This window comes from Nocardia sp. NPDC102475, assembly GCF_055584605.1.
The window spans coordinates 230687-287781 of the sequence record NZ_JBVJLS010000004.1 but is presented as its reverse complement, the minus strand read 5'-3'; the positions used below and the strand labels follow the sequence as shown (position 1 = coordinate 287781).

Annotated in this window: 56 protein-coding genes and 2 pseudogenes (1 of these 58 cut by a window edge); 26 read left to right on the top strand and 32 right to left on the bottom strand. The window is 65.6% G+C overall.

The window, feature by feature from the left end:
• The 5 genes from ACZ60G_RS09550 to ACZ60G_RS09530 form a co-directional block, all read right to left on the bottom strand.
• Positions 1–180 carry the start of a cobalt-precorrin-6A reductase gene (locus ACZ60G_RS09550; protein ID WP_465809169.1) on the bottom strand. 564 nt of this gene lie to the left of the window's left edge, so 180 of the gene's 744 nt are visible here — the first part of the coding sequence; the start codon lies at positions 178–180; its stop codon lies beyond the left edge, outside the window.
• A complete protein-coding gene (locus ACZ60G_RS09545; protein ID WP_465808810.1) occupies positions 177–758 on the bottom strand; it encodes a DUF8020 domain-containing protein in 582 nt (193 codons plus the stop codon). Before ACZ60G_RS09545 ends, ACZ60G_RS09550 begins: the two co-directional genes overlap by 4 nt.
• An 89-nt stretch (positions 759–847) precedes the next feature.
• Positions 848–2095 carry a precorrin-6y C5,15-methyltransferase (decarboxylating) subunit CbiE gene (cbiE, locus tag ACZ60G_RS09540; RefSeq protein WP_465808809.1) on the bottom strand — a complete coding sequence of 416 codons (1248 nt, stop codon included), beginning with the start codon at positions 2093–2095 and terminating at the stop codon, positions 848–850.
• The gene (locus ACZ60G_RS09535; RefSeq protein WP_465808808.1) at positions 2092–2847 is read right to left on the bottom strand and encodes an SDR family NAD(P)-dependent oxidoreductase; all 756 of its coding nucleotides are present in this window, start codon (positions 2845–2847) and stop codon (positions 2092–2094) included. The genes cbiE and ACZ60G_RS09535 overlap by 4 nt, the downstream gene beginning before the upstream one ends.
• A 43-nt stretch (positions 2848–2890) precedes the next feature.
• On the bottom strand, positions 2891–3415 hold the full coding sequence (locus ACZ60G_RS09530) for a hypothetical protein (RefSeq protein ID WP_465808807.1): 525 nt from the start codon (positions 3413–3415) through the stop codon (positions 2891–2893).
• A 139-nt stretch (positions 3416–3554) separates the two neighbouring features.
• Here ACZ60G_RS09530 and ACZ60G_RS09525 point away from each other — a divergent pair, with 139 nt between their 5' ends.
• Entirely contained in the window at positions 3555–3959 is a 405-nt protein-coding gene (locus ACZ60G_RS09525) for a PPOX class F420-dependent oxidoreductase (RefSeq protein ID WP_465808805.1), read from the top strand.
• 215 nt (positions 3960–4174) lie between these two features.
• Here the strand turns inward: ACZ60G_RS09525 and ACZ60G_RS09520 are convergent, their stop codons facing one another.
• On the bottom strand, positions 4175–5302 hold the full coding sequence (locus ACZ60G_RS09520) for a M24 family metallopeptidase (protein WP_465808803.1): 1128 nt from the start codon (positions 5300–5302) through the stop codon (positions 4175–4177).
• A gap of 89 nt (positions 5303–5391) precedes the next feature.
• Between ACZ60G_RS09520 and ACZ60G_RS09515 the strand changes: the two genes are divergently transcribed.
• On the top strand, positions 5392–6363 hold the full coding sequence (locus ACZ60G_RS09515; protein ID WP_465808801.1) for a 5'-3' exonuclease: 972 nt from the start codon (positions 5392–5394) through the stop codon (positions 6361–6363).
• Positions 6364–6623: 260 nt separating this feature from the next.
• Here ACZ60G_RS09515 and ACZ60G_RS09510 read toward each other — a convergent pair whose 3' ends face one another.
• The 7 genes from ACZ60G_RS09510 to ACZ60G_RS09480 all read right to left on the bottom strand — a co-directional run bounded on the left by ACZ60G_RS09510 (position 6624) and on the right by ACZ60G_RS09480 (position 14801).
• Positions 6624–7352 carry a DUF4333 domain-containing protein gene (locus ACZ60G_RS09510; protein WP_465808799.1) on the bottom strand — a complete coding sequence of 243 codons (729 nt, stop codon included), beginning with the start codon at positions 7350–7352 and terminating at the stop codon, positions 6624–6626.
• A gap of 150 nt (positions 7353–7502) precedes the next feature.
• Positions 7503–10205: a DEAD/DEAH box helicase gene (locus ACZ60G_RS09505; protein ID WP_465809167.1), complete on the bottom strand. Its 2703-nt coding sequence runs from the start codon at positions 10203–10205 to the stop codon at positions 7503–7505.
• Entirely contained in the window at positions 10202–11197 is a 996-nt protein-coding gene (gene tatC / locus ACZ60G_RS09500) for a twin-arginine translocase subunit TatC (RefSeq protein WP_465808797.1), read from the bottom strand. Before tatC ends, ACZ60G_RS09505 begins: the two co-directional genes overlap by 4 nt.
• Positions 11198–11300: 103 nt before the next feature.
• Positions 11301–11576 carry a Sec-independent protein translocase subunit TatA gene (tatA, locus tag ACZ60G_RS09495; protein ID WP_465808795.1) on the bottom strand — a complete coding sequence of 92 codons (276 nt, stop codon included), beginning with the start codon at positions 11574–11576 and terminating at the stop codon, positions 11301–11303.
• Positions 11577–11723: 147 nt separating this feature from the next.
• Positions 11724–12779, bottom strand: coding sequence for a 2-dehydropantoate 2-reductase (locus ACZ60G_RS09490; protein ID WP_465808793.1), 1056 nt, complete (start codon positions 12777–12779; stop codon positions 11724–11726).
• Positions 12780–12801: 22 nt separating this feature from the next.
• Positions 12802–13809 carry a helix-turn-helix transcriptional regulator gene (locus ACZ60G_RS09485; protein ID WP_465808791.1) on the bottom strand — a complete coding sequence of 336 codons (1008 nt, stop codon included), beginning with the start codon at positions 13807–13809 and terminating at the stop codon, positions 12802–12804.
• Positions 13806–14801 (bottom strand): helix-turn-helix transcriptional regulator, encoded by a 996-nt coding sequence (locus ACZ60G_RS09480; protein WP_465808790.1) that lies wholly within the window; start codon positions 14799–14801, stop codon positions 13806–13808. Before ACZ60G_RS09480 ends, ACZ60G_RS09485 begins: the two co-directional genes overlap by 4 nt.
• Before the next feature lie 88 nt (positions 14802–14889).
• Between ACZ60G_RS09480 and ACZ60G_RS09475 the strand changes: the two genes are divergently transcribed.
• Positions 14890–15186, top strand: coding sequence for an MTH1187 family thiamine-binding protein (locus ACZ60G_RS09475; RefSeq protein WP_465808788.1), 297 nt, complete (start codon positions 14890–14892; stop codon positions 15184–15186).
• Between the two features lie 3 nt (positions 15187–15189).
• Here the strand turns inward: ACZ60G_RS09475 and pafA are convergent, their stop codons facing one another.
• From pafA to dop, 5 genes are all read right to left on the bottom strand, one after another.
• Positions 15190–16548, bottom strand: coding sequence for a Pup--protein ligase (pafA, locus tag ACZ60G_RS09470; protein WP_218007602.1), 1359 nt, complete (start codon positions 16546–16548; stop codon positions 15190–15192).
• Positions 16549–16723: 175 nt separating this feature from the next.
• On the bottom strand, positions 16724–17506 hold the full coding sequence (prcA, locus tag ACZ60G_RS09465; RefSeq protein WP_465808786.1) for a proteasome subunit alpha: 783 nt from the start codon (positions 17504–17506) through the stop codon (positions 16724–16726).
• Entirely contained in the window at positions 17503–18369 is an 867-nt protein-coding gene (gene prcB / locus ACZ60G_RS09460; RefSeq protein WP_465808784.1) for a proteasome subunit beta, read from the bottom strand. The genes prcA and prcB overlap by 4 nt, the downstream gene beginning before the upstream one ends.
• Positions 18366–18560: a ubiquitin-like protein Pup gene (locus ACZ60G_RS09455; RefSeq protein ID WP_014351559.1), complete on the bottom strand. Its 195-nt coding sequence runs from the start codon at positions 18558–18560 to the stop codon at positions 18366–18368. Before ACZ60G_RS09455 ends, prcB begins: the two co-directional genes overlap by 4 nt.
• 316 nt (positions 18561–18876) lie before the next feature.
• Positions 18877–20376: a depupylase/deamidase Dop gene (dop, locus tag ACZ60G_RS09450; protein WP_465808782.1), complete on the bottom strand. Its 1500-nt coding sequence runs from the start codon at positions 20374–20376 to the stop codon at positions 18877–18879.
• A gap of 138 nt (positions 20377–20514) precedes the next feature.
• Between dop and ACZ60G_RS09445 the strand changes: the two genes are divergently transcribed.
• The 3 genes from ACZ60G_RS09445 (at position 20515) to ACZ60G_RS09435 (ending at position 23214) form a co-directional block, all read left to right on the top strand.
• Positions 20515–21723 carry a DUF418 domain-containing protein gene (locus tag ACZ60G_RS09445; RefSeq protein WP_465808780.1) on the top strand — a complete coding sequence of 403 codons (1209 nt, stop codon included), beginning with the start codon at positions 20515–20517 and terminating at the stop codon, positions 21721–21723.
• Positions 21724–21908: 185 nt separating this feature from the next.
• Positions 21909–22667, top strand: coding sequence for a hypothetical protein (locus ACZ60G_RS09440; protein WP_465808778.1), 759 nt, complete (start codon positions 21909–21911; stop codon positions 22665–22667).
• Positions 22668–22686: 19 nt separating this feature from the next.
• Positions 22687–23214: an NUDIX hydrolase gene (locus ACZ60G_RS09435; protein ID WP_465808776.1), complete on the top strand. Its 528-nt coding sequence runs from the start codon at positions 22687–22689 to the stop codon at positions 23212–23214.
• On the opposite strand, the gene ACZ60G_RS09430 is transcribed toward ACZ60G_RS09435, so the two are convergent.
• On the bottom strand, positions 23215–23820 hold the full coding sequence (locus ACZ60G_RS09430; protein WP_465808774.1) for a TetR/AcrR family transcriptional regulator: 606 nt from the start codon (positions 23818–23820) through the stop codon (positions 23215–23217). It lies immediately after the preceding gene.
• A 70-nt stretch (positions 23821–23890) separates the two neighbouring features.
• Between ACZ60G_RS09430 and ACZ60G_RS09425 the strand changes: the two genes are divergently transcribed.
• Together ACZ60G_RS09425 and ACZ60G_RS09420 are read left to right on the top strand one after the other, a co-directional pair.
• Positions 23891–24481, top strand: coding sequence for an alpha/beta fold hydrolase (locus ACZ60G_RS09425; RefSeq protein WP_465808772.1), 591 nt, complete (start codon positions 23891–23893; stop codon positions 24479–24481).
• Positions 24478–24735, top strand: coding sequence for a putative antibiotic biosynthesis monooxygenase (locus ACZ60G_RS09420; protein WP_465808770.1), 258 nt, complete (start codon positions 24478–24480; stop codon positions 24733–24735). The genes ACZ60G_RS09425 and ACZ60G_RS09420 overlap by 4 nt, the downstream gene beginning before the upstream one ends.
• Positions 24736–24741: 6 nt before the next feature.
• On the opposite strand, the gene ACZ60G_RS09415 is transcribed toward ACZ60G_RS09420, so the two are convergent.
• The 3 genes from ACZ60G_RS09415 to ACZ60G_RS09405 are packed head-to-tail and all read right to left on the bottom strand — an operon-like array spanning position 24742 to position 26861.
• Entirely contained in the window at positions 24742–25323 is a 582-nt protein-coding gene (locus ACZ60G_RS09415) for a TetR/AcrR family transcriptional regulator (RefSeq protein WP_465808768.1), read from the bottom strand.
• The gene (locus ACZ60G_RS09410) at positions 25238–26122 is read right to left on the bottom strand and encodes a hypothetical protein (RefSeq protein ID WP_465808766.1); all 885 of its coding nucleotides are present in this window, start codon (positions 26120–26122) and stop codon (positions 25238–25240) included. The genes ACZ60G_RS09415 and ACZ60G_RS09410 overlap by 86 nt, the downstream gene beginning before the upstream one ends.
• Before the next feature lie 43 nt (positions 26123–26165).
• Positions 26166–26861, bottom strand: coding sequence for a hypothetical protein (locus tag ACZ60G_RS09405; RefSeq protein WP_465808765.1), 696 nt, complete (start codon positions 26859–26861; stop codon positions 26166–26168).
• Between the two features lie 306 nt (positions 26862–27167).
• Here ACZ60G_RS09405 and ACZ60G_RS09400 point away from each other — a divergent pair, with 306 nt between their 5' ends.
• A complete protein-coding gene (locus tag ACZ60G_RS09400; RefSeq protein WP_465808764.1) occupies positions 27168–27410 on the top strand; it encodes a hypothetical protein in 243 nt (80 codons plus the stop codon).
• Positions 27411–27683: 273 nt separating this feature from the next.
• Here ACZ60G_RS09400 and ACZ60G_RS09395 read toward each other — a convergent pair whose 3' ends face one another.
• The gene (locus ACZ60G_RS09395) at positions 27684–27812 is read right to left on the bottom strand and encodes a hypothetical protein (RefSeq protein ID WP_465808762.1); all 129 of its coding nucleotides are present in this window, start codon (positions 27810–27812) and stop codon (positions 27684–27686) included.
• A gap of 463 nt (positions 27813–28275) precedes the next feature.
• On the opposite strand from ACZ60G_RS09395, the gene ACZ60G_RS09390 reads away from it, so the two are divergent.
• Positions 28276–30843, top strand: coding sequence for an ATP-binding protein (locus ACZ60G_RS09390; protein ID WP_465808761.1), 2568 nt, complete (start codon positions 28276–28278; stop codon positions 30841–30843).
• A 21-nt stretch (positions 30844–30864) separates the two neighbouring features.
• Here the strand turns inward: ACZ60G_RS09390 and ACZ60G_RS09385 are convergent, their stop codons facing one another.
• Positions 30865–31449: a prephenate dehydrogenase/arogenate dehydrogenase family protein gene (locus ACZ60G_RS09385; protein ID WP_465809165.1), complete on the bottom strand. Its 585-nt coding sequence runs from the start codon at positions 31447–31449 to the stop codon at positions 30865–30867.
• Positions 31450–31997: 548 nt separating this feature from the next.
• Here ACZ60G_RS09385 and ACZ60G_RS09380 point away from each other — a divergent pair.
• On the top strand, positions 31998–34205 hold the full coding sequence (locus tag ACZ60G_RS09380) for a linalool dehydratase/isomerase domain-containing protein (protein WP_465808760.1): 2208 nt from the start codon (positions 31998–32000) through the stop codon (positions 34203–34205).
• A gap of 13 nt (positions 34206–34218) precedes the next feature.
• Here ACZ60G_RS09380 and ACZ60G_RS09375 read toward each other — a convergent pair whose 3' ends face one another.
• Positions 34219–35430, bottom strand: a complete 1212-nt coding sequence (locus ACZ60G_RS09375) for a cytochrome P450 family protein (RefSeq protein WP_465808759.1) — start codon at positions 35428–35430, stop codon at positions 34219–34221.
• A gap of 408 nt (positions 35431–35838) precedes the next feature.
• On the opposite strand from ACZ60G_RS09375, the gene ACZ60G_RS09370 reads away from it, so the two are divergent.
• From ACZ60G_RS09370 to ACZ60G_RS09360, 3 genes are all read left to right on the top strand, one after another.
• Positions 35839–36642, top strand: coding sequence for an LLM class flavin-dependent oxidoreductase (locus tag ACZ60G_RS09370; protein WP_465808758.1), 804 nt, complete (start codon positions 35839–35841; stop codon positions 36640–36642).
• Positions 36643–36768: 126 nt separating this feature from the next.
• Entirely contained in the window at positions 36769–37359 is a 591-nt protein-coding gene (locus ACZ60G_RS09365) for a dihydrofolate reductase family protein (RefSeq protein WP_465808757.1), read from the top strand.
• Between the two features lie 31 nt (positions 37360–37390).
• Positions 37391–37780, top strand: coding sequence for an SDR family NAD(P)-dependent oxidoreductase (locus ACZ60G_RS09360; protein ID WP_465808756.1), 390 nt, complete (start codon positions 37391–37393; stop codon positions 37778–37780).
• 615 nt (positions 37781–38395) lie between these two features.
• Here the strand turns inward: ACZ60G_RS09360 and ACZ60G_RS09355 are convergent.
• The 5 genes from ACZ60G_RS09355 to ACZ60G_RS09335 form a co-directional block, all read right to left on the bottom strand.
• On the bottom strand, positions 38396–38872 hold the full coding sequence (locus ACZ60G_RS09355) for a VOC family protein (protein WP_465808755.1): 477 nt from the start codon (positions 38870–38872) through the stop codon (positions 38396–38398).
• A 57-nt stretch (positions 38873–38929) separates the two neighbouring features.
• Complete coding sequence (locus tag ACZ60G_RS09350) at positions 38930–39769, bottom strand: alpha/beta fold hydrolase (RefSeq protein ID WP_465809163.1); 840 nt, start codon at positions 39767–39769, stop codon at positions 38930–38932.
• 687 nt (positions 39770–40456) lie between these two features.
• Positions 40457–40891 (bottom strand): hypothetical protein, encoded by a 435-nt coding sequence (locus tag ACZ60G_RS09345; protein WP_465808754.1) that lies wholly within the window; start codon positions 40889–40891, stop codon positions 40457–40459.
• Between the two features lie 17 nt (positions 40892–40908).
• Positions 40909–41688: a hypothetical protein gene (locus tag ACZ60G_RS09340; protein ID WP_465808753.1), complete on the bottom strand. Its 780-nt coding sequence runs from the start codon at positions 41686–41688 to the stop codon at positions 40909–40911.
• A 309-nt stretch (positions 41689–41997) separates the two neighbouring features.
• The gene (locus ACZ60G_RS09335; RefSeq protein ID WP_465808751.1) at positions 41998–42870 is read right to left on the bottom strand and encodes an alpha/beta fold hydrolase; all 873 of its coding nucleotides are present in this window, start codon (positions 42868–42870) and stop codon (positions 41998–42000) included.
• Positions 42871–42914: 44 nt separating this feature from the next.
• Here ACZ60G_RS09335 and ACZ60G_RS09330 point away from each other — a divergent pair, with 44 nt between their 5' ends.
• On the top strand, positions 42915–43691 hold the full coding sequence (locus ACZ60G_RS09330) for an AraC family transcriptional regulator (RefSeq protein WP_465808750.1): 777 nt from the start codon (positions 42915–42917) through the stop codon (positions 43689–43691).
• Between the two features lies 1 nt (position 43692).
• Here the strand turns inward: ACZ60G_RS09330 and glnA are convergent, their stop codons facing one another.
• Positions 43693–45126 carry a type I glutamate--ammonia ligase gene (gene glnA / locus ACZ60G_RS09325; protein WP_465809162.1) on the bottom strand — a complete coding sequence of 478 codons (1434 nt, stop codon included), beginning with the start codon at positions 45124–45126 and terminating at the stop codon, positions 43693–43695.
• 257 nt (positions 45127–45383) lie between these two features.
• Between glnA and ACZ60G_RS09320 the strand changes: the two are divergent.
• The 8 genes and pseudogenes from ACZ60G_RS09320 to ACZ60G_RS09285 all read left to right on the top strand — a co-directional run.
• Positions 45384–46866, top strand: a pseudogene (locus ACZ60G_RS09320) (AMP-dependent synthetase/ligase); the annotation flags it as partial.
• Between the two features lie 19 nt (positions 46867–46885).
• Positions 46886–48058, top strand: a complete 1173-nt coding sequence (locus ACZ60G_RS09315; RefSeq protein WP_465808749.1) for a PucR family transcriptional regulator — start codon at positions 46886–46888, stop codon at positions 48056–48058.
• Positions 48059–48208: 150 nt separating this feature from the next.
• Positions 48209–49030, top strand: coding sequence for an AraC family transcriptional regulator (locus tag ACZ60G_RS09310; protein WP_465808747.1), 822 nt, complete (start codon positions 48209–48211; stop codon positions 49028–49030).
• 53 nt (positions 49031–49083) lie between these two features.
• Entirely contained in the window at positions 49084–49965 is an 882-nt protein-coding gene (locus ACZ60G_RS09305) for a sterol desaturase family protein (RefSeq protein WP_465808745.1), read from the top strand.
• A gap of 16 nt (positions 49966–49981) precedes the next feature.
• Positions 49982–50281, top strand: a complete 300-nt coding sequence (locus tag ACZ60G_RS09300; RefSeq protein WP_465808743.1) for a DUF6412 domain-containing protein — start codon at positions 49982–49984, stop codon at positions 50279–50281.
• Positions 50282–50368: 87 nt separating this feature from the next.
• Positions 50369–51244: a membrane protein insertase YidC gene (gene yidC, locus ACZ60G_RS09295; RefSeq protein WP_465808742.1), complete on the top strand. Its 876-nt coding sequence runs from the start codon at positions 50369–50371 to the stop codon at positions 51242–51244.
• A 306-nt stretch (positions 51245–51550) separates the two neighbouring features.
• On the top strand, positions 51551–52207 hold the full coding sequence (locus ACZ60G_RS09290) for a slipin family protein (RefSeq protein ID WP_465808740.1): 657 nt from the start codon (positions 51551–51553) through the stop codon (positions 52205–52207).
• 399 nt (positions 52208–52606) lie between these two features.
• Positions 52607–53230, top strand: coding sequence for a hypothetical protein (locus ACZ60G_RS09285; protein WP_465808738.1), 624 nt, complete (start codon positions 52607–52609; stop codon positions 53228–53230).
• A gap of 263 nt (positions 53231–53493) precedes the next feature.
• On the opposite strand, the gene ACZ60G_RS09280 is transcribed toward ACZ60G_RS09285, so the two are convergent.
• Complete coding sequence (locus ACZ60G_RS09280) at positions 53494–53898, bottom strand: hypothetical protein (RefSeq protein WP_465808736.1); 405 nt, start codon at positions 53896–53898, stop codon at positions 53494–53496.
• 273 nt (positions 53899–54171) lie between these two features.
• Between ACZ60G_RS09280 and ACZ60G_RS09275 the strand changes: the two genes are divergently transcribed.
• The 3 genes and pseudogenes from ACZ60G_RS09275 to ACZ60G_RS09265 all read left to right on the top strand — a co-directional run bounded on the left by ACZ60G_RS09275 (position 54172) and on the right by ACZ60G_RS09265 (position 56648).
• Positions 54172–54732, top strand: a complete 561-nt coding sequence (locus ACZ60G_RS09275) for a PucR family transcriptional regulator (RefSeq protein WP_465808734.1) — start codon at positions 54172–54174, stop codon at positions 54730–54732.
• 299 nt (positions 54733–55031) lie between these two features.
• Positions 55032–55896: pseudogene (locus tag ACZ60G_RS09270) on the top strand (protein kinase domain-containing protein); the annotation flags it as partial.
• 449 nt (positions 55897–56345) lie between these two features.
• The gene (locus tag ACZ60G_RS09265; protein ID WP_465808732.1) at positions 56346–56648 is read left to right on the top strand and encodes a hypothetical protein; all 303 of its coding nucleotides are present in this window, start codon (positions 56346–56348) and stop codon (positions 56646–56648) included.
• Positions 56649–57095: the final 447 nt, after the last annotated feature.

Here is a 57095-nt window from a genome sequence, read left to right as displayed (position 1 = left end):
CAACCACTTCCGCAGACCCTCCACACCACCGAAGCCGCCGATCCGCACCGGCCCCTCCGGCAGCAGCGGGTCGCGAACACGACCGGCGAGCGAGGAGACGATATCGAATCCTCGCTCGCCGGAGGCGATGTGGGCGATTTCCCTGGCTTCCCGGGTGCCGCCCAGAATCAGAGTTTTCAGGGCTGCCCGCTGAAGTAGGCGATGCCCGCATTGATCAGGTTCGGACCACCCGCGATGAGCAGACCGATCAACGCACCCACCGGCAGACCGATGCCGAAGAAGAAGAATCCGATGATGCCGCCGATCACGGCACCGAGCGAGGCGCGCTGCAGTTCGCTGAAGAACCACTCCTGCGAGGAGATGGCCTCGGCGCTGATCGCGGCGGTCGGCTCGACCTCCGGGGTCAGCGTCAACTGCTGGCCCGCGGGGTCGATGGTCGCCGCGATCGGGATCAGCTGGTCCCCGACCTGCGCCTGCAGCGGAATCGAGGTGACGACCGCACCCTCGGCGTTCTTCACCGTGACGTACTTCTGGTCGGCGTCCAGACTGAACGCGCCGCCGGTGACCGCCGCGACGATCGACTTGTCGACGAGTTGCACCGCGTAGTTCACACCGTGGTCCTCACCTTGGGCGACGGGCGCGGCCTGGTTCTGCACGGCAGGCGCGGGCGCCGCCGGCGCGGCGCCGGACGTACCCGCCGCAATACCGGTGGCGGCAACGGCCATCATTGCGGTGGCGGCAAACTTCTTGTACTTCATAAATCTCCCCAGTAGGACGCGGATCCGGCGATAACGTCCGGATCTCGGGCACCGACCCTACAGTCCGGTTCACCCGCGAAGCGAGGTTTTCAGACCGAGCCGCGTTTCACAACTACCCACTGGGCGACCGGCAATTGCGGCCGCCAGGTCGTGAACTTGCCGAGGGCTTCGGCCCGGTAAATCTGAAACTTCCGCAGTTCACCGCCGTACTCGGCGGCCCAATTCAGTAGCAATGCTTCGGATTCCGCTGTCACCGCATTCGCCACCAAGCGGCCACCCTGGCGTAGATGCGACCAGCATGTCTCGAGCACGCCATCCTGAGTGAGCCCGCCACCGATAAATATTGCGTCCGGAGGTGCTGAGTCGGTAGATTTTCCGATATCGGTGAGTATCTCTCCAAAAACACCGATGTATGGAACACCAAGGGCGGCGGCGTTGTCGGCGATCCGCCGCCGCCGGTGTTCGAGTCGCTCGAAGCTGACCGCCCGACAGCTCGGATGCGTGCGGCACCATTCGATCGCGATACTGCCTGAACCCCCGCCGACATCCCACAGCAATTCCCCGGGCGCGGGTGCCAGCGCGGCCAGCGTCAGTGCCCTGACCTCGGATTTGGTGAGCTGACCGTCACCGCCGAAGAGCTCATCCGCCAGTCCGGGCACACGCGTCGCACGCAGGTGCTTCGGGTCGGCGACGCAGTCGATCGCGACGATATTGAGCGGGTCCCCCGCCGCGAGTTCCCATGCCGCCGCGCGATCGCGCACGATCCGTTCGCGCGGGCCGCCCAACTGCTCGAGCACGGTCAACATCGACTCACCGAAACCGTTGTTCCGCAACAGTTCCGCGAGCTGTCCCGGTGTGTGCTGGTCGGCGCTCAGCACCAGCACCCGCCGTCGGTCCGCCAACTCGGGCAACACCGTCTCCACTGGCCGCCCCACCGCGCTGACCACCGGAGTTTCCGCCAATGCCCACCCCAGCCGTGCACATGCCAGCGATGCCGATGATGCCTGCGGAAAAACCCGCAGATGATCCGCACCGAACAGCCGTGCCAACGTCACCCCGATGCCGTAGAACATCGGATCCCCACTGGCCAGCACGCATATCTGCCGACCGGTGCGGTCGGCGAACAAACCGGGCAGTGCGGGTACCAACGGTGAAGGCCACACCCGCTGCGCCACCGCAACGTCCTGCGGAATCAGCTCGAGTTGCCGCACCGATCCGAATACCACATCGGCATCCGAGACCGCTTCGCGCGCGGCCTCGCCGAGCCCGCTCCACCCGTCGGCACCGATACCGACCACAGCGATCGGCGGCCCACTCCACTGCGCACCGCGGTTCACCGCGGCATCCGACGCCAGATGGGTTGGGGCAGTAGGCGGATCGCGAAGATGACCGGACGCAGGATCCCGGGGACCCACACCCGACCGGCACGACGACGCAGGCCGCGCACGACCGCATCCGCCACCTGGTCGGGGGTGCTGGACATCGGTGCCGGATCCATGCCCTCGGTCATCCGGCCGATGACGAACCCGCAACGCAGCAGCAGCAGGTGAACACCGCTGCCGTGCAAGGCATCCGCGAGACCGCTGGCGAATCCGTCGAGACCCGCCTTCGCCGAACCGTAGACGTAATTGGCTCGCCGCACCCGCGCGCCCGCGAACGAGCTGAAGACGACGAGATGCCCGCTGCCCTGCGTCCGAAGCATATTCGCGAGGATGGTGAGCACGCTGATCTGCGCGACGTAATCGGTGTGCACGACCGCGATCGCATGTGCCGGATCGCATTCGGCCCGCGCCTGATTCCCGAGCACTCCGAATGCGACCACCGCGACCCCGATCCCCCCGTACTCGGCCGCGATCTTCTCCAGCAGCGCGGGATGACTCGCCGTATCGTCCGCATCGAATTCGACGGTATGCACTGCCGTCGCCCCGGCTGCCGCAACCGCCGCACTCTCCTGCGTCAACTCCGCGCTGCGCCGCGCCGCGAGTATCACCACACGGCCCGGAGCCAGCCGCCGCGCCACCTCGAGCCCGATCTCACTGCGGCCCCCGAGTACCAGCACCGGCCCCTCGGCAATTCCACGCGATCCCATGCCGCCAGTCTTTCACCTCACCCCGCTGTGCCGATCCGCCAGGTCAGACGATCTCGAGCTGATAGGAGGCCTCGACCCAGAAGCCGCCCGGCTCGTACTCACCGCCGAAGGTGAGGATGTAGTCGCCGCGGACCAGGTCGTCCAGCCTGCACCAGAGCCCCCATGCCGTCGCCTTGAACCGGCCGGTCACCTGGAACGGGCCGCCCGCTGCCGGGTTGATGGGGAATGCCGCGCGGTTGGTCACTTCCAGCAGCGGTAATGCGACGCCGTTCAGCTCGGCGTGACCGCTCGCCGTCGGTGCCACCGGCGGCCTACTGCCGAATTGGAAAATCGACCTTTCGACCTTCTGGAAAATATTGAAGGCGGGAAAGAAGATCGGGCGACCGTAGGGCACGGTGCAGCTTCGGCTGGCCTTGCCACCGAACGTTCCGGCGAGGAACCAGACATCGTCGGGCTGAGCTTCGGCCGCGCAGGCTCCGGTCTCGTCGCAGACCGGATTCTTGGCGATCGGAATCGACATGGCCCACTGCCACCATCGAGCGGCCAACTGGACATCCGTGCTCTGCATCCCTGAACCCCTCGATGGTCGATCTCGGCGCTCAGAATATCCGAGCACGCACGAAACACCGAACTGACCAGTCCGTACCGGACGTGCGGACCCGGTATGTGCCGGTGCCGGGCGGCCCGCATACCGCTACGGTCAGGGGATGCCGACCAGCACCGCACAGCTGTCCACTGCCGCACTCGAATTCGTCACCGAGCGACACCTCGCGACCCTGACCACCCTGCGTGCCGACGGCACGCCGCATGTGGTCGCGGTGGGCTTCACCTGGGATCCGGAAGCCGGGATCGCGCGAGTGATCACCAACGACGGCTCGGTGAAGGTGCGCAATGTTCGGCGCTCCGGCTACGCGGCAGTGAGCCAGGTGGACGGAATCCGCTGGATCACCCTGGAAGGTCCGGCTACGGTGCTCGACGATCCGGACAACGTCGCAGAAGCCGTCGACCGATACGCGGGCCGCTACCGAGTACCCCGCGAGAACCCGACCCGCGTGGTCATCGCCATCCAAGTCCAGCGCGTACTCTCCAGCAGCACCCTCGCCCCGGCCTGAACCACCGCCGACCTGACCGCGAACCCGAAGTCATTGCATCCCAGGGTATTTCGCCGCGCCCCAGCATGCCGCGCCGCATCTCAGGGCGCGAAGAATCATCGAGCCAGGGACGCCATCACTGTGCTCGCATTCGCCACGCCGCTCGCAGCGCGGTCACACTTACGACGAATTCACGGCCGGTAGCAACCCCAGCAGTCACGGAGACACAGCCCGGCTCAGAGCACGGTCAAACCATGCGGCCGCTGGTTCATCGACTCGCAGCCGTCTTCGGTGACCACGACGATGTCCTCGATGCGTGCGCCCCAATCGCCACGGAAGTAGATCCCGGGTTCGATGCTGAAGGCCATGCCGGGTTCCAGGACCATGCTGTTGCCTTCGACGATGTAGGGCTCCTCATGGACCGAGAGACCGATGCCGTGTCCGGTGCGGTGGACGAAGGCGGGGCCGAAACCGGCTTCGGTCAACAGGTTTCGGGCCGCGGCGTCGACGGACTCGGCGGTGACACCGGGGCGGACGGCGGCGACCGCGGCAGCTTGGGCGCGCTCCAGTTCCCCGAATTGTGTGGCCACGGTGGACTCGGGCGCACCGAGGACGTAGGTGCGGGTCGAGTCCGAGTAGTAGCCGGGGTCGACCGGGCCGCCGATATCGATCACCACCACATCTCCGGTTTCGATGCGACGATCGGACACGCCGTGGTGCGGGTCGGCGCCGTGCGGTCCGCTGCCGACGATGACGAACGCCGCCTCGGTGTGCCCCTCCTCGACGATCGCCTCCTTGATGTCGGCGCCGACCTCGGCCTCGGTGCGCCCGACGCGCAGGAATTCACCCATCCGCGCATGCACCCGGTCGATGGCTGCGCCCGCACGCCGCAGTGCCTCGATTTCGGCCTGGTCCTTGATCATTCGCAGTTCCCGCAGCACCGGCGTGGCCGAAGTGGGCAGTCCACTGACGGATTCGGCCAGCGGCAGCAGATGCAATGCGGGCATGACATCGGTGACCGCGACCCGGGAGCCGACGTGCAACGACGACTTCACGAGCTGATACGGATCGACGCCGTCGACCCAATCCAGCACCTGCAGACCGAGTTCACCCGCAGCCGAACCCTCCAGCGAGGCCAGTTCCAGCTTCGGAATCACCACCGAGGGGGTGGCGCCATCGGCCGTGATCACCAGACAAGTCAGTCGTTCGAAGGACTCCGCGGCCGAGCCGATGAGATAGCGCAGATCCGGCCCCGGCGTGATCAATAGCGCGTCCAGATGAGCGGCGCGCATCAACTGCACCGCCCGCTCGAGTCGATCACCGTAGACATCCGCCGCGAATCGGGACTCCGTGTGCGAGCTCATACCGTGCGACGTTACCCGCCCCCGATATCAACCAGAATGCGAATACCGATCGCCCGAGGTTGTCGTTGCGGACAGGTAGCCTCAGCGGCGTGAACACTGCGACTTCCGGTGGGCCCCTGCTGTTGCTCGATGGCGCGAGCCTGTGGTTCCGCGCGTTCCACGCGATTCCGGAGAAAATCACCGCACCCGACGGCCGATCGGTGAACGCCCTGCGCGGCTTCACCGATATGGTCGCCTCGCTCATCACCAAGCACAAGCCGAGCCGGTTGGTCGTCTGCCTGGACCTGGACTGGCGCCCCGCATTCCGGGTGGCGCTGGTGCCGACCTACAAGACCCACCGTCTCGACACCACCGCCGATGCGGCACCCGGCGCCGAGGAGGTGCCGGACACCCTGACCCCGCAGGTTGAGATGATCCTCGACGTGCTCGCTGCGGCGGGCATCGCTACCGGCGGCGCGATCGGACTCGAGGCCGACGACGTGCTCGGCACTCTGGCCACCCGCGAGCGCACCGATCCGGTGGTGGTCGTCAGCGGCGACCGCGATCTGCTCCAACTCGTCCGCGACGATCCGGCACCGCCGGTGCGCGTGCTCTACGCTGGTCGCGGATTGGCCAAGGCCGAATTGTTCGGTCCCGCCGAGGTGTCCGCGAAATACGGTGTGCCACTGGAGAATGCGGGCCCTGCCTATGCGGATATGGCGACCCTGCGCGGCGACTCCTCCGACGGCTTGCCCGGCGTCGCAGGTATCGGCGAGAAATCCGCCGCGATGCTCATCTCCCGCTTCGGCTCCCTCGACGCGCTCACCGCGGCGGTGGACGACCCCGCAGCCGATATGGCCCAGGGCATCCGCGCCAAACTCCGCGCCGCCGAGACCTACCTGAAAGCCGCCGCCCCGGTCACCCGCGTGGTCTGCGACGCCGATGTGGAGCTGTCCTGCCCCGACACCCTCCCCACGGCCCCCGCCGACCCGGACCGCCTCCGCGAACTGGCCACCGCCTACAACGCGGAAAGCCCCATCACCCGTCTGATCGCGGCACTGACCGCGGCGCACTCGGGGTGACCGCACCCGATCGTCACGCACAAGCGCGAGGCCTCGCATACCCGGTAACGACCTCGCATAGGTTGCACAGCTTGTGCGAGGCCGTCGCAACCTCTGCGCCACCAGGCGAACAGCTCGGCGGTGCGCCGCCCGACTCAGCAGTTGGACCTACCTGAGGAGTACCTGGTCGCCGCGCCAACGTACCCGCGCTCGCCTACTAGGCCCGCGCAACGGGGTCGCCCCACCGACGCCCGCTCGCCGACCTGCCGACCGAAGAACCGTCAGTTCGGGCGGCCGACCTCGTAGGTTCCGTCGTCCTTGGTGATCTTGACGGTGACCTTCTTCTGCTCACCGCTGACCTTCAGGTCACAGGTGAAGGTCGCGTCGACCTTGACCTGCTGGCCGGAGGGGCAGGAGACATCGGCGACGTCCTGGATTCCGTAAGAATCCGAGAGCACCTTCTTGACCCCGTCCTGGACAGCGGCTTGGTCGAGCTCGTCCTTGCTGGTCAGCACGAGCACCAGCACCACGATGGCGCCGATGACGGCGAGCGCGAGCACACCTAGGCCGATGAACAGGCCTTTGCTCTTACCGCCGCTGCTCGGCTGCGGGGTCTGCTGCTGCCACGGCTGCTGCTGGCCCTGCTGCCAGGGCTGTTGCTGCCCCTGCTGCGCGGACCAGTCCTGCTGTGTCGGCTGCTGTCCCCACTGCGGCTGACTCGGCTGGCTGGGCTGGGGCTGGCCCCACTGCGGCTGGCTGGGCTGGCTCTGTGGGTTCGGCTGACCCCACTGCGGCTGACTGGGCTGGCTCTGCGGATTAGGCTGGCCCCACGGCTGCTGCTGCGCGTTCGGATCGCCCCACTGCTGAGTCGGCTGCGCCTGCGGGGTGCTACCCCACTGCTGGGTCGGCCCGGCTGCACCGGGTGCCTGCTGTCCGCCCCACTGCTGGGTGGGATCGTTGCGTCCCTCCCCGGGACCAGGGGCGTCGTTCGGTCCGTACGGGCCGCTCATCTGGTTGCCTCCACTCGCATCGTTATACACACGGTAGCCCCCCGCGTGAGACTCGTCGCACAACAGGACCGATCCGGTATGAGGTGCGATCCTGTCCGACTCCTCCGCCACGGTCGGTACGCGAAAGAAATCAAATCACAATCGAATCGGCTACGCGGCGTCCACGGCTACGACACCCCGTCGGATCGCGCGGACGGCCTTGGCCGCGGTCCCGGCGATCTCCACATCGTCGGCGGTTCCGTGGATCTGGTCGAGCAGATCGATCACCTGTCGGCACCACCGCACGAAATCGCCCGCGGACAGCGGTGTGTTCTGATCGCCGCTGGCCAGCAACGACTCGGCCAACCCATCGCCGCGCGCCCATTTGTAAACACCTGTCACGAAACCGAGATCCGGTTCGCGGGTGGGCGGCAGCTTGTGCCGTGCCTCATCGGAGCGCAACTCGCTCCACACCCCGACGGTCGCGCCGACGGCACGGCGAATCGGTTCGGTCGGCCCGCTGGCACCGAGATAGCCGCCGTCCTGGCGGGATTCGTACACCAGAATGGAAACCACCGCCGCCAATTCGGCCGGACCGAGCCCGCGCCACAGTCCCTGCCGCAGACATTCGGCGACCAGCAGATCACTTTCGGCGTAGATCCTGGCCAGCCGCCGACCGTCGGCGGTCACTTCGCCCACGTCCACGAACCCGCGTTCCTCGAGCAGGCCGAGGATACGGTCGAAGGTGCGCGCCAGCGAATTGGTGGTCGCGGCAACCTTCTGGCGCATCGTCTCGGTCTCGCGCAGCAACCGGTTGTAGCGCTCGCCGACCCGGCTCATCTGCTCGCGATCGGGCCGCGCATGCGCCGGATGCGAACGCAGACTGCGCCGCAATGTCGACAGCTCGCGGTCCTCGCCCGCCTGCGAACGGTCACCGCGCCGCGGCCGGTCCGGCGCCGAGATTCCGGTGCTGCGCAACGCCGACGCCAGATCGCGCCGAGTCCGTGCCGTGCGGTGATCGATCTTGCGCGGCAGCCGCATATGTCCCAGCGTCTTCGCGGGCACCGGGAAGTCGGCGACCGATACCCGACCCGCCCACTTGTCCTCGGTCAGTACCAGCGGACGCGGATCCCCCGGCGTGGCATCCGGCTCCAGAATCACCGCGAGCCCGGCCCGCCGCCCGGACGGAATGGCCACCACATCGCCGCGCCGCAGGGATACCAGCGCATCGACCGCGGCCCCGCGCCGATCGGCCCGACCCTGCTGTGCGATCTGACGTTCACGCTGCTTGATTCGCTCGCGCAGGGAAATGTATTCCAGGAAGCCGCCGTCCTCGCCGCCGAGCTGATCGCGCAATTTGCGCAACTGCCCCTCATTGCGCTCGATCCCGCGCACCAGCCCCACCACCGACCGATCGGCCTGGAACTGCGCGAAAGACCGCTCGAGCAGTGCCCGCGACTCGTCCGCGCCCATCCGATCGATCAGATTGATCGACATGTTGTAGCCCGGCCGGAACGAACTGCGCAGCGGATAGGTCCGGGTGGAGGCGAGACCGGCGACCGCACTGGTGTCGACCTCGGGCTGCCACAGCACCACCGCATGGCCCTCGACATCGATCCCGCGCCGCCCGGCCCGGCCCGTGAGCTGCGTGTACTCCCCCGGCGTCAGCTCCGCGTGCGACTCGCCGTTGTACTTGACCAGCCGCTCGAGCACCACCGTCCGCGCGGGCATATTGATACCCAAAGCCAGTGTCTCCGTGGCGAATACGGCCCGCACCAGACCACGCACGAACAATTCCTCGACAGTATGCCGGAAGGCGGGCAGCATGCCCGCGTGATGCGCGGCCAGGCCGCGATGCAGCGCCTCGCGCCACTCCCAGTAACCGAGCACCTCCAGATCGCCCTTGGGCAGATCCCCGGTGTGCTTCTCGATGATCGCGTCGATCTCTTCGGTCTCGTCGTCACGGCTGAGATCCAGTCGCGAACGCAGGCACTGAGCAAGCGCCCCATCGCACCCGGCCCGGCTGAAGATGAAGGTGATCGCGGGCAGCAGGCCTTCCTCATCGAGCTTGGCCAGCACCTCCGGCCGCGGCAACGGCCGGAAGTTGCGGTTGCCCCCGCGACCGCGCGGTCCACCCCAGCCGTTCATTCTGTCCGCCGCCTCACGGTGGCGGATATAGCGCACCAAATCCTCGTCGACCAGGACCTTCTGCTCGCTGGAGTCGGTATCGAACAGATCGAACATCCGCCGTCCGACCATGACGTGCTGCCAGAGCGGCACCGGGCGGGTCTCGTCGACGACCACCGCGGTATCACCGCGCACGGTTTCCATCCACGCGCCGAATTCCTCGGCATTGCTGACCGTCGCGGACAGGCTGACCAGCCGCACATCCGGCGGCAGATGCAGGATGACCTCCTCCCAGACCGCGCCGCGGAAGCGGTCGGCGAGGTAGTGCACCTCGTCCATCACCACATACGACAGCCCGCGCAGCGCGTCCGAGGAGGCGTAGAGCATATTGCGCAGCACCTCGGTGGTCATCACGACCACCGGCGCATCCGGGTTGATCGACTGGTCACCGGTGAGTAGTCCGACCTGGTCGCGCCCGTACCGCTCGGTCAGATCGGCGAACTTCTGGTTCGACAGCGCCTTGATCGGTGTGGTGTAGAAACACTTTCCGCCCGCTGCCAACGCGAGGTGCACCGCGAATTCGCCGACGACGGTCTTACCCGCGCCGGTCGGGGCACAGACCAGCACGCTGTGCCCGCCCTCGAGGGCTTTACAGGCATTGCGCTGGAAGGGATCCAACCCGAAAGTCAGCTCGGCGGAGAACTTTGCCAGCTCGCCCGCCTGCGACTGGTGATACGTCACGGTCAGAGGGTATCGGAGTAGTCCGACATCGGGGGATGGTCGCCGGCGGAGCCGGCGGAGTGGGTAGGCATAGCTCGCGCCGATTTCTCTGCGGGATCCATGATCGAATCGGCGGGGTTGATCGGCTCGGGACCGGAGATCGTCGAGGCTTCCTCATCCGCAAGCGCCGCCAATTCCTCGGCCTCCCGACGTGCGCGGCGCTTGTCGTTGATCCGGGAGAATTGGATGGCGACCTCGAACAGCACCGTCAGGGCCAGCGCCAATGCCAGCATGGAGAACGGATCCTGCGGGGTCACGATCGCGGCGAAGACGAAGAGCCCGAAGACGATTCCGCGCCGCCACTTGGCAAGCTTGTCGTAGCGCAGCACCCCGACCAGATTCAATCCGACTACCAGCAGCGGGATTTCGAAGCTGACACCGAAGATGACGAGCAGCTGGATGATGAAGCTGAAGTATTGCGTACCGCTCAGCGCGGTGATCTGCGCGTTGTTGCCGATATTCAGCAGGAAGCTCAACGCGTGCGCGACAACCCAATACGCGAGTACGGCGCCGGTCACGAACAGCGCGCTACCGGAGGTGACGAAGCCGACCGCGTACTTGCGTTCCTTCGCGTACAGACCGGGCGTGATGAAGGCCCAGATCTGATACAGCCACACCGGGGCAGCCAGTACCACGCCCGCCGTCATACCGACCTTCAACCGCAGCATGAACTGTTCGAAGGGAGCGGTCGCCAGCAGACGACAGGCGCCGTCGGTGGTGAGCACGGCTCGGGACGAGGCGGGCAGGGAACAGTAGGGTCCGGTCAGCAGTGAACCGAGGCTTTCGACGCCGAAGATCGTGTGCGCGTACCAGAAGAAGCCGAACAGCGTGGTGATGACGACCGCGGCAATCGAGATCAGCAGCCGACGACGCAACTCTTGCAGATGCTCGACCAACGACATGGTGCCGTCGGGATTCGTCCTGCGCTTACTGCGCCGGGGATCGAACGGGATTCGCATGGTGGTGTGTTGGCCCCTGGGGTCGACGGTGCCCGCAGCGGTCGGCGGGCAACAGCACTAGGCCCGGAGCGAGTTCGTACTCACCCCGGCGGCAAGGCTGGGCTCAGAGCGACTTCGGCTGTGCCTGGGGCTCGGCCTGCGGCTGCGCGACCGTCGGCTGGACCGCCGAGGCCTGCGGCAATTCGGCGGCCGGTTGCTGTACCGGTGCCGCAGTTGCCTGTGCGCTGCTGCTCTCGTTCTGCATCTGGCTGACTTCGCTCTTGAAGATGCGCAGCGAGCGGCCCAGGCTGCGGGCGGCATCGGGCATACGCTTCGCGCCGAAGAACATCACGAAGACCGCGGCGATGATCAGCCAGTGCCAGATGCTCAGACTGCCCATAATTAAACCTCCAAAGAATGTGGTAGCTCCGATGCTACCGGACTATGACATGCGAGAACGCCCGCGTCGGTGCGCGTTCGCCGTGCGTTCAACCGCACCTATACGACACGAAGTTCGCGGCCCCCGGCGTTCAAGATCGTCCCACCGCTAGCGACTGCTTGCAGGTCGCTCGAAACGGTCGGCCGTTCGCAGTTGCTCCAACAGTTCCGGTCCGGTCCAGTCCCGGCGGTCGCCGTGTTCGGCGGCCACGATCAGCTCGATGAGTCGCTGATTGACCGGTGTCGGCAGCCCCACCATCGCGCCGAGGCTCACGATCTCCCCGCACAACCAGGAGATTTCGGTCTTGCGACCGAGTTCGAGATCATCGGCCATGGACGAGCGCGCCTCCGGATCGATGGCCAGTACGGTCGCGGCGATCCGGCGGAAGATCCCGTCCGGAACGGTCAGCAGCCGGGCCATCCACTCCGGCGGCAGCGGCGTCAGCCGGGCGGGGCGAATTCGCGCCCTGTGCATGGCGGCCAGCGCCTCGCGCTGGGTGAGGGCCAGGCAGCGCCGGAAGTCACGGTCGGACAGTTCCTCGCGCAGCGGCCGAGCGGACAGCGCATTGATCGGGTTGTTGAGGTTCAGCAGCAGCTTCGCCCACTGCACCGGCAGCAGGTCCGGATACCGCCGCAATGCCAGACCAGCCCGCGCGAATACGTCGGTGAACTGTGCGAGCGCCGGATCGTCCTGCACCGCCAGCCCGCCCTCGGTACCGCGATGGAACCGGCCGTCCGAATGGTGCACGACATTGAACATCACCATGCCCGCCAGCACCACGCAGGTAGGCAGAATCTCCCGGATCACCGCGTCGTTGCCGATCCCGTTCTGCAGGCTCAGCACCACGGTGCCGGGCCGGATCTTGCCGTCGAGATCGCGCACGGCCGCCGCGGTCGCCGCCGACTTCACCGTGACCAGCACCAGATCGGCGGACCCGACATCCTCCGGCGTGGTCGACACCCGCACCGCATCCCCCGCCACCGCGACGTCACCACCGTCGAGGTCGGTGAGCCGCAGCCCGGATGCGCTGATCTCGTCCAGCACCCGCTGCCGGCCGACGAATGTGACATCGGCGCCGGCCGCCGCCAGCTTTCCACCGACAAAGGACCCGATACTTCCGGCGCCCAGGACCAGCACCCGAGCGGGTGCCACCACCTCACTCACGCCGTTCCAGCCTCCGTGCGATTCATCTGGTCTCCAGGTAACCGGCCGCTTCGTAGGCGGCCAGCGCGGCGTTCGAGCGTTCGCGCACCGCGGTGATCAATTCGGGTGGGCCGAGCACCGTGACGCCGGAACCGAAGCCGAGCAGCAGCCGCGCCATCCAGTCCATGGTGGCGAAGCGCATGGTCGTCTCGATGCTGCCGTCCGGGTGCACCGCCATCCGATGCATCGGATATTGATCGAGCACCCAACCGTAATCGCCGCGAATGCGCAAGCGCGCCAATGGAACCGCGGGATCATCCTGGAACAGGTCGAGCGCGGCGGCCTCCGCGGTCGCATGGCTCGGCGGCCGGGCGGGCTCGTCGAGTTCGGTGGCCGCCTCGATCCGATCGAAGCGGAACAGTCGCACTCCTTCGGCCTCGCGGCACCAGGCCTGCAGGTAACTGTTGTTGTCCACCAGGACAATACGAATGGGATCGACGACGCGCTCGGATACGACATCGCGACTCGCCGAGTAGTAGACCAGGCGCAGCGCGCGCTGGCGGGCCAGCGCGGAACGCACCGTCGAGACCGCCGGCGCCTCGGTCGGCAGGTGTTCGCGGGCCTCGTCGACGGTCTTGCCGCCGACGATGGCCGATTCCAGTTTCGCGATCGCCGCATGCGCCGCGGTCGGATCGACCATGCCCGGCATATCCACGATCGAGCGCAGCGCCACCAGCAATGCGGTCGCCTCGGTGGAGGTCAGCCGCAACGGCCGGTCGATGCCCGCCGAGAAGGTGACCTCGATGCTCTCCTCGGAGAACGACAGGTCGATCAGATCGCCCGGTCCGTAACCGGGTAGGCCGCACATCCACAGCTGGTTGAGATCGCTCATCAGCTGCTTGGTGGTCACGCCGAGATCGGCGGCGGCCTCGGCGGCACTGATCCCCGGATTGGCGATGAAATAGGGAATCATGTTGAGCAGCCGTGAGAGCCGAACCGAAAGTCGACTGCGCTCGGCTGTGCCTGTCGTCCGCTCGCTACGCTCACTCATGCGGTGACCTCCGTGTGGTCGAAGACCGAACGCAATCGTGCCATCACATCCGCGCGCAGTTCCTCCGGTGCGAGCACAACGGCATCTGGACCGAGTCCGGTGATCAAGCGCGCCAACCAATCTCGGGATCGGATGGGCAATTCGACGACCATGCCGTGGCGTTCGCCGATGGTGCGTTCTTCCAGCACGGGTCCGAGTCGGCGGATCTCGCGGCCGTGGCCATCGGCCACCCACACCGTCGCGGTGCCGGTCACCGGGGCGCTGCCGGTGACCGTGCCGACGATCGCACGCAGATCCACGCCCTCGGGCTTGCCGACCGCATTGGGCGGGCCGTAGGCGGTCACATCGTCGCCGATGCGTGATAGCCGGAAGCTGCGGACCGCATCCCGGTTCCGATCGTGTCCGACCAGATACCAGCGGCCGTTGTGGGTGACCACACCCCACGGCTCGACATCACGCATGACATAGGGCTCGTTGATCGCACCCCGATGTTCGAACCGCACGGCCTGACCGGCATCGATCGCGGCCAACAGCTTGCCGAGCACCGCATCCGAGCCACGGGTGCGCGCGGGGACCGCGGGTACCGAGGCCACCGCGGCATCGGTTTCGACGTGGATCCCGGCCGCACGCAACTTCAACAGCGCGCCCTCGGCCGCGGCCGCCAGCTCCGGCGACTCCCACATCTGCACCGCGACCGCGACCGCTGCCGCTTCCTCGCTGGTCAGATCGATATCGGGTAGTTCGTAGGCGTCACGGTTGATCCGATAGCCCTCCACCGTCGAAAATCGGCTGACCTGCCCGACCTCCAAGGGAATCCCCAGGTCACGCAGCTCGTTCTTATCGCGCTCGAACATTCGACTGAACGCTTCGTCGCTGGCCGAATCCTCGTACCCCGCGACGCTGTCCCGAATCCGCTCCGCGGTCAGGAATTGCCGGGTCGACAGCAGCGCGATGACCAGATTCATCAGCCGCTCGACCTTGGATATCGCCACTCGACACAGGGTAATCGGCCACCCGCCGCGACCGCGCGTCGGCGCGCGATTCACCCCGATCCGGTTCGCGCTCGGCCATCATGGAACCATGATCATCGCGTTCTCGGTCACACCGCTCGGCGAGGGCGTCGACGTCGGCCGAGCCGTCGCCGAAGCCGTCCGCATCGTGCGGGCCAGCGGTCTGCCCAATCGCACCGACGCCATGTTCACCACGATCGAAGGCGAATGGGACGAGGTCATGGCCGTGGTCAAAGCCGCGACCGACGCCATCCTCGCCACCGCGCCCCGCTGCAGCCTCGTCCTCAAAGCCGATATCCGTCCGGGCGTCACCGACGCCATGACCTCGAAGGTCGAGACCGTCGAGCGCTACCTCGCCGGGGAGTAGCGCTTACATCGAGGCGATCAGCCGATCCACCCGTTCGTCGACGGAGCGGAACGGGTCCTTGCACAAGACCGTGCGCTGGGCTTGGTCGTTGAGCTTGAGGTGCACCCAGTCGACGGTGAAGTCACGGCCCGCTTCCTGGGCGGCGGTGATGAAATCGCCGCGCAGTTTGGCGCGAGTGGTCTGCGGCGGGGTGTCCACGGCGGCGTCGACGGCCTCGTCCTCGGTGACGCGCTTGGCCAGACCCTTGCGCTGCAGCAGGTCGAAGACGCCGCGGCCGCGCTTGATGTCGTGGTAGGCCAGATCGAGCTGGGCGATCTTGGGATCGGAGAGCTCCATGCCGTAGCGGTCCTGGTAGCGCTGGAACAGCTTGCGCTTGATCACCCAGTCGACCTCGGTGTCGACCTTGGCGAAGTCCTGCGCCTCGACCGCGTCCAGGGTGCGGCCCCACAGATCGACGACCTGGTCGATATTGGGGTCGCGGTCGCGGTTGCGCAGGTGCTCGACGGCGCGGGCGTAGTACTCGCGCTGGATGTCGAGCGCACTCGCCTGGCGTCCGCCGGCGAGCCGGACCGGACGACGACCGGTCAGGTCATGGCTGACCTCGCGGATGGCGCGGATCGGGTTGTCCAGGGCGAAATCGCGGAACGAGACGCCCGCCTCGATCATCTCCAGCACCAGCGCCGCCGTGCCGACCTTCAGCATGGTGGTGGTCTCGGACATGTTCGAGTCGCCGACGATCACATGCAGACGCCGGTACTTCTCCGCGTCGGCGTGCGGCTCGTCGCGGGTGTTGATGATCGGGCGCGAGCGGGTGGTCGCCGAGGAGACGCCCTCCCAGATGTGCTCGGCACGCTGGGACAGGCAGAACGTGGCCGCCTTCGGCGTCTGCAGTACCTTGCCCGCACCGCAGATCAGCTGACGTGTGACCAGGAACGGCAGCAGTACATCCGAGATCCGGGAGAACTCGCCGGCCCGCACGACGAGGAAGTTCTCGTGGCAGCCGTAGGAGTTGCCCGCGGAGTCGGTGTTGTTCTTGAACAGGTAGATGTCGCCGCCGATGCCTTCCTCCGCGAGGCGCTGTTCGGCGTCGATCAGCAACTCCTCCAGCACGCGCTCACCGGCCCGGTCGTGAGTGACCAGCTGCGCCAAGTTGTCGCACTCTGCGGTGGCGTACTCCGGATGCGACCCGACATCGAGGTAGAGCCGAGCACCGTTGCGGAGGAACACGTTAGAGCTACGGCCCCAGGAAACTACCCGGCGGAATAGATACCGGGCCACCTCGTCGGGGCTGAGCCGACGGTGTCCGTGGAAGGTGCACGTCACACCGAATTCGGTCTCGATCCCCATGATTCGTCGCTGCACACTATCGACATTACAGCCATGTCATGTACTCGCGTGGGGCTGCGGACAACCCCGGTGCATACGTCTTCACAACGATTTCGCACGTGAGCGAAATGTTCGGCGGAAAACTACCGGCCGAAACGAAGGCCCTCCCGAAAAATCGGGAGGGCCTTCGCAGTCGAACGATGGTGGTGGACTACTCCGATTCGGGAGCATCCTCGGACTTCGCCTCGGCGGGCGCCGCCTCGGCCTTGCTCGCCGACTTGCCGCCGTTCAACAACTGGTCCAGGGCCGCGCCCGCGACCCGGCGGAATGCCCGCCGCGGTCGCGCCTGTTCGAGGGTGGCGACCTCGAGCGAACCCACGCCGAGCACCCGCTTGTCCTTGTCCGCGGCACCCTCGGGCACCCCGGCCTTCAGGGCCTTCACGGCCACGCCGACCGCGCCGGCCAGATCGAGTCCGGGCTGGTAGGAGGTCTTCAACGCGGTCATGATGGGCTCGGTCGTACCGCCCATCACCACATATTCGCGCTCGTCCACAATCGAGCCGTCGAAGGTGATCCGGTACAGCACCGATTCCGGTGACTGTTCCGGGTAGCCGACCTCGGCCACGCAGATCTCCACCTCATAGGGCTTGAGCTGATCGGTGAAGATCGTGCCGAGGGTCTGCGCGTAGGCGTTGGCCAGGCCACGACCGGTGACATCGCGCCGGTCGTACTGGTAGCCCTTCAGGTCGGCCTGCAGGATGCCGCCGCGACGCAGTGCCTCGAATTCGTTGTACTTGCCGACGGCCGCGAACCCGACGCGGTCGTACAGCTCGCTCACCTTGTGCAATGTCGCGGAGGGATTCTCCGCGACGAAAAGCACACCCTTGTCGTAGGTCAGCACGATCACACTGCGACCGCGAGCGATGCCCTTGCGCGCGAGCTCGGTCTTGTCGCGCATGATCTGTTCGGCCGACGCGTAATACGGCAGTGTCATGCTGAGGCACTCCCCTCTTCCGCGGCCTCGCGATCGGCAACGATCGCCCGCGTGATCTCCTCCAACCGCGATTCGGTCACCTCGTCGGCGCCCTCGTCAGTGATGACGATGGCCGTCGGGTAGATGCCGCGCACCAGATCCGGTCCGCCGGTGGCGGTATCGTCGTCGGCCGCGTCGAAGAGCGATTCGACGGCGATCCGCAGTGCGCGATCCTCATCGATTCCCTTGGCGTACAGCTTTTTCAACGACGACTTCGCGAACATCGAACCCGAACCGACAGCGGTGTAACCGAACCGCTCCTCACTGCGCCCGCCGACCACGTCGTAGGACACGATGCGACCGGCCTTGTCCAGATCGGTGGCGTGCTGGTCGTAGCCGACCAGCACCGGAACCACCGCCAGACCCTGTAGCGCGGCAGGAAGGTTGTCGCGCACCATCTTCGACAGCTTGTTGGCCTTGCCGTCGAAGGTCAGCGAGACACCCTCGATCTTCTCGTAGTACTCCAGCTCGACGGCGAACAATCGCACCATCTCGATGGCCATGCCCGCGGTGCCCGCGATACCGGCCGCCGAATAGGTGTCGGTGATGTACACCTTCTCGATATCCCTGCTGGCCAACAGGTTTCCCTGGGTGGCCCGCCGGTCACCGGCGATCAGCACACCACCGCGGAACGAAACCGCCACGATGGTGGTTCCGTGCGGAGCCAGGTCCTTCGCGGCAGTGCCACCGGAGATTCCGGTGGCACCGTCGATCGCGCCGAATCGGTTGCCAGGCAACAGTTCCGGTGCGTGCATGCGCAGGTGCTCGGTGAATGACGAGAGGGCGTGCCCCGGGTGGAGACGCAAGGGGTCACCTGCTGTCACTGGCCGCCCTTCTGCACATACGCGCGAACGAAGTCTTCCGCGTTCTCCTCGAGCACATCATCGATCTCGTCGAGCAGGTCGTCGGTGTCCTCCGCCAGTTTTTCGCGGCGCTCCTGACCGGCGGCGTCAACGCCCTCCGGACCCTCGTCCTCGTCGCCGCCCCCGGCGCGCTTGGTCTGCTCTTGTGCCATGGCAGCCGACCTCCTCTGTCCTCATCATGACCAGGGCTCCATTCTGAGCACGACCCTGATCATGAGCAATGTCCGTGCCCGTACATCAACACTACCCAGCCGCCCTGACAACGTGCTCGGTTATTGGCCGCGCGGGCGCGGCGTGTTCGCGGCCCCCTTCTGCTCGCGTCCGAGCCGTCGAGACTCGCGACTTCGTCGCATGCGCTTCGACGACTCGGACGCGAGACGGGCCGCGAACGGGTCGCTCGTAAGACTCGCTCCGTCGTCGTTGCGATCGCGATATTCGTTGCTACCTGGGCGTATTCACCGAGAAGCGCTACGTGGTCAGCTGTTCGACCAACTCGGCGGCGGTATGCACACCGTCGAGCAGCTTGCCGACATGAGCCCGGGTGCCACGGCGCGGTTCCAGGGTCGGGATGCGCACGAGCGAGTCGCCGCCCAAGTCGAAGATCACAGAATCCCAGCTGGCCGCTGCGATATCGGCACCGAATCGACGCAGACATTCGCCGCGGAAGTAGGCGCGGGTATCGGTCGGCGGCTTCGTCATCGCGTCGAGCACCTGCTGCTCGTTGACCAGGCGTTTCATCGAGCCGCGCGCGACCAGGCGGTTGTAGAGGCCCTTGTCCAGGCGGACGTCGGAGTACTGCAGGTCCATCAAGTGCAGTTTGGGCGCGGCCCAGCTCAGACCCTCGCGCTTGCGCATCCCCTCGAGCAAGCGCAGCTTGGCGGGCCAGTCGAGCAGATCGGCGCATTCCATCGGATCGCGTTCCAGCAGATCCAGCACGTTGGCCCAGTTCTCCAGGATGTCCTTGACGCGCTCGTCGTCGTTGCCGCTGCGGGCCACGAACTTCTCCACCCGGTCCAGGTAGATGCGTTGCAGCGCCAGCCCGGTGAGTTCACGACCATCGGTGAGCGCGACGGTGGCGCGCAGGGTCGGATCATGGCTGATCTGGTGGACGGCGGTGACCGGGCGGGCAAGCTGCAGGTCCGACAGATCCTCGCCCGCCTCGATCAGATCCAGCACCAGCGCGGTGGTGCCGACCTTGAGGTAGGTCGACATTTCGGCGAGGTTGGCATCGCCGATGATGACGTGCAAGCGGCGGTATTTGTCCGCATCGGCGTGCGGTTCGTCGCGGGTGTTGATGATGCCGCGCTTGAGCGTGGTCTCCAGACCGACCTCGACCTCGATGTAGTCGGCGCGCTGAGACAGCTGGAATCCGGCGTGATCACCGGACTGGCCGATACCGACCCGGCCGGAACCGCAGATCACCTGGCGTGAGACGAAGAAGGGGGTGAGCCCGACGATGATCTGGTTGAACGGGGTGTCACGGCTCATCAGGTAGTTCTCGTGGGTGCCGTAGGAGGCGCCCTTACCGTCGACGTTGTTCTTGTACAGCTGCAGCCGCGGCGCACCCGGCACACTCGACGCGTGCCGCGCGGCCGCCTCCATGACCCGTTCGCCGGCTTTGTCCCAGATGACCGCATCCATCGGATCGGTGACCTCGGGTGCGGAGTACTCCGGATGGGCATGGTCGACGTAGAGCCGGGCGCCGTTGGTGAGGATCATATTGGCCGCGCCGACCTCGTCGGCGTCGATCACGGGAGCCGGACCGTTCATCCGGCTCAGGTCGAAGCCGCGGGCGTCGCGCAGCGGCGATTCCACCTCGTAATCCCAGCGCGTGCGCTTCGCGCGCGGTACCCCCTCCGCGGCGGCATACGCGAGAACCGCTTGGGTGGAGGTGAGAATCGGGTTGGCCGACGGCTCGGTGGGTGTGGAGATGCCGTATTCGACCTCGATACCGATGATGCGCTGCATACCGTCGAGCCTAGGCGACGCATGCCAGCCGCCGGTCGAGACCGGCGGCATCGGCCATCTCGGGTGACCTCGATGTCATACCGATGGTGGTACTTCCGGAGGATACGGGCAGGCCGTGTCGGCCGGGATATTCGGAATATGACCGATTCGATCGCCGAAATCACGGGGCGCCACCGCAAGTCGGATGAACCGAGCGTCACCCAGCCGAAGAATCCCGCGCGGCTGGTCGCCCTGGACGTATTGCGCGGCATCGCGATCCTCGGCACGCTCGGCACCAATATCTGGATCCTCACCCATCCCGAGGGCATCGTCGGATACATCGACGAATTGGGCAGCCCGGCTACCGGCTGGATGTGGTCGGAGCGAGTACTGCAGCAACTCGCGCAAGGCAAGTTCCTCGGGCTGCTGACCATCATGTTCGGTATCGGCCTGGCCATCCAGCAGGGCTCGGCGGTGCGGGCCGGTCGACGGTGGCCGGGCAGCTATCCGTGGCGGGCCGGGCTGCTGTTCCTCGACGGTGTGCTGAACTTCGTGTTCGTCGCGGAATTCGATGTGCTGACGGGTTATGCCGTCACCGGATTGGTCGTCGCCTTCATTCTCGCGACAAGTGAACGCGCGCAACATCGTTGGCTGACCATCGCGGCCGGATTCCATATCGCCGTGCTGACACTCATCGGCATCGCGATGGCCTTTGCGAACCAACAGGATTCGACGCCGCGCGCGCCGCTGGATCCGAATCCCTATGCGGACGGGTCGTTCTGGGATCTGGTGCTGTTCCGACTGGAGAACGCGGGCATGTTCCGGATCGAGCCGATCTTCGTCTTCCCGATGTCGATCGCGCTGTTCCTCGCGGGTGCGCAGTTGTTCCGGGCGGGAGTGTTCCGACCGGAGGGTGCGCGGATACGTAGGCGGCTCATGATCATCGGATTCGCTGTTGCCGCGCCGATCGATCTGGCGGTCGGTGTGCTCGGCGGCGATCTGGTCTTGCTGACCAGGTACGGCACCGCCCCGTTCGTCGCCTTCGGCCTGCTCGCGCTGGTGGCGGAGTTCTACCTGCGTCGTCCGCGGGTCGGATTCGTCGGCAGGCGGCTCACCGAGGTCGGGCGGATGGCCCTGAGCTGCTACATCCTGCAGAATCTGGTCGCTTCCGTGTTGTGCTACGGGTGGGGTTTCGGGCTTGCGGCTCGCGTCTCCCCGGAGGCTCGGGTGCCGTTCACCGTGGGTATCTACCTGCTGGTCGCGCTGATCATCGTCACTCTCGCGCACCTGTGGTTGCGCCGGTTCGAGCGCGGTCCGGTCGAGTGGGTGTGGAATCTCAGCTACCGCGCGCTGGCCCGCGAACACTGAGCCACCGCCCGTTTGCGCACATCGCCGCAGTTGAACACCCGAAACCGGTGCGAATGCGACCGGATGCGGCCGAGGAGAACACGAGTAGCGGACTACTCGTGTTCTTCCCGCGTCGGTGCCGGATGCTGACGCGACGTCACCGAACTGCGTCGACGTATCGATTTCAGATGCACAGGAGGTGCGTGGTGTCGGAACCGGCCCGAGCAATGAGTAAGGACCGCGCGTTCGCCGAGCTCGAACGTCTCGCGAACGATGACCTGATCCGTTTCGACGGGCCCGCGTCACCGGCTCTGGTCGGATTCGCAGGTTTCGACCCACAGTCCGGCCGGCCGCTTCCGGGCAGTCTCGCCGGGGTGGTCATCCGCCACGGCAACACCCCGGTGGCACCGCAACACCTCGATTCACGAAATGCGTTGGCACTGGTGCGATTCTGCCGATTCCTGTCCGCAAATTTCGGCGTCACCGAGTTGCACACCCTCGGAGTGGACGGCCGCGGAACGCATTCCGACGACTGCCACGGCCAGGGCCGCGCCGTGGATTTCGCCGGTGTCACCATGCCGGTCGGGGACGTATCGCGCAGAATCACCGTGGCAGCGCACTGGGGCACCGTCGAGACCGCCGTGACACCCGGCGGAACATGGCCGCGCGGCACCGGATCCCGGGTGCGCTACCGACTCGACGAACCCGATGCGAGTCCGCTCGGCGATCCGGACGGCGATCTGTTCGTCGCCGACTTCTTCCGCAGCGTCTACGATTTCGCGGCGGGTGAATGGCAGGACTGCTCGGACAGTCCCGATCCCGCGACCGCCATCTCCGGCATCGGCGATCCGAGTTTCATCCTGCATCCCGACCATCCGGACGACCATCCGCTCCCGGCCACGTCCGGTCGCGCGGCCCATATCGATCACGTCCACTTCCAGATCGGCAAGTCCGGGACCGAGTAGGTCGACTAGCGTCGTCGGTGTGACGCTCGCCGACCGATATCCGTTGCTGCACACGCCAACCCGCTGGGAATGGGGTGGTCTGGACGTGCGGTTCTCCACCGAGTTGCCACCCGACGAACTGGTCACCAATATCCACGTCGTCTGCTTCGTCTGCGCCGATATCGTGCTGTGTCGCGACGATCGCGATATCTGGATCGTGCCCGGCGGCACCAGGGAGGCGGGCGAAACTGTCGACGCCTGCGTGCGACGCGAACTCATGGAGGAGGCCGGTGCCCGCCCGGTCGGATCGGTGCGGCCGTTCGGTGCCCACCACACGACCACCGATCGCCCCGCACCGCACCATCCTTGGCAGCCGCACCCGCACAAGGCGTGGCTGTGGTGCACGGCGGATGTGGTGCTCGAATCCGCACCGACCAATCCGGAGGATGCGGAGAATATTCTCGAGGTCCGTGCCTTCGCACCCGAGGAGGCAATGCGCCTGTCGCGTACAGACGGTGACTACATGGCCGAATTACTCGCCCTCGCAATCGAATTCCACCGGGGCTGATCAGCCGAGGGGCGTACGGAATCCGATGAGCAGTCGCGCGACATCGATCGGCGCCTGCTCCGGCCGCAGCGGTGCGTGTTCGACGAGCAAGCGATACCAGAACGGTCCGAAGATCAGATCAGTCGCGTACTCGATATCCAGATCGGCGGCGAGTTCACCGCGCGCCACGCCACGGGTCACTATGCGCGCCACCACATCTCGCCGAGTCTGCACCCAGTCCCGGAACGGTCCGGCGAAGTCCTGGTCCAGCTGCGCCTCGGCCATCAATCCGCGTAATGCCTTGACTCGCAACGGATATTCGACGACACCGTAGAGCGCCCCGAGGAAGACGGTCAGGTCCTGTTCGACCGATCCGGTATCCGGATCCGGCATGCGCTGGGTGGCCACCACGCCTTGGGCGTCCATGACCAGGACCGCCTTCGATTTCCACCAGCGGTAGATCGTGCTCTTGGCGACGCGCGAGCGCGCCGCGACGCCTTCGATCGTCACCTTGCCGAAGCCCTGCTCCTCCAGCAGTTCAGCCGTCGCACGCAGCACCGCATCGCGTGCGGATTCGCTGCGGATCCGACCGCCGGACCGCGGTGTCGCGGCACTTCCCGTCGCCATGGCGGTCAGTGTATTCGTCTGCTATCGTTTTGCGAAACGCTACGGAGCGTTTCGATTTAGGAGATGAGTGATGGTGAGTGCGATCGTGGTGAACCACGGCCTCGGAGCCCGCGCCGACAGCGTCTGGTTTCCCCATTTCACGGCGGAGCTGACCGCGCTCGGCCATTCCGTGACGATCCCGAACCTGCCCGAGCCGGACGCACCCCGGCTGGACCCGTGGCGCAAAGCCTTCGCCGAAGCGGTAGCGGCGGCGGGTCCGGCCGGCGATACCGTTCTTGTCGGCCACAGCATCGGCGGGGTCAATGTGCTGCGCATGCTCGAGCAGCACGATGTCGCCGCGGCCGGGCAATTCGCCGGAGTGCTCCTGGTGTCCACCGCAGCACATGAGGTCGGCTATGACCTGTTGGCCGAATTCTTCGCCGAACCGTTCGACTGGGCACGAATTCGCGGCGCGGCGCGCGAGTTCCGGGTGCTGGCGGCCGCCGATGATCCGGTCAACGTGCCCGATCCGGTCGAACACGTCGGACTACTGGTGCGCGGTCTGGAGGCCACCGCCGTGCTCACCGCGACCGGAAGCCATCTGGGCAACTTCCCCGACGATCACATCGAACTGCCCGAGGCCGTTCGGCTGGTCGATGAAATCCAGGCGGCCACACGGTGACTCGGCAACAGACAGACGAAAGCCGCAGACCGGCCACGCAACCCGCGGGGCCGGTCAAATGGAAGCTGTGGCTGTTGACGGTCATCGGCATCTATCCACTGCTCACAGTTCTGGTGACGATCTCAGGGCCGCTGCTCGAACCGCTGGCACCGCCACTGCGGCTTGCAGTTATCGTGCCGATCGCCGTCGCGGCCATGGTGTGGGTCGTCATGCCATTGCTCACCCGCCGATGTGCGGGGTGGCTGATGCGGTGACAGATTTTATTGGGACCGTACGGGTTCCGCGCGGCTCAGCAGGTCTTTGACGATAGTGTCGCGTTCCAGCGGAACGCCGAGACTGCGCGCATTGCCCTCGAACAGCGCGAGCACCGATTCGGTCAGGATGCCTTCGACTTGATCGGAGGACAGTGTGGTTGCGACATCGGAGCGCCAGTTGTTCACGAAACCGTCGACGAAGCCGATGGTGCCGAAGGCCATCGGGCGGGCGCGATTCGGATCGATTCCGAAGCGCGCCAACGATATTGCGAACATATCGGCGAGCCGACCACCGATGCGATCGCGCGCACCGGCCAGCGCTGGTGACGAATCCCCAAGCGGTGCGGCATCGCCCAGGAATCGGTGCAGATTCGGATGACGCTCGACCCAACCGATATAGGTACCGATCGCACCCCGTACGGCAGCGCGCAGGGTGCCGTCGGGCTGCAGGGTCGGCATCAGTGCGGTCAGCAGTGAATTCAGGATCTCCCGACGAATCTGCTCATCGAGATCGGCGCGTCCGTCGAAATGCCGGTACACCACCGGACGCGGCAGCTGCAGCCGGTCCGCGATCGCCTGTACGGACACTTCGACACCCTGCTCTTCGATCACCGTCCTCGTTGTACACCGCATCCAACTCCGGCGGATTCCATATACCCCCGGACAGCACCGCACGCCCACCTGGCAGAACATAGAGGGTCGAACCGGCCCGCCGAGAACTCTCGAACCAGCCGAGCGACGGCAGTATTCGCGGTCCCACCTGCGATCCGACCGCAACGAACGCCGCCGACAAAACGGTCCATCTCGCCCACATCGCCGGTAGATCCGGCAGTTGGTTCTCCAACGGCACCGGTCGTACCCCGGCGGCGCGGTCGGCGCGAACCGCGGTAACCGCCGACCGTGGACTGCGCGTCTGTCGGTCGCCGTGGCCGATATACGCCGACAACCACACCGGAAGCCTGTCCCGTGGATACTCCGCGAGATCTGTGCGATACGCCTCGGGAGCGAACAGCTGATCGTCCGGAAACAGATCGTCGCCGTAGTCGTACCCGACCTCGGGTGCGCGTGCGTCGGACGACCACATCAGCAGGCGCCACCAAGGCCCGTACTCGAGCCGCGCCGACAGCTCACGCAGCCGTCGCACCGACGCCAGCACCGATTCCGGCGGATCCCATCGCGTGGACCGGTCACCCTCGGTGAAGACGACGACTATCGACTCCTCGGCAACCGTCAATGCGAAGACCGCGGTCATCGACTGCCATCCAGACGGACCCGCCGCAACGATCTCCGCCGCGATCTCCTGCGCCAACCGCGTCATCTCGCCATCGAGTGGATCGGCGACCTGCCCATGCTCGATCTCCGGATCGCCGGTGTCCGAATTCTTCATACGACGGCCCCTCTGGACTCCAGATCGCTTCTGCCCCAGCCGATCACTGCTCGTGCACCCGACCCCTCGCCGCAGCGTCGGTGAGCAGGCCGCACAACGTCTTCGCAGGTTCGGTGGCCTTGTCTCCATTGAGCATCACGTCGGTGAAGGCATCGGCAAGCGCCGCACCTGCGTCGAATCGCCCCTTGTCGAAGCTCGCACCGCTCAACTGATCGCGCCATCGCTTGTACCCGGCCACCACGCGACCGAGGCCTGCACCGCGGTAGCCGCTGTTCCCGCGTAGATACTCGCCGATCAAGACCCGCTGCGCCCGACTCCGCGCACGCCCGGCCCCAGCGCGATCGAATGCGCGACCGAACTCCCGAACCGTCGCCGAATACACGGTTCGCGTATCCGCCTGTGCGACAGCGGCACCCGGTCGACGCTGGTTCCGCAGGATTTCCCCGAGCCGCTCGGGATCGGCAGCCAGCGCCCCGTCGAGGGTTACCGACCACGAGCACTCCGACGTATCCGCATCGGCACCCGGCGTATGGCCGACGCGCACGACTGAGCCTTCGCCGATAGCCCCGATCGCGATCCGGCGGACATCGATCACCCGATGCCTCGACAGCACATCGTCGGTGGCCGCGAGGAACTCCCCCACCACGGCATCGAGACCGGGCTGCTGGAGACCGGACACCTCTACACCGTGCCGCTCGGCAAGCGCTTGCGCCAGTCGCATGATCGGGCTACCGGTCACCGGTCGGACCGCGGGACCGGCCACGACCGCAGGCCGTTCCCCTCGTCGCTGTCGTCGATCGGTCGCGGGTTTCTTGTCCTGCGTGGGCTTTATCTCGCGCGCCCGGGCGGGTCCTGCGACGGCAGATGGCCGGACAGCCGGGTTTCCACTTCCCACCCAGGGTGTGGCCGAAGGCTTCCGATCTCCGCGTGCGCTCACAGCAGGTGCTTGCGCGCCGGTCCCGCTCGGCCGGACAACAGCGCGAGGCGAAGGCGCACGCGCAGGCTGTGCCGCCGTTGGTACGCCGGGACGGGCAGTTCGATCGGGATGCTCGGCGCTCGGCACGGAACCGCGAACAGGTTCCGCCCCGGGCGCCTGGACTCCCTCGGTGCCGCCGACCTCGCTGTGGGCACCGTCGGCGCCATCCAGCTGCGGGCGCGCAACAGCACCATCGGACGGATCGATGCCCGACGGCCGCACCGGGTCGTCGCCACGCATGTGCTCGTCGAGCTGTGGTCGAGTTTGTGGACCGACGGCCCGCGCCGATGGTGGGGAACTCGAATCCGGTGAGATCATCCGAGGTGAGCCGGCGGCCGATTTCTGACCGGACTTGGGCACGACACGATCATCGGGTCGACGCGGGACAGGGTCGGCAGCCGCGGCACTGTCGCGCACGGACCTGCCTGCGACCTGATCTGCGGCCTCGATGGTGCCAGCCGCCTGGGTCACCTGCTTGCCGAGACCACGCAACGCCTGCGCCATCTCGCGAAGGGCGACAATCGCCTGCTGCGCGCCCGGCTGATAGGACTTCTCGAACTCCGCGCCCGCCTCGTCGTCACCCCATCACTGCCCCTCCGCGGACAAGACAGCATCCAACCGTCGCATTACCTGCTGGACCTCATCGCCGATCTCCTCGAACGCGGTCCCCCTGGCCCGCAGCAATTGCGGATCGACCCACAGTGATCGACTCAAACCCACCCCGCTTTTGCTCGGACAAATCGCGATAAGCATGACCGGATAGGTAGGTCCGAATCATCGGGAACGTACACGCATGACTGCCGCTCGTCTCCCAGGATCGGATACCGTATCGGAGTGCATGGTTGGCCGAGGCAGATCAACTCGGACTTTCATAGCCGAACGTCGCATCGACAAGGCGCCCTTGGGAACCGGATCGAAATACCGTTGTGTGGAGTGCCGCCCACCTTCCTCGACTACTACCGATGCGCCCGGCCTACCTATCCGGAAATCCTGGTTATCGATCTTGTCCGGGCACGGGGGATTCGTACGATCGGATCGAAGGAGGCGATGGCACGGCTACTGGGGTGTGAACACCGCTATGCCCAGCTCCGCCATTTCCTTCTCGATGACCTTCGCCGCGAAATTCAGACCCATGGATCGCAATTCGATGTCGGATCGGCCGACTACCCTGCTCGATGTGTCAGCACAACGTCCCGCCAATGCCAGTTCCCTCCCAGCGGCGACCAGCGATTTCGTCGGACGAGAACGCGAACTGGAAAAAATTGCAACGCTATTTCTGTCTTCCACGCGGCTGATTACCCTCATCGGCTCGGGCGGTATCGGCAAGACGCGGCTGGCGACCGAGGCCGCCCATCGCTATCACAAGGCTCGCCGCGCACCGATCCACTGGGTCCGATTGGCCCGGCTCCCGGCGGGCTCCGACGCGACGGCGGTCGCGGACGAAATCGCGCATTCGATCATCGACGTCGACTTCTCCGACCGGTCGACCTGGGATGCTCTGCTCGACACATTCACCAGGACCGACGGCGCCAGCCGCAACCTGCAGACGATTCTGGTGATGGACAACTGCGAGCACATCCTGGACGGCGTCGGACAGGTGATCGCCACCTTACTGGACGCGGTGCCCGGGCTGACGGTGCTGGCCACCAGCCGGGAGGCGATCGGCTGGGTCGACGAACAACTGGTGCCGGTTCCGGCGCTGCCGCGTGAACAGGCGCTGGCCTTGTTCCGCGCACGAGCGGAACTGACCGGTCACCCCATCGCGGGTGAAGACGACACCGCGGTCGCGGGCTCGATCTGCTGGCACGTGCACAACCATCCCCTCTACATCAGGTTGGCCGCGGCCCGGCTGATGCGACAGCCATTGCCGATGATCCTGCGTGATCTCAGCGGCGAGGACGGCGACCGGCGGCTGCGGTGGTCGCACGGGCCACGGGTCGGAGCCGACCAAAGGCATTGGCGCATACACGATGTCATCGCCTGGTCGTACAACCTCTGCCAGGACGACGAAAAGTTGCTTTTCGAGCGGCTCTCGGTCTTCGCCGCCGGTTACGACGGCAATCCAGAAGATGATCACGGCATGTCGGGGCGTGACGTCGGTGCCGAACTCGAAGCGATCGAGGCGGTGTGCGCCGACGACGACGGCACCGGGATCTCTCGCGACGAGATCGAGGGATTCCTGGAGCGTCTGGTCGACCAATCCCTCGTCACGATGCACCTGATGCCGAATGCGGTCCGATATTCGCTGCTGGAGAGCCTGCGGGTCTTCGCCCAGCAGCGACTGCGCGAGCGATCAGCGGGTGCGGAGTGGGAACGCTTGTCGGCGAGGCACCGTCGCTATTACCGGGACAAGGCCGTCCACGCGGGAGCCGAATGGTTCGGTCCGGCCGAACAAGACCTGCTGGACTGGGCCCGCGCGGCGTGGGACAACCTGCTCACCGCGATGGACAGCAGCCTCACCACGCCCGGGGAGTCCGCGATCGGGCTGGAGATCGCGACCGGGTTGATCGCCCTGCGGCTTCCGTTCTTCATGGGTTCGCTGCGCGATTCCCGTCGCTGGGCGATGCGCACCTTGGAAGCGACCCGAAGTCTCGATCCACAACCGGTCGAATTGCAAACCGCCTCGATGGCGCTCACCGCATGGGTCACCATGTGCCAGGGCGTGCACGACGATGCCGCACGGATACTCGACGAATGCGTCGCCGCCAGCATCCCGGACGCGCAGCAGATCGGCGCGAATTGGCGAAACGATCCGACCGCCGATCTCGGACTACCGGCGCCTGTCGACTTCGCCCGGGGCGCCGAATTGCTCTTCGCCAGCGATCCACGGTCGGTGATGGTGCTCGCACGCGCACGCGAACGGTTCCACCGTTCCGGCGAATGCGGCGCATCCGCGATGAGCGAGTTGTTCCAGGCCCTCGCGGCCGGACTGCTCGGCACGTCATCACAGGCGTTGGAGATCGCGCAGGGTTATCTCGACATTGCCACGCGATCGGGCGCTGGATGGGCACAATCCTGGGCCGAATTGGCCTGGGCGATCGCGCTGACCAAACACGGTGATCCACACGAGGCATTGGCCATCGGGCGCACCGCGCTGACGAACCAACTGGCGATGCGCGACCAATGGGGAGCGATCTGGGCGGTGCATATCCGGACGTGGACGCTGGCACGGTTGGTCGCCGACGCGCGCGTCGAGCACAGCGCCCAGCCCGATTCGGTGCTCGACTTGGCATCGGAGATCGCGAATCTCGCGGGCGGTGCCCGCACAGTTCGACAGAAGCTGGGCGTGAATATCGCCAACCTCGGACCGTTCGCAACCGAAACCGACAACGCCATCGCGACCGCCCGAGATGTGCTCGGACACAAGGCTTTCGCCGCCGCCGAGCAAGAAGGTGCGATGCTCCGGCCCGAATTCGATGAGGTGGCCCGGCTGGCACTGGGGACCTTGTCGTTGAACAAGCTGGCGCTGGATCATCCGGTCCGGCGACACCGCCCCTCCAAGTGGAGCGAATTGTCCAACGCCGAACGCGAAGTGGCGATATTCGCCGCGGCGGGCTGGACCAATACCGCGATCGCGGCCAGTCGTGGCAGTTCGTTCAAGACCGTCGATGCCCAGGTCGCTGCTATCTTCAGCAAGCTGATGATCAACTCCCGCGCCGACATCATCGCCCTCGTGCCCACCGACACAAGAGACGAGGTCGCACAAGCCGCCGCCCGTCGACCCCAGCAACGAAGACAGCGGTAGCCGAATCGGCTCCGCCGCGAATCACGCCGAGCGCTCGGGGTTTACACCAATGCCGTGCCGAACTGAGCAGGCGACCGCCCGGTCATGTTCGGACGGTGACATCACGACCGGGTACGCACCGGTCAGGCCGACCAACTCGACGACTGCATCGATCGCCGCCGCACTGGTATCCGCGAGCGGGGTGAGAGCCCACGCGCGATCTCGGAACAGATCGGCCGACGCGGCCAGCGGACCGGAGCGCTCACTACCGGCCATCGGATGTCCGCCGACATAGTTCGTCAAGTCGCAGCCGATCATCTCCGCCTCGGCCGCAGGCGCCACTTCGACGCTGCCGACATCGGTATAGAAATGTGCGATCGATTTGGCCTGGCATTCGGCGAGCGCCGCCGCCATATCGCTCGACGGCATCGCGAGTACCGCTATATCGACCGCTGCCGCGGGCAGACCGACGACTCCCGCTCGCCGCGCCGCTGCCATGGCGGCAGCATTCGCGTCACTATCGCACAAATATGTCAGAATTCCCCGTTTACGCAAGGCGAGGGCGATAGAAGTTCCGATCATCCCAGTGCCGATGATGGCGACCTCACGCACCCGCCGGTCCGGCATATTCACCGCAATCCAGCACGGCGGAAACCCGACTTGCGGACATCACAAATCTTCATTGGCCGACCTCATTGGACTCGGATTCGAGCAGTGCGAATAACCCCGGTAGGGCTGGCTGAACTCTATGGGCAACAAACTACTCGGCACCTACCGATCAGTTCAATAGATAATCCGCATAGGTAGTCGATTCTCGTCGACTACCTACAAGGGACTACTACCTAAATAACTTCCATTTCGTCACTACGAAACAGAAACGCGGATATCCGCCTGATCACCGATGCCACCGGCCTACTTATTCACCCATTCTGGACTTCCGCGGATTGGGAGGTGCGACGAGCCATGGTGTGCTGTGTCCTGCTTACCGGGCTCGTGGTGTTCGGGCCGCGCGGTGTGCGGATCTATCACACCCTTCGGGCCCGTCGCCCGGTCCGACGGCCGAATCGTCACCCCCTCGAAGTTGCCATTTCCGGTCACCTCGTCGAGTCATCGGATACGACAGTCACTTTCGTGCCCACCCGGCCAGCGGCGGCGCACACAACACAGGAGTTGTCATGAGCACAGCCGCACCGGTTCGGGAGTCCGCATCGAATATTCGTCTACGCGGACCCGCGACCACCCGATGGTTGCGGCGCACGCTCGCACTGACCGCGCTCGTCTGGGGTGCCGCGGCGGCCATTCCCCAGACTCTCGGACTGTCCGATGCGTGGCGGGCCTTCGGAGCCGGACTCGTCGTCCCGGGCGCCGGTTTGCTGTATGTGATGCCGCCGCTGGACCATACCTTCGCCACCACTATTGTCGTCGGCCATGCCGTGGTGATCTGGGCCGAGATCGCCCTTGCGGGTTCGGCGGCACGGCGCGGCCGGGGCCTGCTGATCGCGGGGGCGGCCGCACCGCCATTGGCCATCGCGGTTGTCGCCGTTCCGACGATCGTGGTGGCGGCCGGTCATATCGCCGCGTTCATCGGCGTCCTGGCGGCAGCGGGCTGGGCGTTCGCCTTCCGCTCGGTGGCACGGTCGGATTATGTGACCCTGCCCGCGATCGTGCTCGGCGCCGCTGCGGCTGCCGCGGCACTGGCGCAGGTCCACGATGACATGCCGGGACCGATGACCTGGGTGTGGTGGGGTGCTCCCGTTGTCGCCGTTGGACTCTCGGCGTTCGTACTGATTCGCGAGCACATCCGCCACCGTGGCGCCCGTCGACTCGGGGTCGACCGGGAAAACTACCTGGCCGAGCGGAGGCGTCCGGCACGAACGAATCCGATGCCACTCGACCACCGGACGGGAACGCCTGAGGTGACCGAAGCCGACGCCGATCAACTGCGATTGCTTCGCTATCTGATGAGCATCGCCACGCAGCCACTCGACACCTGGGACGGTTTCGACGCCGAGGGTGCGGGCCCGTTGCAGCAGTACCGCTATCAGCTCAACGCCCTCGGCTGGGCGCTGGCGATCTACGGTTACGCGCATACTCCCGCATTGCGCGGACCGCTGCATCGTGCGCAACTCGATGTGCTGACACGAATGCAGGACAAGACGGTCTGGGGATATTGGTTTCACCAGAATCTGTTGGGCAACTGGGATTTTCGAGCGCGTCGCGCGGATCCGATCGACGTGCCGCAGAACATCATGTTCACCGGCTACCTCAACCTGCAGCTGGCCATGTTCCAGCAGGCGACCGGTGACCGTCGCTTCGACACGCCGGGCTCACTGAACTTTTCCTGGTCACCGACCGAACAATTCGCCTACGACCACCGGACCATCAACAACATCGTGATCCGAAACTTCGGCGGTGAGCTGTGCCTGTGGCCGTGCGAACCACTTCCGGTGGGCCGCAGCCGTAGGCATGGCCTGATCTTCCCGTACTGCAACGCGGTGAGCGCAGCGGGCGTCGCCACACTCGACGCGCTGATCGGAACCGGCCATGCCGCCGATATCGCCCACCGCTTCCAACGCGGTCTGGATGCCGAGTTCACCGCCGCGGACGGCGATATCGTCTCATTCATCGCCTCCGGATTCGGCTTCACCGCACGCGCATTCCGAGGAGCCGCGACCACTGCGGCGGTCGCGGCATTCGTCGCACCGCTACTGCCCGATTTCGCATGGCGCGCATGGGAAATACTGCTGCGCGAGTGGCTGACCACCGATCGTTTCCGTCGGCTCGGATCCGGTGGATCCGAATCTCCGATCGTCGCGGACTGGGGCTCGCAAGCACCGACCAATGCCGAATCATTTGCCGCGGCAATGCTGCTCGCACAGGAATGTGGCGAATCCGACTGGTATGCCGAACTGTGGAGCGCGGCCACCGAGCAGCTGAGATTCGTAGCAGATGACCACCAACCCGGCCTGGGGAGTTTCGACTCCGCCTCCCTGCACGCCAACGGCATGCTGGGTCTGGGAGGACTCGGCCGCCCGTACGCGCTGACCGATATGATGTCGCGCCCCCGACCACCGCAATGGAATGCCGGTCCCCGGATCTTCGACCTACCCCATCCGAATGTCCTTGTGGCAAAGGCAGTTTCGGACGGCTACGGGCTGGACGCGGTGCTGCATCCCGGTCGCGGATCGGGTCGCTTCGCACTGCTACTGGATCAGCTCACTCCTGGCGGCCGGTATCTGACCCACGGCGCGGTGGAATCGGAGGTGACCGCCGACGCGACCGGACGTGCCCGAATCACCGTCGAACTCAGTACCCGCGGCGCCATCGAGCTGCGTCCGGTGCTATCGAAGGAAACCGTGGTGATCACCGCACGCACGGACTGACGAGACCCGTTACCTACCTGGGAAAGACGACCGGGAGTGCCGACAAAGCTCGATGGAAGGGCCCGGGCCGCCAAGTCAGGTTCTCGGCGGGAATCGCCAGCCGCATTCCGGGCACGGCGTCGAGGAGTTGGTCGATAGCGTCCTGGGCGATCAGGTACGCGGCTGTGCGGGCGGGGCAGGCGTGCGGTCCGGCGCTCCACGCCAAATGCGAACGGTTGCCGGTGTGTTCACCAGCGCTGATCGCGGGATCGTTATTGCAACCGGCCATACTGATCACGACCGGCTGATCGGCGGGAAGCCAGACGTCATCGATCAGAACCGGCTGGCGCGGATAGGTGACGCAGAAGTTCGCCATCGGCGGATCCGTGAACAAGACTTCGTCGAGCGCGTCGCGGGTGGATAGGCTGCCGCTCAGTATGTCGCCGCCGAATCGGTCGTCGGTGAGCATCAGCAGCAGGGTGTTGACGATCAGATTCTGCTGCGGCTCGATCCCCGCGCCATAGAGAACCACGAGTTGGTGGATCAACTCCACATCGTCGAGCTTGCTGGGATGGTGGAGTAATCGAGTGGCGATGTCGTCACCCGGTTCGGCTCGCTTGAGCACGATCAACCGCGAAAGCGCCTCGGCAAGTAGCACATTGCCCTGTTCGGCGTCGATACCGTCGAACAGCGCCGCTATACCGGCCGCCACCTCGTGCCCTATCTCGGGCGGGCAGCCGATCATTGCGTTGACGACCGCGAAGGCGAGCGGAAAGGCGTACTCGTCGACCAGTTCGACCGTGCCCGCCTCGAGGAAACTGTCGATAAGGGGGGCGGCGAGGTGCTCAACCGTGGCATGCAGTGCGTGTAGATCGAGTTCGCCGATGCTCGCCGTATTGGCCTGTCGGTAGCGTGCATGCTCGATTCCGCTGCTGCGCAACGCATTCGGGCGCCATTCCAGGACCGGAAGCACCGGACACTCGGCCGGGACAGTTTTCTGCCAAGCCCGCGGATCGGCCGGAAAGTGCTCCGGGTCGTGCAGGATTCGTATCGCTGTGCGATAGCCGATCACCAGGGTCGCGGGCACTCCGGGGGCCAGATAGACCGGTACCAGTGCGCCATAGCGTCGGCGCATCTCCCGATAGAATTCGTGCGGATCCGCGGCGAATTCCGGACTGAACAACGAAACTCGTCGATCGCCGGGCTCGACCGGCGATTGGTGGTGTGGAATAGGACCGGTCACCATCCCTCTCCCTGGACGTCATAGACTACTGCATTCATTTCTGGCTGCTGAGCATGCGTGCGAGTTCGGCAGCGGGGCAAGTTTTTCGAGGAGCCAGCCCGCGCTGCTCGTCGCGGTGGTACTCGGACAGTTTCGGGCAAGCGCCGATGCTCGACCGCCAGCCGATCAGCACAAGCATCATCGTCTAGGTAGGTCGATGGCATCGGTAGCCCGTAGTTCGCTGCGATACCTGGACGCCATCGACAGCGCCCGCAGGAAAAGTGCACAGGGAACACCGATGCGTTGCAACTACCTATGACGAAATGATCTCCAGACCGTACCCAGCACAAACACGATTTCGGTTGCACCGATGAATTTCGGGTGGATCCGTCGTCGATTCGTCTGGATAGACCGAAAGACAGGAGTCCAGCCATGACAAGACCGTTTCGATTCGGGGTCGTTGCCCCGCTCATGACCGACCTGCCGACGTGGCGAGATCGCGTGCGCCGCATCGCCGACAGCGGGTACTCGACATTTCTGGTGCCCGACTTCCCGCTCACACAACCGGCGCCCGCCCCCATGCTGGCCGCCGTCGCGACCATGACCGACCTGCGCGTCGGCACCTGGGTGTACGCTGCTCCGTTGCGTCCGGCCTGGTTGACGGCGTGGGAGTCGCATTCGCTTTCGCTACTGACCGACGGCCGTTTCGAGATGGGCATCGGTACCGGCAGGCCCGGAATCGAAGATGAGCTGCGCGACAAGGGCATGCCCGTCGTGCCACCGAAGGAGCGCCTGGCCCAGGTGCGTGCGACCGTCGAGAAGCTGCGCGGCTTCGACGGCCCCGATCGTCATACGCCCGTCGCGATCGCCGTACAGGGTCCGAAGGCGCGGGCACTGGCGGCCGAAATCGCGGACACCGTCACCTTCGCGTTGGGAGCCCAGCCCCGGGCCGAGGTCACCCGGCTTGCCGAGGACGTTCGCGCCCGCGGGGATGTCGAACTCGCACTCGCCGTGCCGGTGATCGGCGACTACGTCGCACCGCACATGGCACCTCCCGACACCGACCCCGCCGCACTGCGCGCTGTGGATGCGGTGACCGTCCTCCCGGACGACCCAGCAGCAGCCGCCGAGGAAATCCAGCGGCGACGGGAGGAGATCGGCTTCTCCTACTTCGTCTTCGGCGCCGATTTCGCCGAAAGGTTCGCACCGGTCGTCGCCGAACTCGCCGGACGTTAGTTGGGCGCCGAGGACGACGCGAGGCGACACCCACCCGACGAGTGCACAGGAATATCGATGCGCCACAACTACCTATGACGAAATGATCTCCAGACTGTACTCCGCACATCGAATAGGAAGACAACCGTGAGCAGACGCAAGGTGACCGCGAACATCAGCCTCACCCTCGACGGTCACTACCACGGCCCCGGCGGGCCCGCCGACATGGGCGCGATCGTTCCCTACGCGACCACCGACGTCGCACGAAACCACATGAGCCGGATCTGGGAGAACGCGACCACGGCCTTGCTCGGCCGACTGAATGCCCAAGGGTTCCTTGGATTCTGGCCGACGGTCGCTCAGGACGAGAATGCCGATCCACGTGACCGTGGCTACGCGAAATGGCTGGTCGACACCGAGAAGGTGGTCTTGTCGACCACCCTGACCGACGCGCCGTGGGAACGCACCCGCATCATGAACGCCCCTGCCGCCGACGTCGTCACCGAACTGAAGACCACCGGCGACGGTGACATCCTCGTCAACAGCAGCGCAAGCATCATCAAACCGCTGCTCGCGGCGGACCTGCAGGACCGGCTCTATCTCATCATCTGCCCCGAGATCGCCGGAGGCGGGCAACGGCTCTTCGAGGACGGTCTCCCCGCCTCGAAATGGCAGCTCGCACACCAGGATACAGGGGATCTCGGCGAGATCGCCTTGGTATACGACCGAACACGCTGACCCCCTGGTTTTCGCGCCGACCTGCCGAATTTTGAAGTCAGCGTTCCTGTGCACCCAAGCCGTACTCCCCGGGATGCGGAAACGAGGCTGGGGACGGATCGTGAACGTCTCGTCCGTAGCGGCTCGGGGCGCGGGCGGCATCGGTGTGCATTACAACGCGTCCAAAGCGGGTCTGGAAGGGCTGACACGCGGCTACGCCGCGCGCCTCGCCGCCGACGGGATCACGGTCAATGCCATCGCACCTGGACTCATCGACACGGAAATGGCTGTGCCACTGAAGGAATCGGGTGTCGCCGACCGGCTGCCGGTCGGCCGCATCGGTACACCCGACGAGATCGGTCACGCAGTCCTCATGATGATCGGCAACGGTTTCCTCACCGGGCAGACGGTAGCGGTGAACGGCGGCGGAAGCTTCCTCTGAGAACTCGACCAGAGCACAGCGCCCGCATCACGACAGTCAGTGCCAGCGCCCGCATGGCGGCCGCGGCATCGATCAGATCGCCCGGGCGTCCACTGATCGGCAGCGGTGCACCTCGTATCGGCGAATGTTGAACTCGCCGTGGCGCAGATCCTTCGGAACCGATTCAGCGCGGGCTCCGCTGTCGCCCGGACCAGCAGGTCGATGACCGTGCCATAGGACTCGATCGTGTAAGTCGCGATGACGAACTCCGCGCGCTGACCAGCCGACTGCCGCAAGAGTGTCGTGCCGATGTCGTTCTGCACCCGTACGAGCAGAGCCGCGGTATCGAACGCCCGCTCCAGCAGGCCGGAATCCAGCGCGGTACGATATCCCCTGTCCGACAGGGAGATTTCGTTGAACACCGCGCCGAAGTATCCGAGCGTTGGGACGACCAGGATCGCATCTCGGCCGGAGGCGACCAGCTCCGCGTGCGTGAGATCGGGCGCGGTGAGCGTGCGCCTGACGGCCGAATATCGTTGCACCGTACTGGCGCGGACGAGGGGGCTCGCTGCCAGAATGCTGAAGGGCCTGATTCCGGAGATAGCCCGTTCCGGCGCTGGGCCGTTCATCGACCGGTCACTTGATCTGCTCGGCCAGCGCGACGAGGATGCCAGCGGGCCCGCGGAGGTAGCAGAGCCGGTAGCTGTTCTCGTATTGCACCAGCTCGCCGAGGAGTTCGGCTCCGTGTGGCCGCAAGCGGTCGAGGATGTCGTCGACGTCTTCCACAGCGAACATGATGCGATGCATGCCCAGAGTGTTCGCCGGAGCGTTTGGGTCACCGTCTCGGGTCGACGGCGTCTGGTACTTGGTCAGCTCGACCCGTCCGTGGCCGTCCGGGGTGCGCATCATCGCGATGTCCGATCGGACTCCCTCGAGCCCGACGAGGCGATCCACCTCGCTGCCCTCGACTGTCGCCTCGCCTTCCAGCTCCAGTCCGAGTGCGGCGAAGAACGCCGTAGCAGCCGCGAGGTCGTCGACGACGATGGCGATATTGTCCATCCGCTGGATTGTCCCGCGCCCGGGTCGGGAACCTCGCTGGTCGGTGTCATCCATAATGATCTCCTTTCGGGGCGGCCGCCGGGTTCGGCGGCGCGTGTGCGTGTTCAGGCGTTACAGGGCCAGCATGGCGGCAGCGACCTGGTCGGCCGCGGCGTGGCGCAGAGCGGTACCCATGTCGTCGAAGACGAGCAGTCGCGCCCCAGGGATTTCGGCGGCGAGGACCTCGCCGTTGCCGACCGGGAAGAACGGGTCGGCGCGACCGTGTACCACGAGCGTGGGCACGTCGAGCTCACCGAGCCGGCCCCGCCAGCGCGGGGCGCAGTCGATCCGGGAGAAAACCATCCCGAGCTGGTTCGCCTGGTGCACCGCGGGATCGCCGGACGGCGTCCGGTCCCAGATTCGAGCCGCGGTCGCACGCGCCTGCTCCGGATCGTTGCCCATCGGCTCGGCCGCCGAGGCGGCGAACGCCACGACAGCGTCCCGGTCGGTCCAGTCCGGCAGCTGGCGGGAGAACAGCGCGCCCATGACCGCGAGGTCGTGGTCCGGCAGGTCCTCGTCGACCGGGCCCGGCGCCACCGGCCGAGTGCCGCTGAGGGTCAGTGCCGAGAACACGTCCGGGTGATCCAGCGCGGCGACCTGAGCGACCATCCCGCCGACGCCGATTCCACCGAGATGGGCGGTCCCGGCACCGAGCACCTCGACCAGCGCGGCCGCGTCGGCGACGAGGTCCCGCAGGTCGTAGGCCGGATTCTCCGGGTCGAGGGTCGTCGACGCGCCGGAGTCGCGCAGGTCGTAGCGGACCACGCGCCGCCCGCCCGACGCGAGCCGCTCGCACAGCGCGTCGGGCCAGGACAACATCGTTGTGCCGCCGACCAGCAGGACCAGCGGATCGTCCGCGCGCCCGAAGCTCTCGATGCCGAGATCCACACCGTTGGCCCGCACCGAGGTCATGCCCAATCGAAACGGTCTCGTCATGCCTGGACTCCTGTCTGTCGGTACACCCAGAGGTATCGACGACAGATTCACCCGAAAGTCATCGGTGTAGCCGAGATCGTGTCCACACTCCCGCAATCGCCCCGAACTCGGCAGTTGCGGACGTTCCGCGGTCCTCGAATCAGCACGGCCAGTTGATCTTCCGTCGCCCCACACTGGCCGGTTCAGTCAGCGCGGTTGTACCCAGCCTGCGGGAATCGGACGAGCTGCTCGAAGATCGCCGTAATGCCCGCGTAAGGAGTGTCCCCGACTGGGCCGCCGTACGTGCAGGCGCGGCGATCCTGGCTCCGCATCTGGCGTGAACGCACGGAAATATCAGTCCGTCTTGACGGATCCGCGGCTGGCGGTAAACGCAAGATCGAACAGGGTAAGTAGACGACGCGCACGCCTCCTACCGATCCCAACTTTCAGGACGAACCACAGGTCGCGGGTCAGCCGCCGACAGGGATTGCGCTTCATCGCGGCCACGGAGAACACGCGGGAAGATCCGGGTTGGGCGTATCCCTGCTCGCCGAGCAGCGTCGTATATGGCCATTCGGCCGGGCGCTCCGGTGATCAATTTCTCACGGTGACGCCCCGAATCGGTCCTTCGACGGCCGAAACCCCTTCGTCTGGAAAGGGTTTCGGGTCGATGTGCGGCGGCTGTCAGTTGGGCAGGAAGCAGCGGTCGTTCGGCAGGGATTCGACTGTTCCGGCGGGAATGGTGACTTTGGCGCAGGCCAGCGTTGGGTACGAGCTGGGCGTATCGGACCCGGCAGGGAAGTCGGCGCAATAGGTGATGGCGAGATGGTCGCCTGTGGTCACAGCTCGGTTGAGCGTGAAGTCCGCTGGGGCGGGCTCGCGCGCGGACAGCGAATTCTGCTGTGGGTCACCGTCGATCATCAGAGTGCATTGCACGGTGCCGTCGGCGAGATCGGTACTGATCTGGCGCAAGGTCGCAGTGACCGTGTCGCCCGCGATGGTCAGGGTTGCGCTGCTGGGAGGAATGATGGTGGCCTCGGCCAGGGCCGGGACGGTGATGATGGCCGCTGCGGCCGATGATGCGACGACGAATCCTCGAATTGTTCTGCGTGCGACCATGTGACGTGTACATCCTTTCAATTCACGGGTACGGGTAAAAGTTGCGGTTCAACGTCAGGAGCTGTCAGGGCGTAGTACTGCATCGGAATGCCCATCAGCCGATGACGATTCACCGAAAGCACCGGTCGCCCGGTCGACGGATCGACCTGGTCGGGCCCGAATCTCGTTGTCGAGGCCGAAACGGATATCGAGGTCTGCATGCCCGATGAATGGTGAGCGGCCGGATCGTGCCTCATCGCGTAGGCCACCGACAACACGAGGATCATCAATGCCGCGGTGACGAGGACCGCGATATCCACTCGCCTTCTCCGACGCCAGTATTCGGGGTCCACCTCGATGGGCGCGGTCACCGGGGCGCTGGGCGGTGGCCCGCTCCGAGCCGCATGCGCCGCGTGCGACTCGGCCAAGAGGGTCGGCAGTATCGTGTCCAGTCCGTTCAACGGCACGCCGAGGACGTCCGACTGCAGGAAGTCGAGCAACTCCTCGCGTGACAGTCCGCCGTCGCGCAAGGCCTGTGCCGCGGCGCTGGAATCATCGGCGATCAGACCGATTGCCAGAATTCCCACCGGTAGCGGCCACATGTTGTACCGGTACGTCAAGCGCCAGGCGACGTCGAGAGCCACCGAGCACGTCCGCGTCAGCTGGATGTTCTCCCAGCGCCGTTCGCCGCGGGTATCGGGATCGATGACAACCTTGCCCGTGACGGCGTCGGCGTCTCCGGAATGGAGCCAGATGCGATGCCATGCACCGGGTGAGTCGGCACGCATCAACGTGACGAGCACGTCCCTCGTGTCCACCGGGCCACTGGCGGCCCACCCGCCAGTGGCCCGCAACGCGATCGGTACGCTGGAATGCAGTGGTACGCCTGGCAACACCGCAGTTGCCACAAGCGGCCTGTCGTTCATCGTTCCCCCGATTGTCTCCTCATGTATGGCGCACTAGAAGCCCATCACGCTGTGTTCCATGGAGAGAATCGCGTCATAGGTAGATGCGGCACATCAGTAGTTCGCCAGACAATCGAGAATGGGCATCCTGCCCTGACCATCGTGCGGCGCGCGTGGGGGAAACGCTGGACGAGGTGGCGATGGGTGTGGCAGTTCGCTCGACTATCCAGTTGCCGGGCGCAGCAGCCACGCGCGCAACGCCTCGGTGACCTCGGCGGGGCGTTCTTCCATGATGAAGTGGTTGCCGCCGTCGATGCCGACAAGCGTGGCGTAGGGGATTGCTTCGGCCAGTTCCTGGGCGGTGCGGAACGGGATGGCCGGGTCGCGGTCGCCCCAGATGACGGTCGTCGGGCAGCTGATGGCACCCAGTCCGGCAGCCAATTCCGGGCGGATCCGGACGCGATAGCCGGACCAGAAGTGGGCGTTCCAGCGGCGACCCGCCGCGGTGTCCAAGACGGCGAGGTATCGGCGCAGCTGTTCGCTGTCGAAGGATCCGTTGCGCACATACGGTGCGAGACCGACGCGATGCACCCATTGAATGGCCCGTGCGGTGACGAGCGGCCGCAGCAACGCGGTCCGTGCCAGTACCGTCAGCAGGCCGAACAGCACGTAGTACGGCGGCGTGAAAATGCCCTGGGCGCGTGAATTCAGAATCGCGAAGCGGCGCACCCGTTCCGGATGACGCTGCAGAAACCCCAATCCGAGGAACCCGCCGTAGTCGTGACAGGCCAGATCGACGCGCTCCAAGCCGAGCGCGTCCAGCATGCGCCCGATCCGCTCGACCTCGCTGTCGTAGTCACAACTCAAATTCGTATCCCGATCGGAAGCACCCCAACCGAGCCAGTCCGGTGCGATGACCCGCCGCGATAAAGCGAGCGGCCCGATCTGGTGCCGCCACGCGGCATGGCTCTCCGGCCAGCCGTGCAACAGCACCAGCGGATCACCCTGCCCGACATCGACATAACGCAGCCGCGCGCCGTCGACCGTCACCTCCCTCAGCTCGAAGGTCGATTCCGCCTGCCCATCCAGCTTCATCCTGATCTCCCATCTGTCCCGCGACTTTCTGTATCGTCGCGAACATGGCACGGTCGGCACTTCCAGAAACGTGCGCTCCCGAAACGACGGTCACCTCCGCCCGGCTCTGGCTGCGACTCGGACACGCGATCTACATCGGGCCCGGGATGGCCCTGGGCGCGCACTCCACCGCGATCGCCGGCCTCGGGGTCGGACTCGACGCCCCGTTCCGGGTCCGGGTCGCGGACGCTCCGGATATCACCGCCCGCAGCTTCCTGTTCCGGGCCCGCGTCACGCACCACATCCTGGACACCGACGTGCCCAAGCTCTTCTGCTTCTTCGACCCGACCTCGGAAAATATGGCCCGCTGCCTCGGCGGTATGCGCCGCACCGTCAGCGGATACAACACCGACCATCGCAACGAGGCCGAGCTGATCGAACTGTGCGCCGACCCGGCACCGGATATCGACCGTCTGCTCGAGCTGGCCAGTATCCCGGTCCCCACCATCCGCGATCCCCGCATCGCCGCCGTCGCCACGGCCATCCGCGCCGACCCGACGCAGCAGCAGCGCGCCGCCGAAAAGGCAAGTGCCGCAGGACTATCCACCTCCTACTTCCTGCGCACCTTCGCCGAACAGACCGGCACCAGTTTCCGCCGTTATGTGCAGTGGGCGCGGATGCTGCGCGTCGGCAGGGCCTATGCCGCGGGCCACGACCTCACCCGCGCCGCCGTCGACGCGGGTTTCGCCTCCCCTTCACATTTCAGCGATACCTTCCGCGCCATGTTCGGCCTGACCCCCACCACCTTTCTCACCATCAACGGCGAGCTGCACATCGACTGACCTATACGTCGAAGTAGAGATCGAATTCGTAGGGGTGCGGGCGGACATTGATTTCGGAGATCTCGGTATCCCGCTTGAGCCGGATCCAGGTTTCGAGCAGGTCGTCGGTGAAGACATTGCCCTCGGTCAGATAGTCGTTATCGGCTTCCAGTCGGTCGATCACGCTGTCGAGGCTGGGTGGGGTTTGGGTGACGTCGGCGGACTCCTCCGGCGTGAGCTCGTAGAGGTCCTTGTCGATCGGGGCGGGGGGTTCGATCTTGCGGCGGATGCCGTCCAGACCGGCCATCATCATGGCGGCGAAGGCCAGGTACGGATTGCCCGAGGAGTCGGGGCAGCGGAATTCCAGACGCTTGGCCTTCGGATTCGCGCCGGTCACCGGAATGCGCACGGCCGCAGAGCGATTGCGCTGACTGTAGACCAGATTTACCGGTGCCTCGAACCCGGGCACCAGGCGCTTGTACGAGTTCACGGTCGGATTGGTGAATGCCAGCAACGATGACGCGTGCAGTAACAGTCCGCCGATATAGTGCCGGGCCAGATCGGACAGGCCCGCATATCCGGCTTCGTCGTAGAACAGCGGTGTGCCGTTCGACCACAGGGATTGGTGCACGTGCATTCCGGAACCGTTATCGCCGAACAGCGGTTTGGGCATGAAGGTGACGGTCTTGCCCTCGGCCCATGCGGTGTTCTTGATGATGTACTTGTACAGCTGCAGGTCATCGGCGGCGGCCAGCAGCGTATTGAATTTGTAGTTGATCTCGGCCTGGCCCGCCGTACCGACCTCGTGGTGCCCCTTCTCCAATTCGAAGCCGGCGTTCTGCAGATTCGTGCACATCCGATCACGCATATCGACGTCGGCGTCGTACGGGGCCACCGGAAAGTAGCCGCCCTTCGGGCGCACCTTGTACCCGCGGTTGATCGTGCCGTCGGGATTATATTTGACACCGGTGTTCCAGTCGGCGGAGGACGAATCCACCTCGTAGAAGGCGCCGTTCATCTTCGTGTCGTAGCGCACGGCGTCGAAGATGTAGAACTCCGCCTCCGGTCCGAAGTAGGCGGTATCGGCGATGCCGGTGCTCTTCAGATACTCCTCCGCCTTGCGCGCGACATTGCGCGGATCGCGGCTGTAGGCCTCGTGCGTGTGCGGATCGTGCACGAAGCAGTTCAAATTCAAAGTCTTCGCGGCACGGAAGGGGTCCAATTGCGCGGTGCGCAGATCCGGGAGCAGCAACATATCCGATTCGTGGATCGACTGGAATCCGCGCACCGACGAGCCGTCGAAGGCGATCCCGTTGTCGACCAGATCCGCGCCGAATGCGACGGCCGGTATCGAAAAGTGTTGCTGCACACCGGGAACGTCACAGAATCGAATATCGACGTATTCGACTTCCGCGGCGCAGATGTATTCCAGAATTCCGTCGGTGGTGGCAGTCAAGGCTGCTCGTTCGTCCAACACGGCTCCTCGCTTTCGCGGCGCAGGTCTATCCGTGGGCGGCGAGGCGACCGTCTCTGACGACCGCACCCGTCCATGGGTGCACGGCCGGCCCTGCTCGCCGAGTCTCACGATACGACTTGGACATCAATGACGGACCCGAATCCGGGCGAGAAACCGACCGATCCGGCGTGTCCGCCGGGCAGCCGCACACGCTCGAGCCGAGACAGCACCTCATCGGTCGCGGGGGCGCGCTCACCAGGGTGCGCGCCATCGCGACCGGCCTGGCGGCCCTCGGTCTGCGCCCCAGCGACACGGTGGCGTTGATGATGACCAACCGACCAGAATTCCACCTCTGCGACACAGCGGTATTGCACGCGGGCGGCACGCCCTTCTCGGTCTACAACACCAACCCCGTCGATCTGCTCGCCTATCAGTTCGGCAATGCGGGCAACAAGATCGTCATCTGCGAGCGCCAGTTTGCCCCGCAGATCCTCGAGGCCATGAAAAAGGTGGCGGCCCAAGGCAGTCACGTCGAGCACGTGATCTGCGTCGACGAGGCGCCGGCCGGCACGATCGCGCTGTCGACAGTGGAAGCGGCCGAGGCGAACGGCTTCGATTTCGAAACCACCTGGCGCAGTGTGAAATCCGAGGACCTGCTGACCATCGTCTACACCTCCGGTACCACCGGACCGCCGAAAGGCGTCGAACTCACCCACACCAACTTCATCGAAAATGCCCGCGTCATCGAGACATTCGGCGGTGGCAGCGGCCACGATCAAGTGCTTTCGTATCTGCCGGACGCGCACGCCGCCAACCGCTGGTTCGCGCACTATCTCACCATGTTGGAAGGCGGTGAGATCACCACCGTCGCGGATCTGAAGAAGGTCGCCGAGGCGCTGGCGGAGGTGCATCCGACCGTCTTCCTCGGTGTTCCCCGGATATGGGTGAAGGTGAAGGGCGCGCTGGAGGAGCGCTTCGCCGCCGAACCCAATCCGATCAAGCGCGCCCTGGTCCGATGGGCGGTGCGCACCGGCCGCGCCCACGCGCGGGCCGCTTCCGACGGCCGTGCACTCGGCCGACTGGAGAAACTCCGATACACGCTGGCCGATCGTCTGGTGCTCACATCGATTCGCACCCGGCTCGGCCTGGATCAGGTGCGCGCCGCGGTCGCCGGTTCGGTGGCCATCCCGCCCGAGGTGCACGAATTCTTCCTCGGGCTCGGTCTGCCATTGTGCGAGGGGTACGGCATGACCGAATGCACTGCGGGCGCGACGCTCAACGGTCCGGAACGCGTCAAGATCGGTACCGTCGGCACACCACTGCCCGGAGCGGAGGTGAAGCTCGGCGACGACGGCGAATATGTCCCCGGCCAATATCGAGAACACCATCACCGAGAACTGCCCGCTCGCGGGCAGCGTCGTGGTGATCGGTGAGCAACGGCCCTACAACACCGCACTGATCTGCCTCGACCCCGACCTGGCCCCGGCTTTCGCCCAGCGCAACCGGCTCACCGCGACCACCGTCGCCGAATTGGCGAAGAAGCCGGAGGTCTTGGCCGCAATCGAGCAAGGTGTGGCCGCCGCCAATGGCAAACTCTCCCGGGTGGAGCAGATCAAGAAGTACATCGTGCTACCCGAGGTGTGGGAGCCCGGAAGCGATGTTCTGACGGCGACCGGCAAACTCGAGCGCACCCCGATCGCCGCCCGCTACACCGACACGATCGAGAGCTTGTACTCGTAGTGCGGGACGGAGAAGTTCAATGACGCCAACGCGGACCCGGGTCGTCGACGATCTGCACCGAAGAGCCGCGTCGCTGGTCGACGGGTTCTACGGGAGCCTGCCGCCGTACCCGCGGATACCGCAGTCACTGGTCGAGACCGATTTCGCGCGCGGCACGAAACTCAACGTCGACCTGTTCTTCGAATATCTGCGCCGCGGCACCGAACCCTCCGAGGAGGACACCGGGGAGCTCGTCGAGCTGGCCATGGACCGGCTCCGCGACGGCACGCCACTAACCGAGGTGCTGGACCGATATCGGCTCGGCTCGGCCTTCATCTGGGACCGGCTGCGCGAAGCGGCCACCCCCGCCGAGCAGGAACTGCTGCTCGACGCCTCGCTGGTGCTGCTGAAGTACATCACGCTGGTCATGACGCGCATCGCGGGCGCGGCCACCCAGCGCTCGCACGATCCGCGCTGGGAACTGTTGGAGCGTCGCCGAGGTATCGCCGACGCACTGCTTACCGGGCGCGATCCGGTGGAGTGGGCCAACGATCCGGTCATTCCGGTCGCGGACGACTTCCTCGTCGCGGTATTCCGCCTCTGCGGCACCCGCGGTGGACACGCTTCGGCACTGCGGCACCGGGTCGAGGCGATTCCGGGCGTCTTCCTGCGGCTGGATGCAGGCGGGTGGACCGCATTGATGCCGCTGCAACCCGGCGATGACGGTACGGCCGCGATCACCGGTCTCGCTGCGCGACTACCGGCACATGAGCCCGATCGAACGCCGCCCTACTGGGTCGGTGTCGGTGCCGCAACCAGCAGGGCGGAGATCCCGACGATCTTTGCCGAGGCGCGGGTGCTGGCCGAACTGGGTCGATGCCTGACACGTCGCGAAATACTCTGCCGCAGAACTGATTTGCAATTCGAATACACAGTGGCGGTCAGTGATGCGGCACGGCCAGGGCTGGCGTCGGTACTCGCGCCACTCGACACCCAGCCGATGCTGGCGGAAACCCTAGACGTGTTCGTCGACAGCGGTTTCAACCAGTTGGCGACGGCGCGGCAGCTCAGCGTGCACCGCAACACGGTCACCTACCGCCTGTCCCGCGTACACGAACTCACCGGCCTCGACCCGCATCGCCCCGCCGACGCCATGACCCTATCCGCGGCCCGACTGGCCCGCCGCCTCGAATCCGCTGCCTTCGCCCCCTGAGTTCGGGCACTCCGGCAAACACTGCCCGCCGCAGCGCCCTTGATCACCGAGTTCCTCGATCGCGTCGCCGTTACCCTGACAGCGGCCGTGCGGCCGGATAGTCTCCGTGAGGGATCCGATTCGGGATTCGCAGTCACCCGGGAGCATCCGATGATGAAGGCTCTGGTTACCGACGGGGCATCCACCTCGCCCCGATCCGTGCACTATGTCTCCGGGTCGCCCGGTGAATTGCGTTGGGAGGGTACTGCATTGCTGCGCGCGGGCGTGCTCGCCTTCGGCGGCAGCATCGGCCCCACCGCATTGCACGCCCATCACGCCGTCCAAGTGGTCGCCGCATGTACTCCGGTGGTCGTGGTTGATGCGAGCGGCATTCGGCATCGCGGCACCCATGTCATCGTGCCCGCCGACGCACCGCACCGCATCGCCACCGGGGCCGAGCGCGGCACCGCGATCTATCTCGATCCGGACTCCGTCGCGGGCGCGGCCGCCGACCGGAGAGCCCACACCTACGGGTGGGCCGACTGTGAACATTCCCTGCCCGTCGATCCGGAGCGGGAAACACTCGCCGAACTGGTCGCCGAGGTCGTCGATGATCTCGAACGCGACAATTCGCACAGCATCGAGGACGTGCGCCACGAGGCGGTGACCGAGGTACTGCGGCTGCTGCCTTCCATCGTCGGCGACGGTCCTATCCGCGGCGCGGATGTCGCGCGCCGGGTCGGCATTTCCGCGACCCGACTCACTCATCTGTTCACCGAACAGGTCGGAATTCCATTGCGCCCCTATATTCTCTGGCTCCGACTACATGTGGCGATCACCCGCGTCCGCTCCGGCGACGATCTCACCGCCGCCGCCCACGCCGCCGGTTTCGCCGACAGCTCCCACCTGACCCGCACCTGCCGCCGCACCTTCGGACTACCGCCCTCGGCCCTCAACCGAGGCGTCGATTGGGATCTCGGCGACGCCCCCTAGGTCCAGCCGAATCGTTCAAGTCATTCCGGGCATGGCCGACCAGGCTTGCCCCTATGACCACCATTACCCGCACGCCCGCACAGCGTCTCGCGCGCTACGGCTATGTGCCCTTCATGCTGATCGGACTCAACGGCGCCGGTATTGCGCTGAGTTCCGCCGGCGCGCCGAAGTTTTGGTTACTGCTCATGCTGGCCGTCGCGATCGTCGCCTCGTTTCTGGTGGAGCGGCTGATTCCGTACGAGGCCGACTGGAACCACGATCTCGATGACACCGTGCGCGATCGCATCCATGCCTTCGTCAACGAAATGCTCATCCTGCTCAGCGTCGCGGCGATTCCGCTGCTGGCGGCCATCGCACCCGCTCCGGACAGCTGGCCGAACTCGTGGCCGTTCCTGTGCCAAGTTCTGCTTGCCATCCTGGTCGCTGATCTCGGTATCACCACGGTGCATCTGGCCAGTCACAGAATCGGACTTCTGTGGCGCTTCCACGCAGTGCACCACAGTGTCAAACGCTTCTACGGCCTCAATGGTTTGATGAAACATCCGCTGCATCAGACCGTGGAGATGGCCGCTGGTGTCGCCCCGCTCATCCTGATCGGCTTGCCATCGAATGTCGCGGCCGCACTTGCTCTCTCGGTCGCCATCCAGCTGCTGGTGCAACACTCCAATGCCGACTACCGGATCGGACCCGCCAAATATCTGCTGGCGTTGAACGAGGGCCATCGCTTCCATCATTTGAAATTCGCCGGTATCGGCGACGTCAACTTCGGCCTGTTCACTCTGATCTGGGATCACCTGTTCCGCACCTACTCCTACGATCCGGCACGACGCTTCGGCATCGACGATCTCGGTATGGCGGCCAAACCCGACTACCCGACCGGCTATGTCGACCAGTTCGTCTATCCGTTCACACCGGACGGCGGCTGTGCAATGTAGTCGGTAAGCTCTTGGCATGTTCTCGCGGGTACACCTCATGGCGTTTGCGGTCTTCGCACTCGTCGTACCCGCACTCGCCCTGGCCGCGGCGCCGTCGAATGAACCGGCGGCACTGGCCGTCTTCGGTGTCATCGCCGCGTCGCTGACCTTGACGCTGCTCGCCCTGCAGAGCACTCGACGTGTCCCGATGGCGCTGGCCCACTCGGGTCCGCCGCCCTCGGCGCAGCGTCGCCGCCGGGGTTCCTTCCTGCGTCAGAGCAATCCGGACACCGCCGGACGTCCGCGGCCGCGAGCACCTGGTTCGGTCACCGCTTAGCGATCACTCGCCGCCTGGTCCCCAGGCGATTCGGCCGACCATTCCCATGACGTGCGCATACGCACGTTCCCACAGTCAGGTGCTCTCATGCTCGACTTCATCTACTACCCGGTGTCCGCCATTCTCTGGTTGTGGCACACCGCCTTCGCCGCCGTCCTGGGCCCCCTCAGCGGACTCGCGTGGGTACTCGCGGTGATATTTCTCGTCATCACCCTCCGCGCCGCGCTATTCCTGCCATTCCTGAAACAAGCGCGCACTCAGGCAGCTATGCAGCGGCTGCAACCACGCGTCAAAGCCATTCAGCAGAAATACAAAGACGATCCGGTCCGCAGGAATACCGAAATCCAGCAGTTGTACAAGGACAACGGCGTCAATCTCTTCGCGAGCCTGATTCCGATGATCGCCCAGGTCTTCGTGTTCGTCGGTCTATTCCATGTGCTGCGTTCGTTCGATCGCACCGGGACCTTCGATTACCTACCGTTCGGACGCACCGCGGCAATGACGCCCGAACAGAACGCCGCGACCGCGAATTATCTCTTCGGCCCGAGTGATGTGCAGTCCTTCCTGCATGCCGAACTGTTCGGGGCACCGCTGTCGGCAACACTCGCCGGCGCGGGCGAACTGCTGTCGACCGTGGCGCTCGTGGCCCTTCCACTCATGCTGATCGCCGCTGTCGCAACGCATTTCACCGCGCGTGCGTCAATGGATCGGCAGACCGGCGCGACACAGTTGCCCTTCATGCGCACGCTCAGCCTATGGGTCTTCCCGGCGGCCGCGATTCTCGGCGGCGCATTGCTGCCGGTGGCGATCCTGCTGTACTTCGTCACGAACAATGCCTGGACGCTCGCACAACAGCATTTCGTCTACCGCCGCCTCGATGCCGAAACAGCCGCCGTGGCAAAGCGAGTCGCCGTGGCCCGGGCGAATGCCGCCCCCAAACCCGGTGTGAAACCGAAGCGGTGATAAATCATTCGCGCACCCCTGTCGCGAACCCTATGGTTGTTCCAGGTCGAGTCAAGGGGCGCAGCGGAATCTCCGCACCCGCGTTCCCCGTGTCGGGCTCGGTCTCGCACCTGGCGAAGGGCTCCAAGCCTGGATGGGTTCGATTCCCACTGCGATGCCACCCGGTTCCGGTCGGATACGGCAAACGGCTCTGCGGGCTCCGCGGCTACGGCCGCGGTACGCCCCCGCCGCGAACCCGTGACCGGAACCGGGTGACATCCGAAACAACCAGGCAGCCAACGACACACGGCACGGAAGGAGTGAAACATGTACACGACGGTCATGGAGTGGCAGCGAACGCTGCTGTACCGCGACGGCACACTCGGGCGAGTACTCGAGCCAGGACGCCACCGCTACGACGCCAAGCGCTGCACGCTGATCGTCGTCGACATGCGGCCCCGGCTGCTGAATGTCAGCGGCCAGGAACTGCTCACCCGCGACGGACTCTCACTGCGGGTCAGTTACGCACTGAACTGGCAGGTCACCGATCCGGAGGCGTTCACCACCGGTGCGCAGTACCCGGAAAGCGTGCTGTACGCGGCGGTGCAGGATGCCGCCCGCCGGGCCGTGGCCAGCCATTCCCTCGACGAACTCGTCACCGACCGCACGCTGCTCGTCGGGGACATCGCCGAAATCACCATGGCTGTAACAGGACTCGGCATGCGCGTCGAGGCACTCAGCGCTCGTGACCTGATGCTGCCCGGCGAACTCCGCAAGGCCGCACTGGAAACCGTGCTAGCCAGGGAACGCGGCCGGGCCGAGCTCGAACGAGCGCGGGCGGAAGCGGCCGCACTACGGTCACTGGCCAATACCGCGCGACTGCTCGAGGAACACCCCGACACTGCTACGACTGCGCACCCTGCAGGTCGCGACCACGCCGGGCACACAGGTAGTGCTCGACCCGCGCGAGCGCGCGTGAGCTGAAGCCCTTGTCCACGTCGACAAGGGCTTTCAGCGTGGGGCGACCTCAGGCGCAGTCCGACCACATTTGAAAGGGACCGCGGAGGCGAACGGCCGTTTCGGCGAATCGAATTCCCTTGCTTCCGGCCTGGGCAATGGTGTTGCCCAGGCCGATCCCCAAGCGGCCTTCGGGTTGATCGCGAGTGCGATGCACGCATTTCTTCCCGCGCGAGGCTCCGGGCAGGAGGGCTCCGATCCAGACGCTCGGGCCCTGGGACGGCCATCAGCCCAAGATCAGGCACTTGCGACATGACGAACCAGCAAGCACCCGTTGGTTTTCCGACTCGGTCATTTACGCATACGGAGCGCCGGAATGGACAAGCGGGCAGCAGCCTGTTCGCGGCCACCCTACACTCGACGCACATGAATGCTCTCGACGGAGGTGATCGGCGGTTGAACCCCAGGGATCCGCGCGACCAGCACACCGCACATTACGAAGCGGGTTATCAGCCGGGGAACTACCGTGACCCCGCGTATAGCCAGGATCACGGATACAGCCCAGACCAGGGATACGGCACGTATCAGCAGTCCGATTATCCGGACCGGCAGTCTCGACCACCGCAGGGACCGGACGTCAACATCGGTATGTTCGTTGGTGGCGTGTTCGCGGCGGCGGTGGTGACCGCGCTCGCGGGCTGGCTGTGCGCCTGGATTATCGAGATCATCGCCACCCGGGTGACCGAGAGCGGCAGTTTCGGGGTGTGGAACCCGATGTCCCAGGACGCGTACTGGTTCGCGGCGGTGGCCTTCATCTGCACGCTGCTGGCCGGGGTGCTCTGGTATCTGCTGCGCCTGGGCACTCCGTCACCGGAATTGTTCTTCAACTGGATCGTGGGAATCCTCACCGCCGCGGCGGTGATCATTCCACTCGCACTGTCGAGCCACCTCTGGGTGGGTATCTCCACAGCGGTCGAACATTTGGTGATCGGGCTCCCGATCCTCAGCCTGGTGGGCATGGTGGGCGCCAAGAGCGTCGTAAACCAGTGAGGAACGGTCGACGCTCCGAGGCGAGATCCGATTCCAGGGACGGGACCTTGTCCGGTACCAGACCGACATCACTCGACGATCAGTAATTGCTGCAGCCGAAGAACCTGTGCGTAATGGTCAAGTCCGTCTCCGGACACCTCTGATAGCCGAAATCCCTTGCAGTGCAAGGGATTTCGGCTTTTCCACTATGCGCATCGTCAAAGGGACGCCGCAACTGATCGTCTTGCCCGGTCGGCTACCAGTTGTACTGCGCCCCACATCCGTCAGGCCGCGTCGAGGGCCGCAGTGATCTTGCGGGCCATCGCGGCCGCGGCAGGGCTGGACTCGCCCTTACGGGGCCCGGCGGCGGCTTCGACGGCGACCAGGACCGTGCTGCGGAAGTTGTCGGCCTCGTCCGGATGTTGTTTGCCGAGCAGGCTCACGGCTGCGGTCAGGCTCGGCAGCACCTGGTCGGCGAGTTCGGCGACGGACTTACCTTGCAGGTGGATGTCTTTGGACTTGGCGGCGAGCACGTGTCCGACCAGCCCGGTCGCCGAGGTCAGGGCGATCGAGGCCTGCGTGATGCCCTTGTGCGGCGCACCGGAGGCGGCCATCAGCGACACCGCGCCGTAGGCGGCGGTCCGCACGGTGCTCTTGTCCTGGTCGGTCAGGGAGATGGTGATCGACATGTCGTGTACTCCTCGAAATCGGTTGTGGCGCCGACTGAAACCGTGTCGGTGCCGGTCGTCTTGTTCGATGTGAACACTGTCGCCGGGCTGGCTGACACCGACCTGACACACACCTGACACTCCCACTGACACCGCGATCGAGCAGTTCCTCATGTCGGAGCCATCGCCTGGGCCGAATCGGCGCCCGAGGACGGTGACGCGTAGTCACCGCTCAGCGCCGCCCTGACAGCGCTCGCCCAATCGATCACGGCCGAGACCACCCCGATCCACCCCTTGGGCTCGCTCGCGGTCGCGGCATGGCTCAGCCGGGGACATGCCTTCACCGCCGACGACATCGAGGCCGGACAGCGCGCCGACCTGCCGCTGGACCTTCCGCGCGGCGTCCGGGTGGCGGTCGGCGAGCGGGCCCGCGGACTGGACGGCTTCCGCCGAACTCACATCGAGGCCATCCACGCACGGCGAGTTGCGTCGCTGATCGGGCCGCGTGCAGACACGCTCACGCACTATCGCAGCGTGGCCGTCGCCGCACTCGGTACCGCCGATCCCGAACTCGCGCTGGCGTTCGTCACGGGCGTGCTGGGGTCGTTGGCCGACAACGACGACACCACCCGCCGCATAGCGATGACGCTGTCGGCCTATCTGGGCGAGAACCGCAGCCGAAACCGTGCCGCCGGTCGCCTCTCGATCCATCCGAACACGGTCAGCTACCGAGTTCGCCAGGCCGAGGAACTCCTCGGTCGCAGCGTCGATATCGACACTCTCAACCTCCGAGTGGCCCTGGCAATGCTGCCCACACTGCCCGGTCTGACCCGACCCCGGGCGACCGAACTGTGACATACCGCCCGGCGTCCCCCCGGCTGTCCGGACCCCGCACACTCTGTCACGGCAGGAAATCCCTGGTCGGGGCCTCACCGCCATGACAGACTGCTTCTTGGAGATGCCTTCTGGGAGGATCGGAGGATCGGAGCGGAGTTGGCACCGACGACGAATGAGTCGGATGCTGTCCACCGAACTCGCACCTTGCTGGCATCGGTTGTCAGGCAGTTCGCCGACACCTGGGATAAGACCGGTGCGCCGCCGGACCTCGCGGAGTATCTGCCGGATGCGCCCGGATTGCGGCGGACCGGGGCGGCATCGTCCCGAGTGAGACCGGTATCCGCGGCGATATCGCCGGATACTCGTGGCCGGAGACGGTGGCGTGGCTCGGCAGCCGGCTCGCCGAAGCGCTCGACTATGCCGCGCGCAGCGGGGTGTTGCATCGCGATATCAAACCCGCCAATGTGCTGCTGACCGCGGAAGGCATTCCGAAGCTCGCCGACTTCAATGTCAGCTTCAGCAACCACGTGGCCGGAACCAATCCGATGGCGTACTTCGGCGGGTCGCTGGCCTACATGTCCCCCGAACAACTCGCCGCCTGCCATCCGGAGCTGCCGACCACCGCCGAAGATCTGGATCTGCGCAGCGATATCTACGCGCTCGGCGTCATGCTGTGGGAACTGCTGACCGGCCGTCGGCCCTTCGACGACGAACCACTGGCAGGTGAATCCGAGCGCGATCGTGACCGCGCTGGCACTGCTCAGCGACACCGACCTGCCCCTCGGCCAGGTGGTGCACTTGTCCGCCTCACTGTTCGTCTGCGGTGCCATCGCCGTCGCCTACCCGTTCTTTCTCGTCACCCTGTTCGTCGTCCGTGCCATCTACCCCCGCCTTCTCCCATACGGCACCACACCCGAGGACCACGACAACCTCCGCGCCCTCAGCCGCCGCAGCACCCGCTACCTCGCAGTCGCCGCATCTATTCCATTGATCGGCGTCATCCACGGTCTGATGTTCCTGAAACCGGACGAGGTCGCCCTGGTCACCGATTCGATCCGCTGGCTCGCCATCGCAGGCGTCTTCGGCTTCATCGGCAACTATTGGCTGCACCGAAAACTCGAGGATGACCTGCAAGCATTCCGACGCACCCTGTCCGGCAGCTCGCGGCAGAACCAGCGCTGACCACCGTGCCGACACACCAGAGCAGTTCAGCGCCGGCGGCAGTCCCATAGCACAGCAGGGGAGAGACGACATCGGTTTCCGCGTGTTTCGTATCGGCGCGCGGCGCGACACCTCGCCCGGTAACGCCGGATCGCCCTCATGGCGGCGGCCCCCCGAGCGCGTCGTCGGTTCTAGGTCGCGCAATGCCGGGATCGAAGGTCCGCTGCGAGATCGGGTCCGCCGCACGCCATTACGCGGCACCCTTGAATTAATCAACCTAATTTGATCATGGAATTGACATCCGATATGAAGATCAAATTGTGTTACGTCGGTATTATTTATCGTTAGCCCGCTATTAACGGTGATTATTAACACAATGAGAGAAGTGGATTTGCAGATTTCTTCTTCATAACATTTGTGGTGCGCGCCGTGATGGCGTCGTTATCCATCTGTGAAAGGAAGCTCCGTAGATGTTCTCTCGCAAGGTCCTGGTCGCCGCCACCACTGTCTCCGCCGCCGCCCTGTTCTTCGGCCCGGTCGCGATGGCCTCCGCCGCCCCCTCCGCCCCCTCGGCCGCCACCGGCTCCGCCGGCACCGGCTCCTCGGGTTCGGCCGACGGCGGCTCATCCTCGGGTTCGGCCGGCTCGTCCTCCGGTTCCGCCCTGTTCGACTCCGGCAGCTCCGCTGTCGACCACGGCACCACTGCCATCCTCAACATCATCAATGCGATCACCGGCGTCAGGGACCTGACCCAGCCCAAGCCCGCCGCCTGATTCGGTCTCGGTAGACCACCGCTTCGTCCGAGTCGCCTCTCGGGGCCGGGACTTCTTTTGTGCCGCTACGCTACACATCGGCGTGTACGCGCTATTGCAGTGAATTTGCCGGAATCAAACCGTCCATTCGCCGTGTCGAGTAGCCACGGCTGGGTGAACTGTGATGATTCCTTTTGCCTGCCAACGAGATAGCCCTCCGCGCGGTGCGTGCGGGGCTTCCATGAACACCGGGTTTCGTGCCGTTCGGATAACTCGCCGGACGGCCCGGAAAATTTCCAGGAGAGTTCGAAACGCAACACGTCGTGGCGGGACGCGCGCCCCTCGCGCGCCGGCCGCCTGCGGGTTGACCGCGTCCGGCCCGCGATCGAGTCCTGGCCGACCGGTCCGCAGAATTCCATGAACGTGAGCAGCCTCCTCCGGCAGCCGCTTCCGAGGTCCTCATCCAGT

Excerpts from the sequence above, each read along its gene's own strand:
- ACZ60G_RS09305 (WP_465808745.1), top strand. The coding sequence starts at position 49,084 with ATGACCACCATTACCCGCACGCCCGCACAGCGTCTCGCGCGCTACGGC.
- ACZ60G_RS09290 (WP_465808740.1), top strand. The coding sequence starts at position 51,551 with ATGTACACGACGGTCATGGAGTGGCAGCGAACGCTGCTGTACCGCGAC.
- ACZ60G_RS09300 (WP_465808743.1), top strand. The coding sequence starts at position 49,982 with ATGTTCTCGCGGGTACACCTCATGGCGTTTGCGGTCTTCGCACTCGTC.
- ACZ60G_RS09330 (WP_465808750.1), top strand. The coding sequence starts at position 42,915 with ATGGCACGGTCGGCACTTCCAGAAACGTGCGCTCCCGAAACGACGGTC.
- ACZ60G_RS09545 (WP_465808810.1), bottom strand. The coding sequence starts at position 758 with ATGAAGTACAAGAAGTTTGCCGCCACCGCAATGATGGCCGTTGCCGCC.
- tatC (WP_465808797.1), bottom strand. The coding sequence starts at position 11,197 with ATGCGAATCCCGTTCGATCCCCGGCGCAGTAAGCGCAGGACGAATCCC.
- ACZ60G_RS09370 (WP_465808758.1), top strand. The coding sequence starts at position 35,839 with ATGACAAGACCGTTTCGATTCGGGGTCGTTGCCCCGCTCATGACCGAC.
- ACZ60G_RS09375 (WP_465808759.1), bottom strand. The coding sequence starts at position 35,430 with ATGGTGACCGGTCCTATTCCACACCACCAATCGCCGGTCGAGCCCGGC.
- ACZ60G_RS09280 (WP_465808736.1), bottom strand. The coding sequence starts at position 53,898 with ATGTCGATCACCATCTCCCTGACCGACCAGGACAAGAGCACCGTGCGG.
- ACZ60G_RS09410 (WP_465808766.1), bottom strand. The coding sequence starts at position 26,122 with ATGAAGAATTCGGACACCGGCGATCCGGAGATCGAGCATGGGCAGGTC.
- ACZ60G_RS09475 (WP_465808788.1), top strand. The coding sequence starts at position 14,890 with ATGATCATCGCGTTCTCGGTCACACCGCTCGGCGAGGGCGTCGACGTC.
- yidC (WP_465808742.1), top strand. The coding sequence starts at position 50,369 with ATGCTCGACTTCATCTACTACCCGGTGTCCGCCATTCTCTGGTTGTGG.
- ACZ60G_RS09385 (WP_465809165.1), bottom strand. The coding sequence starts at position 31,449 with ATGCCGGACCGGCGGGTGCGTGAGGTCGCCATCATCGGCACTGGGATG.
- ACZ60G_RS09335 (WP_465808751.1), bottom strand. The coding sequence starts at position 42,870 with ATGAAGCTGGATGGGCAGGCGGAATCGACCTTCGAGCTGAGGGAGGTG.
- ACZ60G_RS09535 (WP_465808808.1), bottom strand. The coding sequence starts at position 2,847 with ATGGGATCGCGTGGAATTGCCGAGGGGCCGGTGCTGGTACTCGGGGGC.
- ACZ60G_RS09380 (WP_465808760.1), top strand. The coding sequence starts at position 31,998 with ATGAGCACAGCCGCACCGGTTCGGGAGTCCGCATCGAATATTCGTCTA.
- ACZ60G_RS09355 (WP_465808755.1), bottom strand. The coding sequence starts at position 38,872 with ATGGATGACACCGACCAGCGAGGTTCCCGACCCGGGCGCGGGACAATC.
- ACZ60G_RS09425 (WP_465808772.1), top strand. The coding sequence starts at position 23,891 with ATGGTGAGTGCGATCGTGGTGAACCACGGCCTCGGAGCCCGCGCCGAC.
- ACZ60G_RS09430 (WP_465808774.1), bottom strand. The coding sequence starts at position 23,820 with ATGGCGACGGGAAGTGCCGCGACACCGCGGTCCGGCGGTCGGATCCGC.
- ACZ60G_RS09350 (WP_465809163.1), bottom strand. The coding sequence starts at position 39,769 with ATGACCTCGGTGCGGGCCAACGGTGTGGATCTCGGCATCGAGAGCTTC.
- ACZ60G_RS09400 (WP_465808764.1), top strand. The coding sequence starts at position 27,168 with ATGCTCGGCGCTCGGCACGGAACCGCGAACAGGTTCCGCCCCGGGCGC.
- ACZ60G_RS09310 (WP_465808747.1), top strand. The coding sequence starts at position 48,209 with ATGATGAAGGCTCTGGTTACCGACGGGGCATCCACCTCGCCCCGATCC.
- dop (WP_465808782.1), bottom strand. The coding sequence starts at position 20,376 with ATGCAGCGCATCATCGGTATCGAGGTCGAATACGGCATCTCCACACCC.
- ACZ60G_RS09530 (WP_465808807.1), bottom strand. The coding sequence starts at position 3,415 with ATGCAGAGCACGGATGTCCAGTTGGCCGCTCGATGGTGGCAGTGGGCC.
- ACZ60G_RS09455 (WP_014351559.1), bottom strand. The coding sequence starts at position 18,560 with ATGGCACAAGAGCAGACCAAGCGCGCCGGGGGCGGCGACGAGGACGAG.
- ACZ60G_RS09510 (WP_465808799.1), bottom strand. The coding sequence starts at position 7,352 with ATGAGCGGCCCGTACGGACCGAACGACGCCCCTGGTCCCGGGGAGGGA.
- ACZ60G_RS09520 (WP_465808803.1), bottom strand. The coding sequence starts at position 5,302 with ATGAGCTCGCACACGGAGTCCCGATTCGCGGCGGATGTCTACGGTGAT.
- ACZ60G_RS09525 (WP_465808805.1), top strand. The coding sequence starts at position 3,555 with ATGCCGACCAGCACCGCACAGCTGTCCACTGCCGCACTCGAATTCGTC.
- ACZ60G_RS09315 (WP_465808749.1), top strand. The coding sequence starts at position 46,886 with ATGACGCCAACGCGGACCCGGGTCGTCGACGATCTGCACCGAAGAGCC.
- ACZ60G_RS09345 (WP_465808754.1), bottom strand. The coding sequence starts at position 40,891 with ATGGTCGCACGCAGAACAATTCGAGGATTCGTCGTCGCATCATCGGCC.
- ACZ60G_RS09265 (WP_465808732.1), top strand. The coding sequence starts at position 56,346 with ATGTTCTCTCGCAAGGTCCTGGTCGCCGCCACCACTGTCTCCGCCGCC.
- ACZ60G_RS09485 (WP_465808791.1), bottom strand. The coding sequence starts at position 13,809 with ATGAGTGAGCGTAGCGAGCGGACGACAGGCACAGCCGAGCGCAGTCGA.
- ACZ60G_RS09285 (WP_465808738.1), top strand. The coding sequence starts at position 52,607 with ATGAATGCTCTCGACGGAGGTGATCGGCGGTTGAACCCCAGGGATCCG.
- tatA (WP_465808795.1), bottom strand. The coding sequence starts at position 11,576 with ATGGGCAGTCTGAGCATCTGGCACTGGCTGATCATCGCCGCGGTCTTC.
- ACZ60G_RS09445 (WP_465808780.1), top strand. The coding sequence starts at position 20,515 with ATGACCGATTCGATCGCCGAAATCACGGGGCGCCACCGCAAGTCGGAT.
- prcA (WP_465808786.1), bottom strand. The coding sequence starts at position 17,506 with ATGACACTGCCGTATTACGCGTCGGCCGAACAGATCATGCGCGACAAG.